Origin of the sequence: Streptomyces sp. AC1-42W, from assembly GCF_003248355.1 — a bacterium.
Lineage (GTDB): Bacteria > Actinomycetota > Actinomycetes > Streptomycetales > Streptomycetaceae > Streptomyces.
In genome coordinates, this window is record NZ_QKWY01000002.1 from 57672 (window position 1) to 115342 (window position 57671).

Below are 57671 nucleotides of genomic sequence, written 5' to 3' on the forward strand. Positions count from 1 at the left end.
CCCACTCACCTTCAACGAACCCCGTATCCCCGTCATATCGACCGTCTCCGGCACCCTCTCCACCGACTGGCAGTCCCCCGACTACTGGGTCGACCAGGTCCGTCGCCCCGTCCGGTTCGCCGATGCCGTGAACGCCGCCGAAGCCCTCGGGGTTCGTACGTTCGTAGAGGTCGGCCCGGATGCTGTTCTCACCGCTCTCGGCGCGGCCTCCGTGGCCGACGAGGAGGCCGCGCTCGTACCGCTGCTGCGCAGGAACCGGCCCGAGGCAGAATCCCTGGTCGGTGCGGTGGGGCGGTTGTACGCACAGGGTGTCCGCGTGGACTGGGAGGCGTACTTCGCCGGGAGCGGGGCGCGCCGGGTCGAGCTGCCCACGTACGCCTTCCAGCGCACCCGCTTCTGGGTCGAGGGCCGCGGCACCACCCTCGGTAGCGGCACCTCCACAGCGCCGGGGGCGGTGCACGAGGTGCCCACGGCCGAGGAGTCGCAGCAGGCTGCGGCCGGGCTGCGGGCGGAGTTGGCGGGGCTCGGGCCGGCCGAGGCAGGGCGGGTGCTGCTGGCGCTGGTGCGTACGCATGTGGCGGCGGTGCTCGGGCACGCGTCCGTGAGCGTCGTGGAGACGGATCTGGCGTTCCGGGACATGGGCTTCGACTCGCTGGCGGCTGTGGAGCTGCGTAAGCGGTTGACCGCCGCGTCCGGGTGCGATCTGCCCGCCACGTTGATCTTCGACTATCCGACCCCGCGTGCCGTCGCCGCGTTCCTGGCGGATTGCCTGGCCGCCCAGCCGGGTGCGGGGGCCGGTGATCCGGCCGCCGCGGTGCTCGCGGAACTGGACCGGATCGAGGACGCGCTGGGCGGCTTTCCCGCCGGAGGGGACGCCGAAACGGTCAGCGCCCAAGCCGATGCGATCACCGCCCGGCTGGAAGCCATCGTGCGGCGGTGGCGCGACGCACAGGGCGACCCGGTGTCGGCGGGCGAGGGGCCCGACTTCGAAACGGTCACCGACGAGGAGCTGTTCGACGTGCTCGACAGCGAATTCGGCATCTCCTAGCCAGCGATCAGCTGCAGATTGGTTGAGGTTCGATGAGCAACGACGACAAGCTCCGGGACTATCTCAAGCGCGCCACCGCGGAACTCCAGCGCACCCGACGCCAGTTGTCGGAGGCCGAGGCGCGGGCCAGTGAGCCGGTCGCGATCGTGGCCATGGGCTGCCGTTTTCCGGGGGGCATCGCTTCGCCCGAGGACCTGTGGGAGCTCGTGGACGCGGGCCGGGACGCCGTCTCGCTGTTCCCGGACGGGCGTGGCTGGGACATGGAGGCCCTGTACGACCCCGAGCCCTCGACGCCGGGCAGGACGTACTGCCGCGAGGGCGGCTTCCTGCACGACGCGGGGGACTTCGACGCGGACTTCTTCAAGATCAGCCCGCGTGAGGCGCGGGACACCGACCCGCAGCAGCGGTTGCTCCTGGAGGTGTCCTGGGAGGTCATCGAGCGGGCCGGCATCGACCCGACGTCGCTGAAGGGCAGCCGGACCGGGGTGTTCGCCGGGGTGGTTTACCACGACTATCCGGGCGGCGGCGGGACCGGTGGCCTGGCGAGCGTCGCCTCCGGGCGCATCGCCTACACGCTGGGCCTTGAGGGTCCCGCCGTCACTGTGGACACGGCCTGCTCGTCCTCGCTCGTCGCTCTCCACCTCGCCGTGCAGTCCGTCCGCAGCGGCGAGTGCGCGCTGGCGCTCGCGGGCGGGGTGACCGTCATGGCGAGCCCGGACTCCTTCGTGGGCTTCAGCCAGGACCGCGGTCTGGCACCGGACGGGCGCTGCAAGTCCTTCGCGGCGGCGGCCGACGGCACCACCTGGTCCGAGGGCGCGGGCATGCTCCTTGTCGAGCGGCTGTCCGACGCCCGGCGCAACGGGCACCCCGTCCTCGCCGTCGTGCGGGGTTCGGCCATGAACTCGGACGGCGCGTCCAACGGGCTGACCGCGCCGAACGGCCCCTCGCAGCAGCGCGTCATCCAGCAGGCTCTGGCCTCCGGCGGCCTCGTCCCCGCCGATGTGGATGCCGTCGAGGCGCACGGCACCGGCACCACCCTCGGCGACCCGATCGAGGCGCAGGCCCTCATCGCCGCGTACGGGCGCGAGCGGGCCGCGGACCGGCCGCTGTGGCTGGGCTCGTTCAAGTCGAACATCGGCCACGCCCAGGCGGCCGCCGGTGTCGGCGGGGTGATCAAGATGGTGCAGGCGATGAAGGCGGGCGTCCTGCCGCGCACCCTGCATGTGGACGAGCCGAGCCCCCATGTGGACTGGAGCGCCGGCAGCGTACGCCTGCTGACCGAGCCCGTCGCGTGGCCGGACCTGGGGCGTGCCAAGCGGGCCGGGGTGTCGTCGTTCGGGCTGAGCGGCACGAACGTCCATGTGATCGTGGAAGAAGCACCGGCTGCGGCCGATTCACCGGCCGCAGCCGTTTCCGCCACTGACGCGGAGGGTACGGCGAAGGGCACCGCCGCCGGGGAGCGCCCGGTTAAGAGCCCTGCCGCGGGGGAAGACGCGGCGTCGGACGCCGCCGACAGCGAGCGTACGGGCGAGGGCGCCGTCCCCCGGTTCGTCCCGGTGCTGGTTTCCGCCCGGCGTCCCGAGGCCCTGGCCGCGCAGGCCGCCCGGCTCGCCGACCATCTGGAGGCCCACCCGGCCGTCCCCCTCGCCGACACCGGCTGGTCGCTCGCCACCACCCGTGCCGCCCTGGAGCACCGGGCCGTGGTCGTCGCCGACACGCAGGCGTCCGCCGGGCACGCCGATCTCGTACGGGCGCTGCGCGCCGTCGCGGACGGGTCCGCAGACGCCGTCGTCACCGGCGAGGCCAGGCCCGACGCACTGAGCGCCGTCCTGTTCACCGGGCAGGGCGCCCAACGCCTCGGCATGGGGCGGGAGCTGCACGCCGCGTACCCGGTCTTCGCCCGCGCCTTCGACGAGGCCGTGGACGCGCTCGACGCACACCTCGACGACTCGCTGCGGGCGGCGATGTGGGGGGAGGACCGGGAACTGCTCGACGGTACGGGGCTGGCCCAGCCGGCGCTGTTCGCGTGCGAGGTGGCGCTGTACCGGCTGGTCGAGTCCTGGGGGGTGCGGCCGGACTTCCTGGCCGGGCACTCGGTGGGCGAGTTCGCCGTGGCGCATGTGGCCGGGGTGCTGTCCCTCGCGGACGCCGCGAAGCTGGTCGCCGCCCGTGGCCGGCTGATGCGGGCGCTGCCGCCGGGCGGGGCGATGGTCGCCGTGGAGGCGTCCGAGGACGAGGTGACGCCGCTGCTCACCCCGGAGACCGGGATCGCGGCTCTCAACGGACCGCGTTCCGTGATCGTCTCCGGCGGCGAGACCGAAGCCCTGGCGCTCGCCGAACACTTCGCGGGCGAGGGCCGGCGCACCAAGCGGCTCGCCGTGTCGCACGCCTTCCACTCGCCGCTCATGGAGCCGATGCTCGACGACTTCCGTGCGGTCGCCGAGAGCGTCACGTACGCCACTGCCCGCATCCCGGTCGTCTCCACCGTCACGGGTGAACTCGCCGGTGACGACGAACTGGCCTGCGCCGACTACTGGGTGCGGCACGTCCGGGCGAGCGTGCGGTTCGGTGACGCCGTGCGCGCGCTCGCCGCCAAGGGCGTCCACACCTTCCTGGAACTCGGCCCGGACGCCGCCCTCACCCCGCTCGGGCCCGACTGCCTGGCCGGCGCCGACGAGGGCGCGGACCAGCCGGCCTTCACCGCCGCCCTGCGCCGGGACCGCGACGAGGCACGCGTGCTGACGGAGGCCGTGGCGCTGCTCCACACACGAGGCGTGCCCGTCGACTGGAACGCCTGCTTCACAGCGGGCGGCCACCGCCCGCACCGCGTCGACCTGCCCACGTACGCCTTCCAGCACCGCACCTACTGGGCCGCCGCGCCCGACACGGCCCCGGCCGCCGCCCCGGCGGACCCCGGCGAGGCCGGCTTCTGGGCGGCCGTGGAGCGGGAGGACGCGGCCGGGCTCGCCGAACGGATCGGGGTCGCGCCCGACGACCTGGCTCCCGTGCTGCCCGCGCTGACCAGCTGGCGGGCCGGTCGGCGCGAGGCGTCGGCCGTGGACGCGCTGCGCTACCGGGTCGCCTGGGCGCCCGTCGCGGACTTCGCGCCCCCCACCCCGCTCGGCGGTGACTGGTTCGTCGTACACGCGCCGGAGCAGCGCCCGCTCGCGGAGGCGCTGGCCGGGGCGCTGACGGAGCGGGGCGTGCGCCCCGTACTGGCCGCCGGCCTGCCGAAGGCCGATGGCTCGTCGCAGCCGAACAGCCCGTCGCAGCCGAACAGCCAGTCGCCGTCCAACGGCACGTCGCAGTACGACAATCCGCTGACGTTCGACGGTCTGCCGCCGTCCCCGCCGCCCGCCGGGATCGTCAGCCTGCTCGCGCTCGACCGCACCCCGCACCCGGACCACCCCGTGCTCTCCCAGGGGCTCGCGGACACCACCGCCCTGCTGCGTGACGCGGCGGCCCTGGAGTGGACGGCCCCGGTGTGGTGCGTGACGCGGGGCGCGGTGGCGACGGACGACGCGGACACGGCGGTACGGCCCGAGCAGACCGCGGTGTGGGGGCTCGGCGCGGCCCTCGCCCTGGAGGCCCCGGGCACCTGGGGCGGCCTGATCGACCTGCCCCCGGACGCCGACGACACGGCACTGCACCGGGTTTGCGACGTCCTCGCCGGGGGAAGCGGCGAGGACCAGGTGGCGGTGCGCCCCGAGGGTGTGTACGCCCGACGGCTGGTCCGGCCCGCGCAGCCCGACCCGGTCGCGCACTGGCGGGCCAGGGGCACCGTCCTCGTCACCGGAGGCACCGGCGGGATCGGCGCCCATGTGGCCCGGATGCTCGCCGCCGACGGGGCCGAACACGTGGTGCTCGCCGGGCGGCGCGGCCCGGACGCGCCGGGCGCCGCCGAACTGGCCGCAGAGATCGAGGCCATGGGCGTCCGCGTCTCCGTCGCGGCCTGCGACATGGCCGACCGCGCATCCGTACGCGCCCTGCTCGCCGGCCTCAGCGGCCTCACCGCCGTGTTCCACGCGGCCGGGCTTCCGCAGCGCATCGCCCCGCTCGGCGAACTGGGACTCGACGAGCTGGCGCACGTCGCCGACGCCAAGGTGCTCGGCGCCCGCCACCTGGACGAACTCCTCGGTGACACCCCGCTCGACGCGTTCGTACTGTTCTCGTCCGGCGCCGCCGTCTGGGGCAGCGCGGGCCAGTCCGCGTACGGCAGTGCCAACGCCTGCCTCGACGGGCTCGCACACAGCCGGCGCGCCCGTGGACTCGCCGCCACATCGGTGGCATGGGGATCGTGGGACGGGGGAATGGTCGACGCCGAACTCGCCGCCGTCATGCGCCGTATGGGTGCCCCCGCGATGGACCCGGCCCTCGCCATCGGGGCGCTGCGCCGCATTCTTACGGGTGGCGGCTCGCACGCCGTGGTAGCCGACTTCGACTGGGACCGCTTCGCCCCCACCTACGTACTGGCCCGCCCCCGCCCGCTCCTGGACGCCCTGCCCGAAGCACGCGCCGCGCTCAGCACGGAGGGGGCCGGGGACGGCGGAGCCGAAGGTTCCGGGCTTGCGGACCGGCTGGCCGGGCTCGCCGAAGCGGAACAGCGGTCCGCTCTTCTCGACCTCGTCCGTACGCATGTCGCGGCGCTGCTCGGGTACGACGATGCGTCCGACGTCGGCGCGGACCGGGACTTCACCGACCTCGGGTTCGACTCGGTGGCCGCCGTCGACCTGCGTACCAAGCTCGTCGCGGCGACCGGGCGCCCGCTGCCCACCAGCATGATCTACGACCACCCGAGCCCCGGAGCGCTGGCCGGTCACTTGTGGACGGAGCTGTGCCAGGGCGACAGCCTCGGCGAACTCCCCGTACTGGCGCAGCTCGACCGCCTGGAGGAGGCCGCGGCGGCGCTCGCCGCCGAGGACATCGAGGCCACCCGGATCACGGCCCGTCTCCAGGGCCTGCTCACCCGGCTGACCGCGACCCTCGACGCACAGCACGGCGACGGCGGCCAGAAGGTCGGCGACCAGCTGGAAGCCGCCACCGCCGACGACGTCTTCGCCTTCATCGACAACGAACTCGGCCTCACCTGACCGACCGCGCGCCCGGTGCCGGCGACGGCACCGGGCCCCGCCCCGCATCTGCGACCCGACTCGACCTCACGGCATGAACCGGCATGAACAAGGACTCGGTGGGACCCAACATGTCCAATGACGACGCACGGCTTCTCGACTACCTCAAGCGGGTCACGGCGGATCTGCACCAGACGCGGCGCAGGCTCCAGGAGGCCGAGAACCAGGACCACGAGCCCATCGCCATCGTCGCGATGAGCTGCCGCTACCCGGGCGGGGTCAGCACCCCCGAGGAGCTGTGGCGGCTCGTCGCCGAGGGCCGTGACGCCATCTCCACCTTCCCCACCGACCGCGGCTGGGACCTCGACGCGCTGCGCGGCGAGGAGAGCGACACCGCCTCCGGCAGCAGTTACGTGAACGAGGGCGGGTTCGTCCGGGACGTCGCCGATTTCGACGCCGGATTCTTCGGGATCAGCCCCAACGAGGCTCTCACCATGGACCCGCAGCAGCGGCTCCTCCTGGAGGTCGCCTGGGAGGCCGTCGAGCGGGCCGGGATCGACCCCACATCGCTGCGCGGCAAGCCGGTCGGCGTGTTCGCCGGCTCCGGCATCCAGGACTACGAGTACATCGTCGGCGCGGCGGGCGAGGTCGCCGAGGCCTACATGACCACCGGCAACGCTGCCGCCGTCATCTCCGGTCGCATCTCCTACACCCTGGGTCTCGAAGGTCCGGCCGTCACCGTGGACACGGCCTGCTCGTCGTCGCTCGTCTCCCTCCACCTGGCCGCCACCGCCCTGCGCCGCCGCGAGTGCACGCTCGCCCTCGCGGGTGGCGTCATGGTGATGTCCACGCCGTCCCCGTTCATCGCGTTCAGCCGGCAGCGCGGCCTCGCCCCGGACGGCCGCTGCAAGGCGTTCGCGGAGGCGGCGGACGGCACCGGCTGGTCCGAGGGCGCCGGCATGCTCGTCCTCGAACGCCTCGCGGACGCCCGGCGCAACGGTCACCCCGTCCTCGCCGTCGTACGAGGCAGCGCGGTCAACCAGGACGGCGCCAGCAACGGCCTCACCGCCCCCAACGGGCGCGCCCAGCAGCGCGTCATCCGCCAGGCCCTCGCCAACGCCCAGCTCTCCGCCACCCATGTCGACGCCGTCGAGGGCCACGGCACGGGCACGACGCTCGGTGACCCCATCGAGGCGCAGGCGCTGCTCGCCACCTACGGACAGGGGCGCGAGGAGGACCGGCCGTTGTGGCTGGGGTCCATCAAGTCGAACATGGGCCACGCGCAGGCCGCGGCGGGCGTCGGCAGCATCATCAAGATGGTCGAGGCACTGCGCCACGGCATGCTGCCCAAGACCCTGCACGTGGACGAGCCGTCAAGCCATGTGGACTGGTCGGCGGGGCGCGTACGGCTGTTGACGGAGACGCGGCCCTGGGAGCGCACGGAGGACCGCCCGCGGCGTGCGGGCGTCTCGGCATTCGGCGTCAGTGGCACCAACGCGCACGTGATCCTGGAGGAGGCGCCGGCGGAGTCGGAGGTGTCGGCGGCGTCGGAGGCGGAGCCCACTGACACCGATGGAGCCCCCGAAGCGTCGGCGGTTCCCATCACCTCTCTGCCGTCCGTTCTGCCGTGGACTCTTTCGGGGCGTGACGCGGCGGCCCTTGCTGCGCAGGCGGGCCGTTTGCATGCCCGTATCGCGGGTGACGTGGAGGTGGGCGACGCGCAGGCGGGCGCCGCCGACTTTGCGTACTCCCTGGCGACCGCCCGTGCCGCTCTCGACCACCGCGCGGTTGTTCTCGCGGACAGCCGGGAGACGGCGCTGTCCGGTCTTACCGCTCTGATCGAGGGCGAAACCCACCCGGCGGTGGTTCGGGGAGTGGCCGCGAAGGGTCGGACGGCGTTCCTGTTCACGGGGCAGGGCGCGCAGCGGTTGGGGATGGGGCGTGAGTTGTGCGCTGCGTTCCCGGTGTTTGCGGGGGCGTTTGATGCGGTGTGCGGTGAGGTAGACGCGCATCTGGATCGTGGGTTGCGGGAGGTGGTGTGGGGGAACGACGGCGACGCGTTGAACTCGACCGCGTACACGCAGCCTGCGCTTTTTGCGTTCGAGGTGGCGTTGTTCCGGCTGCTGGAGTCGTGGGGCGTCAAGCCTGATGTCGTGATCGGTCACTCGATCGGGGAGTTGGCGGCTGCGCATGTCGCGGGTGTGTTGTCTCTGGCCGACGCGGCGAAGCTCGTTGTTGCGCGCGGTCGGTTGATGCAGGCCCTGCCTTCCGGTGGGGCGATGGTCGCCGTGCAGGCGACCGAAGATGAGGTCGGTCCGATTCTTACCCCCGGGGTAGGAATCGCCGCGGTTAACGGTCGCCGTTCGGTGGTCGTCTCCGGGGTGGAGTCCGAGGCGCTCGCCGTGGGAGAGCACTTCGCATCCCTCGGGCGGAAGACCAGACGCCTTTCCGTTTCGCACGCCTTCCATTCCCCGTTGATGGACCCGATGCTCGACGACTTCCGAGCTGTCGCGGCCGGGTTGACGTTCAACGAGCCGCGTACGCCTGTCGTCTCGACGGTGTCCGGTGCTCTGTCGTCGGACTGGCAGTCGCCGGAGTACTGGGTCGACCAGGTCCGGCGCCCTGTCCGCTTCGCCGACGCCGTAAACGCCGCCGAAGCCTTCGGTGCCCGCACGTTCGTGGAGATCGGCCCGGACGCCGTCCTCACCGCTCTCGCGGCTGCCTCCGCCTCCGACGAAGGCACGACCTGTGTCGCGCTGATACGGAAGGGCCGCGTCGAGTCCGAGACGCTGGTGGCGGGTCTGGGGCGACTGTTCACCGCCGGCCTCGCGATCGACTGGGAGGCGTTCTACGCGGGCTCCGGGGCGCGCAGGGTCGCGCTGCCCACGTACGCGTTCCAGCGTGCCCGCTACTGGGTGGAGGGGACCGGCGCCCCCGGCGACATCTCCGCCGCCGGGCTGGCTGCGGCCGGGCATCCGTTGCTCGGCGCTGTGGTCTCGCTCGCGGACTCCGGCGGCGTCGTCCTGACGGGCCGCATCTCGCTGTCCGCACAGTCCTGGCTCGCCGATCACGTCGTGGGCGAATCCGTGGTCTTCCCCGGCACCGGCTTCGTCGAACTCGCGGTTCGGGCCGGGGACCAGGTCGGCTGTGAGGTGCTGGACGAGCTGATGCTCCAGGCCCCGTTGGTGCTGCCCGCACGCGGTGCCGTGGCGCTCCAGGTGGAGGTGGGCGCGGCGGACGCGTCCGGACGCCGGCCGTTCAGCGTGCACTCGCGCCGTGACGACCAGCCCGACCAGCCCTGGACCCTGCACGCCTCCGGAGTCCTCGCGGCCACCACCGCGGAGCCGGCCCCCTTCGATCTGTCGGCGTGGCCGCCGCCCGGCGCGGAGGCCGTCGACACGGACGGCGTGTACGCGTCGCTGGCCGAGGCCGGACTCGCGTACGGGCCGGCCTTCCGGGGGCTGACGGCGGCCTGGCGGTCCGGGAACGACATCTGGGCCGAGGTAGCGCTGCCCGAGGGAGCGCGGGCGGGGGCCGCCGCCTTCGGGCTGCACCCGGCACTGTTGGACGCCTCGCTGCACGGCTCCGTCTTCACGGACCTGTACGCGGAGGCGACCGGGCCCGTGCTGCCGTTCGTCTGGACGGGCGTACGTCTGCACGCCTCCGGGGCCGCACGGCTGCGGGTGCGGATCTCGCCGGACGGCGCCGGAGCCGTCGCCCTGTCCGTCGCCGACGAGGCGGGCAGGCCGGTGCTGTCCGTGGACTCGCTCGTGCTGCGCGAGGTCACCGCGGAACAACTGGCCGCCGCCCGTACGGTCGCCCATGAGTCACTGTTCGGCCTGGACTGGGTCGAACTTCCGGCGGGCGAAACGGTTTCGGCACCCGTGGACTGGGCAGAGCCGCGCCCGGACGGGGAGATGCCCGAGAGCGTCGTCCTGCGGTCCCGGCACCGGGGCGCGGACCCGGCAACGGTCCGGGCGGCCACCACCGAGGTCCTTGCCGCACTCCAGCACTGGCTGGCGGCCGACCGCGCTGCCGACTCCCGGCTGCTCATCGCCACCAGCGGCGCCGTGGCCGGCGCGCAGGGCGTGGACGACGTCACCGACCTGGCCGGGGCGGCCGTCTGGGGCCTCATACGCTCCGCGCAGGCCGAGCACCCCGGGCGGCTTCTTCTCGCCGACCTGGACGACCTGGCCGACGACGCACAGGCAGCGGCCGCGCTGGCGACCGGCGAGTCCCAGACCCTCGTACGCGGCACGACCGTGTACGGCGCCCGCCTCGTCCGCCTCAACGACGACCCCGAGACGCGGGTCCGCCCCGACTTCGGTGCCGGCACCGTCCTGGTCACGGGCGCGACGGGTGCGCTCGGCAGCCTGGTGGCCCGGCGGCTCGTCGAGAACCACGGCGTACGCGGCCTGCTGCTGCTCTCCCGGCGCGGCGCGGACGCCCCCGGCGCTTCCGAGCTGTCCGACGAGCTGCGCGCGCTCGGCGCCGAGGTGACCGTCGCTGCCTGCGACGTCGCGGACCGGGACGCCCTTGCGGCTGTGCTGGACGGGGTGCCGCTGACCGGTGTCGTCCATCTGGCGGGTGTTCTGGACGACACGCTGATCGACTCGCTGACCCCGGAACGTTTGGACACCGTTCTGCGGGCAAAGGCCGATGCCGCGCTCCACCTGCATGAGCTGACCCGCGACCGGGAACTGTCGGCGTTCGTCCTGTTCTCCTCGGCCACCGGCGTCCTCGGCATCCCCGGCCAGGGCAACTACGGCGCCGCCAACGCACTGCTCGACGCCCTCGCCGCCCACCGCACCGCGCACGGCCTGCCCTCCCGCTCCCTCGCCTGGGGCCTGTGGGCGAGCGGCATGTCCGGCACCCTCACGGACGCCGACCTCCAGCGCATGAGCCGCACCGGCATCGGCGCCCTCACCTCCGCGTACGGCCTGGAACTCTTCGACCGGGCGTTGACCGTGGACACGCCGCTGGTGCTGCCGATCCGGCTCGATGTGCGCACCCTCGCCGAGGCCGGTGAGGCGCTGCCGCCGCTGTTCCGGAAGCTTGTACGCGTACGGGCCCGGCGCGCCGCCGGTTCCGCGCCGGAGGTAGCGGGGGAGCTGCGCGGCCGGCTGGCAGGGCTGGACCGGGAGGAGCGGGAGCGCGTTCTGCTGGACCTGGTCCGTACCCAGGTCGCGGTGGCCCTCGGATACCCGGACGCGCAGGCCGTGGACGAGACGCGCGCCTTCAGCGAGCTGGGCTTCGACTCGCTCACGGCCGTCGAGTTCCGCAACGCGCTGAGCGCCGCCGCCGAGGTCCGGCTGCCCGCGACCCTCGCCTTCGACTACCCCAGCCCGCGCGCCCTGGCCCGGCACCTGCTCAGTGAACTCGACGGCTCTCTTGCCGAGGTGAGTCCCGCGCGAGGTGTGAACGGGGTTGGTGACGGGAACGACGATGACCCGATCGTGATCGTCTCCATGGCATGCCGCTATCCGGGCGGGGTACGCAGCCCCGAGCAGCTGTGGCGGCTCGTCGCCGACGGTGTGGACGCGGTCTCCGACTTCCCTGACAACCGCGGCTGGGACCTGGACCGCGTGTACGACCCGACTGCCGAGCGTCCGCACACCAGCTACGCCAACGAGGGCGGGTTCCTGCACGACGCGGGCGAGTTCGACCCCGCGTTCTTCGGGATCAGCCCCAACGAGGCCGCGATCATGGACCCGCAGCAGTTCCTGCTGCTTGAAACGGCTTGGGAGGCGTTCGAGCGGGCCGGGATCGACCCGGAGACCCTGCGCGGCAGCATGACCGGCGTCTACGCCGGGATGATGTACCACGACTACGCGGCCAACAACAGCACCGGAGCGATCGCCTCCGGTCGCGTTTCGTACGTGTTCGGCCTGGAGGGCCCTGCCGTCACCGTGGACACGGCCTGCTCGTCCTCGCTGGTCTCGCTGCACATGGCGGCCCAGGCGCTGCGGTCCGGGGAATGCTCGCTCGCCCTCGCCGGCGGTGTCGCGGTCATGGCGACCCCCGAGGTGTTCGTCGAGTTCAGCCGGCAGCGGGGCCTCGCCCCGGACGGCCGCTGCAAGTCCTTCGGCATCGGCGCCAACGGCACCGGCTGGGGCGAGGGCGCGGGCATGCTGCTCCTGGAGCGCCTGTCGGACGCGCGGCGCAATGGTCACCCCGTGCTGGCGGTGGTCCGGGGTTCGGCGCTGAACCAGGACGGCGCCAGCAACGGCCTCACGGCGCCGAATGGTCCGTCGCAGCAGCGGGTGATCCGCCAGGCGCTGGCCAATGCGGGGCTGACGGCTGCGGAGGTGGACGCGGTGGAGGCGCACGGCACGGGCACACGCCTCGGTGACCCGATCGAGGCGCAGGCGCTGCTTGCCACGTATGGCCAGGGGCGGCCGGAGGGCCAGCCGCTGTGGCTGGGATCGATCAAGTCGAACATGGGTCACACGCAGGCGGCAGCCGGTGTCGCGGGGATCATCAAGATGGTGATGGCGATGCGGCACGGTGTGCTGCCGCCCACCCTGCACGCCGGGGAGCGCTCGGACCAGATCGACTGGTCCGAGGGTGACGTGGAGCTGTTGACGGAGGCGCGGGAATGGGTGCCGACCGGACACCCGAGGCGCGCGGGCATCTCGTCCTTCGGCATCAGCGGGACGAACGCGCACGTCATCGTGGAGGAGGCGCCCGAGGCTCCTGTGGTCGGTGCGACCGGTGACACGGGTGCGGATCTGGCCGTTACGCCGTGGGTGCTGTCCGCGAAGAGCGCGGACGCGCTGGCCGGCCAGGCGTCCCAACTGCTGACCGTGGCCGAAGACCACCGTGCCGAGGACATCGGCCACTCACTGGTGGCGACACGGCCGGTGTTCGAGCACCGGGCCGTGGTGCTCGGTGACCGTGCGGGTGCGCTGGCGGCGCTGGCGGCGGGCGAGGAGCATGCGGGGCTGGTGCGGGGGGTGACGCGGGCGGTTGGTAAGTCGGCGTTTCTGTTTACGGGTCAGGGTGCGCAGCGGCTCGGTATGGGGCGTGAGTTGTACGGGGCGTTCCCGGTGTTCGCGGGGGCGTTTGATGCGGTGTGCGGTGAGGTAGACGCGCATCTGGATCGTGGGTTGCGGGAGGTGGTGTGGGGGAACGACGCGGAGGCGCTGAACTCCACCGCGTACACGCAGCCCGCGCTTTTTGCGTTCGAGGTAGCGCTGTTTCGGCTGGTGGAGTCGTGGGGCGTCAAGCCTGATGTCGTTGCCGGTCACTCGATCGGGGAGTTGGCCGCCGCACATGTCGCCGGAGTGCTGTCTCTGGCCGATGCAGCGAAGCTCGTCGTAGCGCGTGGTCGGTTGATGCAGTCCCTGCCCGCAGGTGGCGCGATGGTTGCTGTGCAGGCGTCCGAGGATGAGGTCGGTGCGATTCTTACCACCGGGGTAGAAATCGCCGCGGTGAACGGGCCCCAGGCCGTCGTCGTCTCCGGAACCGACTTCGAAGCGCAGAGCATCGCCGAGCACTTCGCCGCCCTCGGCCGGAAGACCAGCCGTCTTCCCGTCTCACATGCCTTCCACTCCTCCCTCATGGCACCGATGCTCGACGACTTCCGGGCCGTCACCGCGGAGTTGACGTTCAACGAACCTCGTATCCCCGTCGTATCGACCGTCTCTGGCGCCCTTTCCACCGACTGGCAGTCCCCCGAATACTGGGTCGACCAGGTCCGTCGCCCCGTCCGGTTCGCGGACGCCGTCCGTGCTGCCGAGGCGTTCGGCGCCCGTACCTTCGTCGAGATCGGTCCCGATGCGGTCCTGACCGCTCTCGGTGCCTCCTCCGCAGCCGACGACAGCTCCGCCTTCACCCCCCTCGTACGCAAGAATCGCCCCGAGGCCGAGTCGCTGGTCGCGGGACTGGGCCGGCTGTACGTGGACGGGGTCCACGTGGGCTGGGAGGCGTACTTCGCCGGCTGCGGGGCAGTCCGGGTCGAGCTGCCCACGTACGCCTTCCAGCGCACCCGCTACTGGGTGGGCACGGACGAGTACCTGGCCAACTCCTGGATCGGCGGCGGTGGCAGCAGCATGGCGACCGCAGGGCTGATCGAGGCCGGGCATCCGCTGCTCGGGGCGGTCGTGCCGTCCCCGGAGGCCGACATGGTGACGTTCACCGGACGTCTGTCGGCCGGTACGCACGGCTGGATCGTGGATCACGATGTCCTCGGAAGCGTTCTGCTGCCAGGTACGGGCTTTGTGGAGCTGGCGATCCGGGCCGGTGACCAGGTCGGCTGCGCGGTCCTGGAGGAACTGGCGCTACAGGCGCCGCTGATCCTGCCCGAGCGCGGGGCCGTGGTCGTGCAGATGGTCGTCGGAGCCGCCGACGCGTCCGCCCGCCGTTCGGTGAGCGTGTACTCGCGTGCCGAGGACCGTCCGGACCTGCCGTGGACCTTGCATGCGGACGGCGTACTCGCCCCCGGTACGCAGGCCGCCGCATTCGATCTCACCGCCTGGCCGCCCGCCGGGGCGGAGGCGCTGTCCCTGGAGGGCGCGTACGACGGTTTGCGCGAGCGGGGGTTCGGGTACGGGCCGACGTTCCAGGGGCTCAAGGCCGCCTGGCGCGTGGGTGACGTGCTGTTCGCCGAGGTCGCCCTGCCGGAGCAGGCGCACGCCGAGGCCGAGAAGTTCGGGCTGCACCCGGCGCTCCTCGACGCCGCCATGCACGCCGCGCTCGTCAACGGCACCGGGGGCGACGAGACCGTCCTGCCCTTCGTATGGCGCGAGGTGAGCCTGCACGCTGCCGGGGCCGCCGCCGTACGCGTACGGATCACGCAGCCGACCCCCGAGAGCCTCTCGTTGCAGGTCGCGGACGCCACCGGGGCCCCTGTGGCCATCGTGGGCGCGGTCGTCGGCCGGCCCGTATCGAGCGAGCAGTTGGCCACGAGCGGCAACGATTCCTTCTTCCGCATCGCCTGGAACAAGCTGCCTTCCGCCCCCGCCCGTACGCCCTCCGGCGCACCCGCCCCGAGCGTCTTCACCTGCGTGACGCGCGCCCCGGACGCCGCTGCGCCGGACGTCGCTGTGCCGAACACCGATGTGCCGGCCGTCGCACACGAGCTGGTGGGCCAGGCGCTGGAGGCCGTGCAGGGCTGGCTCTCCGTGGACCGGCCCGAGGGCGCGGTGCTGGTGGTCGCCACGCGCGGCGCGGTGGCCGTGGCCGAGGGCGAGTCGGTCGATGTGCGACAGGCTCCCGTGTGGGGGCTGGTCCGGGCCGCGCAGGCGGAGAATCCGGGCCGGTTCGTGCTGGTCGACTCGGACGGCTCCGTCCCCTGGGACCAGCTGACCGCCCTCGGCGAACCGGAACTCGTCGTCCGCGACGGTGAGGTGTGGGTGCCGCGCATGGTGCTCGCCGCGCCGCGCGCGACCGAGGACGAGGCCGCCCCGGTGTGGAAGGCAGACGGAACCGTACTCATCACCGGTGGCACCGGCGGACTCGGTGCGCGCGTCGCCCGGCACCTGGTGACCGAACACGGCGTGCGGTATCTGCTGCTGGTCGGGCGCCGGGGCGCGGGCACGCCGGGCGCCGCCGAACTGGTCGCTGAGCTGGACGGGCTCGGTGCCTCTGTCTCCGTGGCGGCCTGCGACGTGGCGGACCGGGAGGCGCTGGCCGAGGTGATCGCTTCCGTGGACCCGGCGTACCCGCTGTCCGGCGTCGTGCACGTGGCCGGCGTCGTGGACAACGGGGTGGTTGGCGCGCTGACGCCCGAGCGTATGGCGGCTGTCCTGCGGCCGAAGGTGGACGCGGCCTGGTATCTGCATGAGCTGACCGCCCACCTGGACCTGTCGGCGTTCGTGATGTTCTCGTCGGCCGGTGGTCTGGTGCTGGCGGCCGGGCAGGGCAACTACGCGGCGGCCAACGTCTTCCTCGACGCACTCGCCGCCAAACGTCACGCCGAAGGACTTCCGGCGACCGCCATGGCCTTCGGGCTCTGGGGCGTCGACACCGGAATGACCAGCATCGCCATGCTGGGCCTCGCCGAGGAGCGCATGGCGGCCCAGGGGCTGCCCGCCCTGTCCGCGACGGAGGGCCTCGCCCTCTTCGACGCGGCCCTGGAGTCGGGCCTCCCGGCCACCGTCCCCCTCCGCATCGACACCAACGTGCTGCGCAACCGCGCCACCGAACTGCCCGCGCTGCTCCGTGGCCTGGTCCGCGTACCCGTACGCCGTACCGCGCAATCCACGGACGGGGGTGACGGTCTCCTCGCTCGGTTGACCGGCCTGGACGCCTCCGCGCGCGCGGAGGCGCTCCTCGAACTCGTCCGGACGCACGTGGCCGGAGTTCTCGGGCACGCGTCCGCCGACGCGATCGAGCCGGAGCGCGCCTTCAGTGAGCTGGGCTTCGACTCACTGGCCGCCGTCGAGCTGCGTAACCGGCTCGGTGCGGCGACCGGTCTCCGGCTGCCCGCCACGCTGATCTTCGACTATCCGACCGCGCATGCCGTCGCCGCGTACGTGGGCGAGGAGGTGGCCGGTTCGGCCGCCGCTCTGCCCGCGCCGGCCCGCGCCCTGTCCACAGCCGGCGGTCCGGCTGTGGACGACGACCCGGTGGTCATCGTCGGCATGGGCTGTCGCTATCCGGGCGGGGTGACGACGCCCGAGGAGTTGTGGCGGCTCGTCGCGGACGGGGTGGACGCCATCGGCGACTTCCCGGCCGACCGGGGCTGGGACCCGGAGGTGTACGACCCCGAGCCCGGCACCCCCGGCCGCACCTACGCCCGCGAGGGCGGCTTCCTCTACCAGGCCCCCGACTTCGATCCGGTGTTCTTCGGGATCAGCCCCAACGAGGCGCTGATGACGGACCCGCAGCAGCGGCTGCTGCTTGAGGTGTCGTGGGAGGCGATCGAGCGGGCCGGGATCGATCCGACGACGCTCAAAGGCTCGTCGACCGGTGTGTTCGCGGGCGTGATGTATCACGACTACGCGCTCGGCGTGGAGGCCGCGGCCAGCAGCGGCGGCAGCCTCGTCTCCGGCCGCACCGCCTACACGCTGGGCCTGGAGGGCCCCGCCGTCACCGTGGACACGGCGTGCTCGTCGTCGCTGGTGGCGCTGCACATGGCGGCGCAGGCGCTGCGTTCCGGTGAGTGCTCGCTCGCCCTGGCCGGCGGGGTCGCGGTCATGGGCACTCCGGGCATGTTCGTCGAGTTCAGCCGGCAGCGCGGGCTCGCCCCGGACGGCCGGTCCAAGTCCTTCGCCGCGTCGGCGGACGGCGTCGCCTGGGGCGAGGGCGCCGGTGTCCTCCTCCTGGAACGGCTCTCCGACGCCCGCGCCAACGGCCACCCGATCGTCGCCGTCCTCCGTGGCTCCGCGCTCAACCAGGACGGTGCCAGCAACGGGATGACTGCGCCGAATGGTCCGTCGCAACAGCGGGTGATCCGCCAAGCCCTCGCCAACGCGGGGCTGACGGCTGCGGAGATCGACGCGGTAGAGGCGCACGGCACCGGCACGACGCTCGGTGACCCGATCGAGGCCCAGGCGCTCCTTGCCACCTACGGGCAGGGGCGCGCGGACGATGCCCCCCTGTGGTTGGGATCCATCAAGTCGAACATGGGCCACACCCAGGCCGCCTCGGGTGTCGCGGGCGTCATGAAGATGGTCATGGCCATGCGCCACGGTGTCTTGCCGAAGACCCTGCACGTGGACGCGCCCTCGGACCAAGTGGACTGGGAGGCCGGAAACGTCGAACTGCTCACTGAGGCACGGGAGTGGCAGCCCGCCGACCGGCCGCGCCGGGCCGGGGTGTCGTCGTTCGGGATCAGCGGGACGAACGCCCATGTGATCGTGGAGGAGGCGCCCGAAACGTCTGACAGCGGCACAGACACAGGCACAGGCACAGGCACCGGCACCGGCACCGGCACAGATGCCGACGCCGACTCGGGCATCGACCGGGGCCAGGGTTCCGGGCTTTCCGTGGTGCCGTGGGTGGTGTCCGGCAAGAGCCCGCAGGCGCTCGCCGCGCAGGCGGAACAGCTGATCGACCGGCTCGCCGGCGACTCCACCTCCAGCCCGGCCGACATCGGCCTGTCGCTCGCCTCCACCCGCACCGCCTTCCCGCACCGCGCTGTCGTCGTCGGCGCCGACACCGAGGAACTGCTCCGTGGCCTGACCGCTCTGGCGCAGGGCCGCAACGCCCCCGCGGTCGCGAGCGGCCAGGCTCGCCGGGGCGGGAAGTCGGCGTTTCTGTTTACGGGTCAGGGTGCGCAGCGCCTCGGTATGGGGCGTGAGCTGTACGGGGCGTTCCCGGTGTTCGCGGAGGCGTTTGACGCGGTCTGCGGTGAGGTAGACACGCACCTCGCCACGGGATTGCGGGAGGTGATGTGGGGGAACGACGCCGACGCGCTCAACTCCACCGCGTACACGCAGCCCGCCCTCTTCGCCTTCGAAGTCGCGCTGTTCCGGCTGGTCGAGAGCTGGGGCGTCAAGCCGGACGTCGTCATCGGTCACTCGATCGGGGAGCTGGCCGCCGCGCATGTCGCCGGAGTGCTGTCTCTGGCCGATGCGGCGAAGCTCGTCGTAGCGCGCGGTCGGCTGATGCAGGCCCTGCCCGCCGGTGGCGCGATGGTTGCTGTGCAGGCGTCCGAAGATGAGGTCGGTGCGATTCTTACCCCCGGCGTAGAAATCGCCGCGGTGAACGGACCCCAGGCCGTCGTCGTCTCCGGAACCGAAGCCGAAACGCACACCATCGCCGAGCACTTCACCGCCCTCGGACGCAAGACCAGCCGCCTTCCCGTCTCACACGCCTTCCACTCCTCCCTCATGAACCCGATGCTCGACAACTTCCGAGCCATCGCCACCCCACTCACGTTCAGCGAACCCCGTATCCCCGTCGTATCGACCGTCTCCGGCGCCCTTTCCACCGACTGGCAGTCCCCCGACTACTGGGTCGACCAGGTCCGTCGCCCCGTCCGCTTCGTGGCCGCCGTGGAGGCCCTGGAGGCGCAGGGCGTGAACCGGTTCCTGGAGATCGGGCCGGACGGCATCCTGACCGGCCTCGCTCAGCAGATCCTCGACCGGGGCGAAGGCGGCCCGGCCGTCCTCGTACCGTCCGTACGCAAGAACCGTCCCGAGCCCGAGGCGCTGGTCACGGCCCTGGGGCGGCTGTACGCGGACGGGGCGCGGGTCGACTGGGAGGCGTTCTACGCGGGCTCCGGGGCGCGGACCGTGGAGCTGCCCACGTACCCGTTCCAGCGCAGCCGTTACTGGGTGGACGCGGCCAAGCCGGCGACCGATGCCGTGGCCGTCGGGCAGGACGCGTTCGACCATCCGCTGCTGGCGGCCGTCGTGGCGTCGCCCGACTCGGAGGCCGTGACGCTCACCGCGCGCGTCTCGCTGGACAGCCAGCCCTGGGTCGCCGACCACGCCGTGCACGGGAGCGTCCTGCTGCCCGGCACCGGCTTCGTGGAGCTCGCCCTCCAGGCCGCCGACCACGTCGGCTGCGGGCTGCTGGAGGAGCTGACGCTGTACGCGCCGCTGGCGCTGCCCGAGCGCGGCGGGGTCGCGCTCCAGGTCGTCGTCGGTGAACCCGACGCGCAGGCCCGGCGCACGGTCCGCGTCTACTCGCGGCCCGAGAATCACCCGGACGAGCCGTGGACCCGGCACGCCGAAGGTGTCGTCGCCGCCGGAACGGGGAACGCGGAGGCGCCGCGCGACCTCACCGCATGGCCGCCCCCCGGCGCCGAGGAACTGGACGCGGACGGCCTGTACGACGGGCTCCAGGAGCGCGGGTTCGGCTACGGGCCGGTGTTCCAGGGGCTGACGGCGGCCTGGCGGCACGGCGACGCGCTGTACGCGGAGATCGCCCTGCCCGAGCAGGCGCATCCGGACGCCGCCCGCTTCGGCCTGCACCCCGCCCTGCTCGACGCCGCCATGCACGCGCTCGGCTTCGGCGGGCTCGGGGCCGAGGAGGACGAGGGGCGGGCGCTGCTCCCCTTCTCCTGGTCCGGGGTCGCCCTGCACGCCGCGTCCGCGACCGCCGTACGGGTCCGGCTCGCGCCGGTCGAGGGCGTGCGCGACGCGGTACGGCTCGACCTCGCCGACCCGGCCGGGGCGGCCGTGGCCTCGGTGGAGGCGCTGCGGCTGCGGCCGGTCGCCGCCGAGCAGCTGGGCGGCGGCGGGTTCCGGGAGGCGCTGCTCGCCGTCGAGTGGCAGCCGGTCGGCGGTGGCAGCGGGCCGCGCGGCGACTGGGCGGTGGCCGGGCCCGGTCTCGTGGTCGCCGGAGTGCCGGTCGTCGCGGGGCTCGACGCGCTGGGCGACGCCGTACCGGATGTGGTGCTGCTGCCCGTCCTCGCGGACGCGGACGGTGCCGGCACCGAGCACGAGGTCCCGGCGGGGACGCGTACCGCCGTGGACGCGGCGCTGGCCGCCGTACAGCGGTGGCTCGCCGAGCCGAGGTTCGCGCGGTCGCGGCTCGTGCTGGTGACCCGGTCCGCGGCGGCCGTCGCGGACGGCGACCCGGTCGATGTGCGGCAGGCGCCCGTATGGGGCCTGGTGCGGGCGGCGCAGGCGGAGAACCCCGGCCGGTTCGTGCTCCTCGACCTGGAGGAGGGCGAGCCCGCGCCGCGCGCGCTGCCCGGAGCGCTCGCCTCCGGCGAACCGGAACTGGCCGTACGCCGTGACCGGGTGCTCGCGCCCCGGCTCGCCCGGTCCGCCGCGCCCGGCGGCGGGACGCCGTGGGACGGGGAGGGCACCGTCCTGATCACCGGTGGCACCGGGGGCCTCGGCGCGATCGTCGCCCGGCACCTGGTGACCGAGCACGGGGTACGCCATCTGGTGCTCGCCGGGCGGCGCGGGCTCGCCGCGCCCAACGCGGCCGGGCTCCGCGACGAACTGACCGCGCTCGGCGCCCGGGTGGAGATCGCCGCGTGCGACGTCTCCGACCGGTCCGCCGTCGCCGCGCTCCTCGCCGGCATCGCCCCGGAGCATCCCCTGCGCGGAGTCGTCCACGCGGCCGGGGTCGCCCACAACGGGCTCGTCGGGGCGCTCACCCCCGAACAGATGGACCACGTCCTGCGCGCCAAGGCGGACGCGGCCTGGCATCTGCACGAGCTGACCGCCCACCTCGACCTGTCGGTGTTCGCGCTGTTCTCGTCGGCGGGCGGGCTCGTCATGGCCGCCGGACAGGGCAACTACGCGGCGGCCAACGTCTTCCTGGACGCCCTCGCCGCGCACCGCCGCTCCCAGGGGCTGGCCGCCACCTCCATGGCGTTCGGGCTGTGGGCCACCGAGACCGGGCTCAGCCAGTGGCTGGGCGAGGCCGACCTCCAGCGGATGCGGCGCACCGGAACCCCGGCGCTCACCGAGGAGGAGGGGCTGTGGCTGTTCGACGCGGCGGTCGCCGCCGACGCCCCGGCGCTCGTCCCGCTCCGCGTCGACCTGGCCGCGCTGCGGGCCCGTACGGACGAGGTCCCGGCCCTGCTGCGGGGCCTCGCCCCGGCCGGGCGCAGGCGGGCCGGGGCCGCGGCCGCCGTCCGGGAGGCCGGCGGGCTCGCGCGGAAGCTGCGCGGGCTGGACGAGGCCGCCCGGACGCGGGCCGTGCTGGACGAGGTGCTGAACCATGCCGCCGAGGTTCTGGGGCATGCGGACGCCGGGGCGGTGGACGCCGAAGCGGGCTTCCTGGAGGCCGGGTTCGACTCGCTGACCGCAGTGGAACTCCGTAACCGGCTCAACGCCGCCTGCGGGCTCTCGCTGCCCGCCATGGTCGTCTTCGACAGCCGCAACCCGCTGGAACTGGCCCGGCTCGTCGCCGGCCGGCTGGCCGCCGAAGGGGGCGACGCGGGGGCGGACGCCACGCCCGCCCCGGCGGCGAGTCCGCTCGACGACACCCTGTACGGGCTGTTCCTGGACGCCATCATGGCGGGGAACATCAAGCCGGGCCTGGCGATGCTGCGCGCGGTGGCCGCGCTGCGGCCCTCGTTCGCCGCGGCCGCCGATCTGGACGTGCTGCCCGAGGCGGTCTCGTACGGGGCACGGGCCAAGGGCGAGGGGGACGGGCGGGCGCCCCGGCTGATCTGCCTCAGCACGCCCACCGTCGCCGGCGGCGTGCACCAGCACGCGCGGCTCGCGGCCCGGCTGTCCGTGCCGGTGTCCGGCATTCCGACGCCCGGCTTCGGACGCGGTGAGTCGCTGCCGGAGTCGTTCGAGGCGGCCGTGGACGTCCTCGCCGAGGCCGTGTTGCGTACGGCGGACGGGGAACCGTTCGTCCTGCTCGGCTTCTCCTCCGGCGGGCTCCTCGCCCACGCCACCGTCGCCCGCCTGGAGCGGGTGCACGGGGTGCGGCCGGCCGGGCTCGTCCTGCTGGACACGTACTACATGGGCGCGGCCAACGACGCGATCTTCGACCAGATGGCGTCCGCCGTCCCCGACAAGGCCGCGACGCTCGGTGCGTTCAGCAGCGCCGAACTCTCCGCGATGGGCCGGTACGTGGAACTGCTGCCGCAGTTCACGCAGGCCGACATCGAGGCGCCGGTGCTGTTCGTCCGGGCCGGGGACCTGTTCGAGGCGGGCGAGCGGGCCGGCGTCGGCGAGGGCGGCTGGCAGGCCGACTGGAACGGCGCCGACACCGTCGCGACCGTGCCCGGCACGCATTTCACCATCGTCGAACAGCACGTCGACACGACGGCACCCGTCATCGACGGCTGGCTGAAGGACCTGAAGGAGCGGATCTCCTCGTGAACACGCACCACCCCGTGAGGGGCCTGCACACGCACCACCCCGTGAGGGGCCTGGACAAGGCATCCGGACGAGCAGCGGAGGCGGGCCGATGAGCCTGAGTACGGAGCACCCGGCGGCGGTCGGCGCGCCGGCCGAACGCATCCACGAGTTCATGCTGGCCGCGGCCCGGACCGCGCCGGACAGCCCGGCGGCCTGGGAGGCGACGGAGGACGGTTCGCACCGGGTCCTCAGCTACCGCCAACTGGAGCGCAGGGCCCACGACTACGCGGTGACCCTGGACTCCCTCGGCCTCGACATCGGGGACCGGGTCGTCCTGGAGTCCGACAACTCGGCCGCCGCCGTGGCCGCGTTGCTGGCCTGCTCGATGCTCGGGCTCACCTTCATCCCGGTGAGCCCCGAAGTGCCGGACCCCCGCCTCCGTACGATGATCGACACGGCGGAACCCGCGCTGCACCTCCAGACGGTGAAGGGCACCCGCGAGGGCATCCCGTCGACCGTCGGCACGGCCCGCTTCGGCCCGGACGGGGTGACCGTGGAGCGCGCCCCTGCGGCGCGCGTCCGGCACCGGCGCGATGCGGTCACCACCGACGCCGCGTACATGATCTTCACCTCGGGCACCACGGGCCGCCCCAAGGGGGTGGTGATGAGCCACCGGGGCGTGCTGTCGTTCTACCGGGGCATGCTGCGGCACTCCGTCGTCACACCGCAGGACCGGCTCGCGACGACCTCGCCCCTCCAGTTCGACTTCGCCCTGCTCGACATCGGCCTGGCCCTCGGGTCGGGCGCGCAGCTCATTCCCGTACCGCGTGAACTCATGCACTGGCCGCGGCGGCTTCTGCGGTTCCTCGCGGACACGGGGGCCACGCAGGTGGACGGGGTGCCGTCCATCTGGCGGCCGGTGCTGCGCCATGAGGCGGCCGGTCTCGCGGCCCTGTCGGGGCAGATCCGCGGGGTGCTGTTCTCCGGTGAGGCGTTCCCGCTTCCCGAACTGCGTCAACTGCAAACGCTGCTGGGCCCGGTACGGGTGGTGAACTGCTTCGGCCCGACCGAGGCGATGGCGTTCTCCCTCACCGATGTGCCCAACCCGCTGCCCGAGAACATCGACAAGCTGTCCATCGGCTTCGCGTATCCGGGCGCCGAGATGCTGCTGATCGACGAGGAGGGCCGGCCGGTCGAGGAGCCGGGCGAGGTGGGCGAGATCCATCTGCGCGGTCCGTCGCTGTTCACCGGCTACTGGGACGACCCCGAGGCCACCCGCTCCGTCCTCGTCCCGGACCCGCTCAACCCCCGGTCCGGGCAGCTCGTCTACAAGTCGAGCGACCTGGCGTACCGGGGCGAGAGCGGCGAGCTGTACTTCGTCGGCCGCTCCGACCTCCAGGTCAAGATGCGCGGCAACCGCGTCGAACTGGGCGAGATCGAGCGCCGGCTCCTTGAGTTCCCGGGTGTGGAGGCGGCGGCCGTCGTGGTCCGCCCGCGCCCCGGCGAGGACCCGGAGCTGTACGCGTACGTCGTCCCGGGCCGCGACTTCGACGCCCAGCCGGTCGCACTGAGCGCCTTCTGCAAGCAGACCCTCCCCGACTACATGATCCCCCGCAAGGTCGCCCTGACCCCGTCCCTCCCCCTCACCCCGAACGGCAAAACGGACCGCAGAGCACTGGCGGCACGGGTGGCGGAAGACGGCTGAGGGAGCCTCTGCGCGGCCGGCCCTACTTGCGCCTGAGCGCTTCCCGTACGGCCTCGGTGCCTGTGCCGTCGGCGAGGTTGACCGCCTGGTCGACCAGCCAGGTATCCCGTTTGCCGGGCACGAGGCGGAATGCGGTGTGGTTGTACATGCCACGCCCGACCGGTCCGAAGGAGACGCGTAGGCCGATACCCGCCGGGTGCCGGCCGTACGCCGGGAGCTCGACCGGCCGGCCCATGGTCAGCCGCACGCCCGACACGTCGTTGATCCGGGGCATGTCCATGTGGTCGACGCACTCGGCGATCGTGTCGGCGCCCATCTTCCTGAGCAGGCGGTCCGTGACGGCCCCGCACGCGGTTTCCCAGCCGTGGTCCAATTGGGCCTGCTGGTAGGCCCGCGCGGCCTCGACCGCGGCCGCCGAGCGGTTCTTGCCGTTGCCACCGCCGCCGTTGTCACCGTCGCCGGCGGAGGCGTCACCGCCGCAGCCCGCCGTCGCCAGGACCGCCCCCACCACCAGCGCCACGCCCGCCGCGCTCCGTGTGCCCATGCCCGTCCCCCCTCGTCCGTCTGCCGACGCTGCATTTCAGCACACACCCGCAGGTGCGCTTCATACCCGGGCGCAAGCACCGGCCACCCCTATTCGGGGCCCTGAATGCACCCCTGTTCCCGGGCGTGGAGGGCCCCTACGCGTCGGTACTTCCGTTCACTGATACGTACGTCCCGTCCCCCCAGCATTGGACCGTCTCCATGACCAGCTCCCAGAGCGAGAACGCACCTACCGGACCGGAGGCCAGAGCGGGCCGGAAGGAATGGATCGCCCTCGGCGTTCTGCTCCTGCCCGTGCTGCTCGTCTCCATGGACCTGACCGTCCTCTACTTCGCGATCCCGTCCATCAGCGAGGACCTGCGGCCGTCCGGCAGCCAGCAGCTGTGGATGATCGACATCTACGGCTTCGTGCTCGCCGGTGTCCTGCTCACCATGGGGGCGCTCGGCGACCGCATCGGGCGCCGGCGGCTGCTGCTCATGGGGGCCGTGGTCTTCGGCGCCGGATCGCTGCTCGCCGCGTACGCCAACAGCCCCGAGATGGTGATCAGCGCGCGGGCGTTCCAGGGCCTCGGCGGCGCCACGCTGATGCCGTCCACGCTGGCGCTGATCCGGAACATCTTCCGGGAGCAGACCCAGCGGCGTACCGCCATCGCCGTCTGGTCGACGGGCATGGCCGCCGGGGCCGCGCTCGGGCCCGTGGTCAGCGGGGCGCTGCTCGCCGGGTTCTGGTGGGGGTCGGTGTTCCTGATCAACGTGCCCGTGATGGTGCTGCTGCTGGTCGCGGGGCCGTTCCTGCTGCCGGAGTTCAAGGACCCCGCCGCCGGGAAGTTCGACCTGATCAGCGCCGTGCTGTCGCTGGCCGTGATCCTGCCCGTCGTCTACGGGTTCAAGAAGATCGCCGTGGACGGGTTCACCGTGCCGTACGTCCTGGCGATCGTCGTCGGGCTCGCGATCATTCCGGTGTTCCTGCGCCGGCAGCGCACCAGCGCCGACCCGATGATCGACGTCTCGCTGTTCCGCAACCGGGCGTTCGGCGCGTCCGTGACCGTCAACATGCTCGCCTGCTTCACCCTCGTCGGGTACTCGCTGTTCTCCACGCAGTACCTGCAGTCCGTCCTCGGCATGAGCGCCCTGAAGTCCGCGCTGTGGACGATCCCCGGCACCGTCGCGGTCGGCGCGGTCGTGCCGCTCGCCACCGTGCTCGTGCGGACCGTGCGCCCGGCCGTCATCATCGCCGCCGGCTTCGGGCTCGCCACCGCCGCGCTGCTGATGCTCACCCAGGTCCCGGCCGAGGACGGGCTCGTCGTCATCCTGATCGGCATCATCGCCCTCGCGGTGGGCCTCACCCCGGTCCTCACCCTGGTCACCGAACTCGTCGTCGGCCAGGTGCCGCCGGAGCGCGCCGGGACCGCGTCCGCGCTGCTGCAGACCTGTCAGGAGCTGGGCGGTGCCCTCGGTGTCGCCGTCCTCGGCTCCATCGGCGCCACCGCCTACCGCAACAGCTCCGCGCTGGACGACCCCGCCGGGGTGCCGGCCGACGCGCTGGACGCGGCGCGCGAGACGATCGGCGGCGCGCTGGCGGCGGCGTCCCGGCTGCCTGGCGAGGCGGGCGGGAACCTGGTGGACGCGGCCCGTGCCGCCTTCACCACGGAGGTGCACGCCGCGTCCCTGGCCGGGGCGGTCGTGATGGCGGGTGCGGTCGTCGTGGCGCTCGTCGGGCTGCGGTCCGTCCAGCAGGACAACGCGAAGGCGGCGGAGCCGGCGGAGTCCGCGGAGAGCGGGGCGCCCGCCGCGCAGGCCGGGGCGCAGGAGCCGGGCGCGGGGCTCGCGTAGCACCCGCGCCCTACCCCGTCACCGCCCCGCGCGAACATCCCGCGAGGGGTCTCTCAGCAGCCGTCCAGGAGTACGTCCCCCGTTGCTCCTGGGCGGCTTCGCCGTGCGTGCCGGCGGGCAGGGGTGGGCGCGCTTCGTAAGGGTCCGGCTGGGGTCTGTTCTGGGGTCCGGTGGCCGATTCGCGTCCCTAGCATCGCATCGTGTTCGAGCAGACGCTCGAACTGCCAGGCATCAGGCTGGAGGAATATCCGCATGTCCCTGCTGGCAACCGATCCTGCCGAGGCGGCCCGGTTCCGCGCCTACGGACCACGGCAGCTCGATGAGATCGCCGAACGCCACGGCCTGCCCGCCGACATTCGGGAGACCGTCCGGCTCGTGTCGATGGTGCTGCCCTTCCGGGTCAACGAGTACGTCCTGTCGCAGCTGATCGACTGGGACCGCATCCCGGACGATCCGATGTTCCAACTCGTCTTCCCGCAGAAGGGGATGCTCAGCGAGCGGAACGAACGGGAGCTGGCCGCCCTCTCCGCCGACCCGGCCGGCAAGGTCGCGCTGCGCGCGCTGGTGCAGCAGATACGCGGCGGGCTCAACCCGCACCCCTCCGGGCAGAAGGAACTCAACGTCCCCACCCGTGACGGCGCCGAACTCCCCGGACTCCAGCACAAGTACCGCGAGACGGTGCTGTACTTCCCGAGCCAGGGCCAGACCTGCCACGCCTACTGCACGTACTGCTTCCGCTGGGCGCAGTTCGTCGGCGACAGCGAGCTGCGGTTCGCCGCACCCGACCCGCGTGGCCTGATCTCGTACCTGGAGGCGCATCCGGACGCGGGCGACGTGCTCGTCACCGGCGGCGACCCGATGGTGATGTCCACCGCGCGGCTGCGCACCCATCTGGAGCCGCTGCTCTCGCTGGAGAGCGTGCGCACCATCCGGATCGGCACGAAGTCCGTCGCGTACTGGCCGCAGCGCTACGTCACCGACCCCGACGCCGACGACGCGCTGCGGCTGTTCGAGAAGGTCGTCGCCACCGGCCGCAACCTCGCCGTCATGGCGCATTTCAGCCACCCGCGCGAGCTGGAGACGGACCTCGCCCGGCGCGCGATCGCCCGCATCAGGTCCACCGGCGCGCTGGTCTACTGCCAGGCCCCGCTGATCGCCAAGGTCAACGACGATCCGGCCGTGTGGGCCCGGATGTGGCGGGCCGAACTCGCCGTCGGCGCTGTGCCGTACTACATGTTCGTGGAGCGCGACACCGGCCCGCACGACTACTTCCGGGTCCCGCTCGCACGGGCGGCGGAGATCTACCGGGACGCGTACGCGACCCTGCCCGGCCTGGCCCGTACCGTGCGCGGGCCGGTGATGTCCGCGACCCCCGGCAAGGTGGCCGTCGATGGCGTCATCGAGCGGGCCGAGGGGCTGTTCTTCCAGCTGCGCATGGTGCAGGCCCGCGACCCGAAGCTCGTCGGCCGCCCCTTCCTCGCGCACTACGACGCCGACGCGGCCTGGCTGGACGGGCTGCGCCTGGACCACTCGGTGCCCGCCGACATCGCCCGCGCGATCGCCGGGCCGGCGTGGTCGCGCGAACCGGAACTCTTCGGCAGCCGCACCGCGGCCGCCGGGGTGGGGAGCCAGGCATGAATCCCATGAGCATGTCGCCCAATCTCGCCCTCAACCAGATCGTCGCGGAGCGCCAGGCGGCCGGTGAGCGCATCGTCCACCTCGGCTTCGGCGAGTCGCGGCTGCCGGCCTTCGGGCCGCTGATGGACCGCCTCGCGGCGGGCGCGGTCCGCAACGCGTACGGGCCGGTGGCCGGTTCGCCGGGCGTACGGGAGGCCGTCGCCGGGTACTTCGGCCGGCGCCGGCTGCCCACCGGGCCGGACCAGGTCGTCGTCGCGCCGGGCAGCAAGCCGCTGCTGATGGCCCTCGACCTGACCGTGCCCGGCGATGTGCTGCTGCCCCGGCCGGCCTGGAACACCTACGCGCCGCAGGCCCGGCTGGCCGGCAAGGAGCCGATCGCGGTGCCGATCCCCGCGGAGTGCGGCGGGGTGCCCGACCCGGCCCTGCTGCGCGACCGCATCCGGGCCGCCCGCGCCGAGGGGCACGACCCGCGCCTCATGATCCTGACGCTGCCGGACAACCCGACCGGCACCCTCGCCTCCGCCGCGATGATCCGCGAACTGTGCGCGATCGCCGAGGAGGAGAACCTGCTCATCGTCTCGGACGAGATCTACCGGGACGTCGTGCACGACCCGGACGCCGACTACCTCAGCCCCGCCGAGGTGGCGCCCGCCCGCACCGTCGTCTGCACCGGGCTCAGCAAGTCCCTGGCGCTGGGCGGCTGGCGGATCGGCGCGGCCCGCTTCCCCGAGGGGCCGTGGGGGGAGGCGATCCGGGCCGGGGTCGCCTCGGTGGCCAGCGAGGTGTGGTCCACGCTGCCGGGCCCGATGCAGGAGGTGGCCGAGTACGCCTTCGGTGAGCCCGAGGAGATCCGCGAGCGGCTGCGCGCCAGTGCCCGGCTGCACGGGGCCGTGGCGCGCGAGGTGCACCGCATCGTCGTCGGGGCCGGGGCGCGCTGCCGGCCGCCCACCGGCGCGTTCTACGTCTACCCGGACTTCGAGCCGGTCCGCGAGGAGTTGGCCGAGCATGACGTGACCGACTCGGCGTCGCTGGCGGACCGGATGCTGGACCTGGGCATCGCCGTTCTCGCCGGGCACCTCCTCGGCGACGAGCCGGGGGCCCTGCGCTTCAAATGCGCGACGAGCATGCTCTACGGCGAGAACGCCGAGCAGCAGGAAACGGCACTGGCCGCCGCCGACCCGCTCGCCGTGCCGCATGTCCGCTCGGTGCTGGACCGGATCGAAGAAGGATTCCGGCGGCTGCTGTAAAAGTTTCTGCGGTTTCCTGAAAAGGGAGCGGCCCGACTCGGATTCATCGTCCTTGCCGGGCCGGGCAGGGGTTCCCTTTTCTCACGCGGCGGATTCTGTTTTGGTGATCAGTGTGTTCCACAGGATGTCCGGGCTGGCGAAGTTCTCCAGCTTCAGGGCGTCGTCCAGGAAACGCACCGAGTAGGCGCTCTCCAGCGCGGCGAGCAGCTCGATCGTGCCCATGGAGTCCAGCCCGAGTTCCTTGAGGCGGGAATCGTCGGACAGTTTCTCGGCCGGGTCGAGATAGGGCAGGAACGGACGGATGACGGCCTCGAAGGCTTCGTCCCAGGTGTGATTCGTGAGTTCTGGCATACGGGAATGATGAGGGCGCCCGTCGGTGGCTGTCAATGCGTCCCGGAAATGTCAGGAAGGCGTCCGGAGAAATTCCCGACGATGTGCCGGGGAATGAGGAGCGAAAATGGAATCAATGGCGTCGAAGGCGCTGCACGCGCGTTTCCTGCGGGGCCTGGAGAAATCCCCGGCCGGTGTCGCCGTCCGGGTGGGCGGGGACACCGTGGACTACACGACGGCCCATGCGACCGCCCTGGCCTGGGCGGGCGCCCTGCTCGCCGCCCCCGGCGGCCCGCCGAACGCCGTCGGCATCCTGACCGGCCGCGGCACCACCGCGTACCTCGGCATCCTGGCCGCCCTGTACGCGGGCCTGCCGGCCGTTCCGATCCCGGCCGACTTCCCCGCAGGCAAGGTCGTCTCGATGCTCGGCGCGGCCGGGGTCTCCGCACTGGTCGTGGACGAGGAGGGCGCGGCCCTGCTCGCCGGGGGCACCGGGGCCGAACTGGGCGGCCTGCCCGTGCTCGCCCCGCACCTGGACCGGGCCGGCGCCGAGGCCCTGGCCGCGGCCACCGGGCTGCCGGTGCTGGCCGCCGCTCCGGAGACCGCCCTCGCCGGGCCCCGGGACGCGGCGCCCGACGACGTCGCGTACATCCTGTTCACGTCGGGCTCCACCGGGCGCCCCAAGGGGGTCCGGCTCACCCACGGCAACATGGCGCACTACTTCGGGCTGATGGACGCCTGGTACGACTTCCGCGCCGACGACGTCTTCTCGCAGGCGGCCGGGCTCAACTGGGACTCCGCGGTCTCCGATCTGTGGTGCGCCTGGGCGGCCGGGGCGCCCCTGGTGTCGGTGCCGCCGCACGCGTACCGCGATCTGCCCGGCTTCGTCGCGGAGCACGGGATCACCGTGTGGTTCTCGGCGCCGAGCGTGATCTCGCTGTCCCGGCGCACCGGACGGCTGCTGCCCGGCTCGATGCCGACGCTGCGCTGGACGTACTTCGGCGGCGAGGCCCTCCAGTTCGAGGACACCGACGCCTGGCAGCGGGCCGCGCCCGGCTCCGCGGTGATCAACGTCTACGGCCCGACCGAGACGACCATCACCACGCACCGCCACCGCTGGTCGCCCGAGGAGTCGGTGCGGCTCGGCGTCAACGGCGTCGTCCCGCTGGGGCTGCTGCACGAGGGCCACGCGGAGCTGCTGCTCGACGAGCGGGGCGAGGAGGCGGCGGGCGAGGGCGAACTCTGGCTCGCGGGGCCGCAGCTGTCGGCCGGCTACCTCGACGCGGAGGACGGGCACGGCAAGTACCTGGAGCGGGACGGGCTGCGCTGGTACCGCACGGGGGACCGGGTCCGGCGGCTCGCGGACGGGCAGCTGGTGTACCTGGGCCGGATGGACTCCCAGGTGCAGGTGCAGGGCTACCGGGTCGAACTGGCCGAGGTGGAGCACGCGCTGCGGGCGGCGTCGCCGGTCACGGGCGCGGTCGTGGTCGGCGTACCGGTGGCCAACAGCGCCGAGCTGGTCGCGTTCTACCTCGGTGAGCAGCGCGCGCCGAGGGACTTCCACCGCGATCTGGCGGCCGTCCTGCCGCCGCAGCTGATCCCGCGCCACTACCACCGGCTGGACGAGTTCCCGCTCAACACCAACAAGAAGACCGACCGGCTGGCGCTGACCGCGCTCGCGGCGGAACGGCACGGCACGAAGGTGTGGGACACCGCCCTCGCGCCGGCGGCCGGGGCCCCGCGCGCCGCGTGAACCGTACCGGCGTCCGGTCCGGGGCCGTCCCGGCCCCCACCACAGACCCCACAAGCACCACCGGCACAGGCACGACAGGCACGACAGGCATCACAGGCACCACACGCACTTCGTCACCACCGTCCTCGGGAGGACAGTCAGTCATGTTCACAAGACCCCGGTCGCCCCGGAAGACCGCCCGCAGGCTCACCCTGTTCGCCACCGTGGCCATGGCGACCACCCTCGCCATCGCCCCGGCCAACGCGTGCGGCCCGCAGGCCCAGTGGACGACCGGCGGCCACGACCTGGCCAACAGCCGCTCCGCAACGGGCGAGTACAAGATCACCACGGAGAACGCGAGCCGGCTGAAGGCCAAGTGGACGTACGCCACGCACGGCGACGTGTCGGCCACGCCGGCCGTCGTCGGCGGCGCCGTCTACTTCCCGGACTGGGGCGGCTATCTGCACAAGGTCAACGCGAGGACGGGCGCGCCGATCTGGTCGCACAAGATCTCCGAGTACACCGGGGACGCGGCCTCCGTCTCCCGGTCCAGCCCGACCGTCGTCAACGGCAGGGTCTACATAGCCGACTGGACGAAGGCCGTGCTCATCACGGTCGACGCCCGGACCGGCGCCAAGATCTGGACCCGTGAGATCGACACGCAGTACAAGGCCGTGCTGACCCAGTCGCCGGTCGTCCACGACGGGATCATCTACCAGGGCGTCTCCTCGCGCGAGTCGGAGGGCGCCTACGACCCCACGTACCCCTGCTGCACCTTCCGCGGCAGTGTGAACGCCATCTCAGCGAAGACCGGCAAGGTGCTGTGGCGGCAGTTCACCACCCCGGACAACGGCGGCAGGGCCGGCGGCTACAGCGGTGTCGCCGTGTGGGGCACCCCGGCGCTGGACCCCTCGACCCGCACGGTGTACTTCACCACCGGCAACAACTACACCGTCCCGAAGGAGGTGTCCGACTGCCAGACGGCCGGCGGCACCCCCGCCGAGTGCTACCAGGAGGACAACTACGTCGACACGGTCCTGGCCCTGGACATGTACACGGGCCGGATCAAGTGGCACACCGGCGCCAAGCGGTTCGACGCCTGGAACACCGGCTGCCTGCCGGGGCTCCCGCCGAACAACTGCCCGCCGAACCCCGGCTACGACTACGACTTCGGTGACGGCGCCCACCTGTTCACCATCAAGGGCGCGGACGGCCGGCCCCGCAAGGTGATCGGCGCGGGCGAGAAGAGCGGCGAGTACTGGCTGATGGACGCCGCGACCGGCGAGGTCGTCTGGAGCGCGGCGGCCGGTCCCGGCGGACACGTCGGCGGCATCGAGTGGGGCACCGCCTTCGACGGCGAGCGGATCTACCTGGCCGAGGCCAACTTCAACAAGCTCGACTACCAGCTCGCGGACGGCTCCACCACCAACCGCAGCTCCTTCGCCGCGCTCGACCCGCAGACCGGCGAGATCATCTGGCAGGTCGCGGACCGCACCGACGGATTCGCCTGGGGCGCCCTGACCGCCGCGAACGGTGTCGTCTTCGGCGGCTCCACCAGCGGCCACATGTACGCCTTCGACGGCGCCACCGGTGAGTACCTGTGGGAGTTCGCCGCCCCGTACTCCTCCAACGCCGGTCCGGCGGTCGTGGACGGCACGGTCTACTGGGGCAACGGCTACGCCCGGTTCGCCGACGGCGCCGGCACCACCGGCAGCAGCACCGAGGGCACGTTCTACGCCTTCACGGTGGACGGCAGGTAACCCGGTACGGGGAAGGGGCCGGTGCCTTCGCGGGCACCGGCCCCTTCCGCACGCGTACGGCGCTCAGGCCGCGACCGGCATCCGGCGCCGCACCGGCTGCATCGCCGACCGGGGCGTCACCGGCACCACCTCGAAGTTCCGCGTGGTGCGGGCGACCCGGGTGAACAGGCCGTCCGCCCCGGACACGCACAGCCGGCCCACGCCGCCCGCCCGCAGCGCCGCCACCACGTCCGGCCAGCACACCGTGCGCACGAAGCCGTCCAGCAGCATCCCGCGCACGCCCGCGCCCGTCGTCACCGTACGGCCGTCCTGGTCGGCGACCACCGGCAGCCGCGGGTCCGACCAGGTCAGCCCCGCGAAGATCTCCTCGTCCACCCGGTCGCGCAGCCCGTCGAACAGATACGAGTGCATCGGCGGCTTCATCGTGTACAGCGCCATCCCGCCGAGCGAGCGGATACGGCGCTGGAGCCAGTCCAGGACCGACTCGTGGACGGTCAGCATCGTGAAGTCCCGGTCCACCACACAGGCGATGTCGCTCCACTCGCCGCGCTCCTCCAGCTCCCGGCGCAGCTCCTCCACACCCTCCCGCGGCACCCGCGCGATCGACTGGGTGACCAGCGCCGGATGCTCGCGGGCGAAGTAGTCCTCCATCGTGTCCGCCAGCCGGGCCGTCATCGTCACCGCGTCGGCGAAGTCGAGCACCCCGGCGTACACGGCGGCGGCGCGGGCGCCGAAACTGGGCCCGGTCACGTGCGACGGCTCGACCCCCAGCCGCTCCTCCGCCCAGCGGGCCAGCGCCAGGCAGTTCACCACGAAGGAGATCTGCCCGTAGCGCGAATAGTCGCCCTCGGTCCGCTGGTAGCGGTCGGCCAGCCGGTAGCCCAGGGCCTCGTCGGCGCGCGCGTACAGCTCGCGCGCGTACGGGTTGACCAGCATGAAACGGGAGACCTCGGAGAAGGCCGTCGGCTGCATGCCGGGGAAGACGATCGCCGTCCGCGTCGCCTCTGCGGGTTCGGTGTGAGTGTCCATGCGGCGAGCGTCACCCGTACCCCCTCCCTCGGTGCACCCCTGCCGCCCCCTGAACCCGGCGCGTCCGCCGGGGCGCGCAAGCGAGCCGCAAGGGCCGTTGCGGAGGATCGGCGGGAACGAGGGCCGCACATCCACGGGCCCGAGACGCGAGGGGATGCCGCGGATGTCAGAGTCACGCTTCGCCACCTTCACCGAACTGCTCCGCGCCCGGACGGCCGAACTCGCCGGCCAGGACGTGCACGTCTTCCTCCGCGACACCGCGGACGGTCCGGTGGCCGAGCACCTCACCTACGGAGAGCTGGACCGGGAGGCGAGACGCATCGCCGCCTGCCTCCAGAACTACGGCGTGACCGAACAGCCCGTGCTGCTCGTCTACTCCTCCACCGCGGAGTTCCTCAAGGGCTTCGCGGGCTGCCTGTACGCGGGAGCCGTCGCCGTCCCCGTCCCGCTGCCCGGCGAGGCCGGCCGCGACAAGCGGCTCAACCGGACCACCGCCGTGCTCAAGGACACCGGCGCCGCCGTCGTCCTCACCGAGACGTCCGCCGCCCCCGAGGTCGCGCTCTGGCTCGCCCGCAACACCCGCTCCACCGCCGAGTGCCTGGTCACCGACGTGCCCGAGATCGGCGACCCGGAGGCGTGGCGGCCCGTCGCGGCCCGCGCCGACGACCTGGTCTTCCTCCAGTACACCTCCGGCTCCGTCTCCGAACCGCGCGGCGTGACCGTCTCGCACCGCAACCTCCTCGCCAACCAGGCCAGCCTCCAGAAGCTGCTGCGCACCACCCGCGAGGACGTCTTCGGCAGCTGGCTGCCCTACTTCCACGACATGGGCCTGGTCGCGCACCTGCTGCACCCGATCCACCTCGGCAGCCACAGCGTCCAGGTCACCCCGCTCTCCTTCGTCAAGCGCCCGCTGCGCTGGCTCCAGGCCATCGACGAGTACGGCGTCACCGTCGGCGGCGGCCCCAACTTCTGCTACGACCTGTGCGTCCACCGGGTCAAGGACGAGCAGATCGCCGCGCTCGACCTGTCCCGCTGGCGCCTCGCCCTCAACGGCGCCGAACCGGTGCGCGCCGAGAGCCTGGACGCCTTCGCCGAGCGGTTCGCGCCCGCCGGCTTCCGGCCCGAGGCGCTGCGCCCCTGCTACGGCCTGGCGGAGGCCACGCTCGTCGTCTCCGGCGGCGCGCCCGGCACCCCGTACGTCCGCCGCGAGTTCGACCAGGCCGAGCTGGAGCGGGACCGGGCCGAGGCGGCCGGCACGGACGACCGGCGGCGCACGCTCGTCGGCTGCGGCGTCCCGGTGGACGCGGACGTACGGATCGTGGACCCGCTGACCCACCACGAGCTGCCGGCCGGCGCGGTCGGCGAGATATGGATACGCGGCTACGGCATCGCCCGCGGCTACTGGCGGCGGCCCACCGAGACCGTGCGCACCTTCCGCGCCAGCCTCAACGACGAGGAGAGCAACTTCCTGCGGACCGGCGACCTCGGCATGCTGGTCGACGGGGAGCTGTTCGTCACCGGGCGGCTCAAGGAAGTCATCATCATCAACGGCCGCAACGTCTACCCGCAGGACGTCGAGTGGGCCGCCCGGACCGTCAGCCCCGCCCTGACCTTCGGCGCCGGAGCCGCGTTCTCCGTGGACGCCGGACGCGAGCACCTGGTGCTCGTCCAGGAGGTACGCGGTGTCGCGGACAGCACCGAACTGCGCACCGTCGCCCAGAAGATCCAGGCCCTGATCGGCCAGGAATTCGAGATCCCGGCCGGCAACATCCTGCTGGTGCGCCCCGGCGCCGTGCGCCGCACCAGCAGCGGCAAGGTCCAGCGCACCCTGATGCGGACGCTGTTCCTGGACGGGGTGGTGCGCGGCGAGTACGAGGTGCTGACCCCGGACGTGTGGGCGCTGGCCCGCGCCGAGGACGTGCTGTTCGGGGGCGACCTGCTGCGGCCGGAGGGAGCCGACGGAGGAAGGCGGTGGTGACGACCCCGCCCACCGTGCTCGCGCCCTCCTCCGAGCAGGCCGCGCGGCGGCGCGAGAGCGCCGTCCGGGCCAGGGTCGCCGCCCTGGAGGACCTGTTCGGCGACCCGTCCGACCCGGCCAACCCGGCCGGCTACTCCGCGCTCCTGCAAGCCGACCGGGCCGCGGTGCCGTTCGCCGCGGGCGAGGCGCTGCTCGACGAGTTCGGCATCGCCGAGGAGTACGTGCCGCGCGCACTCGGCGGCCGGCTCGACGCGATGGACACCCTGGTCCGGGTCATGCGGCCGGTGATGCGCCGCGACGTGGGCCTGGCCATCGGGCACGGCATGACCACCTTCATGGCCGCGTCCGACGTCTGGGCGACGGGCAGCGACCGCCAGCGCCAGTGGCTCGCCGGGCTGCTGCGCGGCGGCGGCCGGGCCGCGATCGCCCAGCACGAGACGGCGCACAGCAACGACTTCGTCCGCAGCCAGGTCACCGCCCGGCGCGGCCCCGGCGGCTATCTGATCAGCGGCGGGAAGCCCCTGGTCAACAACCTGGAACGGGCCGGGGCGCTGGTCCTGTTCTGCCGCACCGACCCGGCCCCGGGCAGCCGCAGCCACTCCGTGCTGCTGCTGGAGCCGGAGCAGCTGTCCGACGTCCACGCCGCCGTCACCGCCCGCCGCACCCCGGTCGGGCTGCGCGGCTGCCGGTTCGCGGGCGTCGAGTTCGACGACTGCCCGGTGCCCCGGTCCGCGCTGCTCGGGCCGGAGGGCAGCGGCATCGAGATCGCGCTGCGCTCCTTCCAGATCAGCCGGACCGTGATCGCCGCCACCGCCGTCGCCGCCCTGGACACCAGCCTGCGCACCGCCGTCCGCATCGACCGCGAGCAGTCCGGCGGCTGGCAGGGCCGGGGCACCGACGACAGCCGTACCGGGGCCGCCCTGACCAACGCCTTCGTCAGCCTGCTGCTGTACGACGCGCTCGCCGTGGTCGCCGCCCGCGCCCTGCACCTGCTGCCCGCCGAGACGAGCGTCACCTCGGCGGCGCTCAAGTACCTGATGCCGCGCGTGCTCGGCGAGACCATGTACGACCTGTCGATCGTTCTGGGCTCCGAGTTCTACACCCGCGAGGGCACCCGGGGCATCTTCCAGAAGCACGTCCGGGACGTGCCCGTGCTCAGCCTCGGCCACGCCGGCACCGTCGCCTGCCAGGCCACCGTCATCCCGCAGATGCCCCGGCTCGCCCGCCGCTCCTGGTTCGTCGAGGAGGAGGCGCCCGCCGGGCTCTTCCGGCTGGACGGGGACCTGCCGCCGCTGCGCACCGAACGCCTCGCCCTGGCCTGCGGCCGGGACTCGCTCAGCGCCTCGCTGCTCGCGGTCGCCGCGCGCATCGACGGCCACGGCCCCGTGGAGCGTGCCCTGCGCACCCTGGCGGGGCTGCTCGTCGAGGAGTTCCGGGACGTGCGCGGCCGGGTGCTCCGGCTGGAGGCGGCCGGACCGGCCGGAAGCGCCCGACCCGCCCGGTTCGCCCTGATGGACCGGTACACGCTGCTGCTCGCCGGGGCCGCCGTGCTGGGCGTCTGGGACCAGGCCCGGTACGGCCCCGACCCGTTCCTCGCCGACCCGTCCTGGGCCGCCGCCGCGCTGCACCGCATCTGCGGGCGGCTCGGCACGCGCGTCGCCGCCCTCCCCCCGGAGTGCGAGACGCGTCTGAGACACGAGGTCCAGCTCCGCTTCTCCACCCGGACCAGCTACGACCTCTACTCGACCCCGATTCCGGGTTGACCGAAGGAGTCCGCGATGACCATCCCCACCGGCCGGCACACCCTCGCCGCCGACACCGCGAAGGAGGACGGCGTGTACGCCTGGCTGTCGGCCCGCCTCTCGCTCTATCTGCGGCGGGCGCCGGAGACCATCGACCCGGCCGTGCCGCTCGCCGAGTACGGCATGGACTCGGTGGCGGCGCTCAGCCTCTGCGGCGACCTGGAGGAGGAGTTCGGCCTGGAGGTCGAGCCGACCCTGCTGTGGGACTTCCCGACCGTCAACGGTCTCGTCCGCCATCTGACCGCGGTGCTGCCGGACGGACCGGCGGGCGCGGCCCCCCTGCGGGACCAGAGCTGATGGGGGACATCGCCGTCGTCGGGATCGACTGCGCGTTCCCCGGAGCGGCGGGCGTCCAGGCGTACTGGGACCTGCTGGTGGGGGGCCGGTCCGGTATCGGGCCCGTCCCCGGCCGGCGCTGGGAGGCACGGGATTTCCCCGCGGCCGGTGACAGCGGCGGTTTCATCGACGACGCCGATGTCTTCGACAGCGACTTCTTCTCCATCACGCCGCGCGAGGCCGCCGCGATGGACCCGCACCAGCGGCTGCTGCTGCCCTGCGCCTGGCGGGCCCTGGAGGACGCGGGGCGCGCCCCCGGCGACCTCGCGGGCAGTGGGACCGGGGTGTTCGTCGGGGTGATGGGCGGTGAGTGGGGGCGCCTGACCATGAGCGACCTCGACCGGGTCACCCCGCTGCTCGGGTCCGGCAGCAGCGCCGGCATGGCCGCCAACCGGATCTCCTACCACTTCGACCTCACCGGCCCGAGCCTCGCCGTGGACACGGCTTGCTCCTCCTCGCTGGTCGCCGTCCACCTCGCCGCGAACTCGCTGCTGGCCGGGGAGTGCGACACCGCGCTGGCCGGCGGGGTCAACGTCGTCCTCTCGCCCTCGCTCGGCCTGGTCTACGGGCAGCTCGGGCTGGCCGCCGCCGACGGGCGGTGCAAGCCGTTCGGCGCCGAGGCGGACGGCATCGGCCGCAGCGACGGTGTCGGACTGGTCGTGCTGCGCCGGCTGGCGGACGCGGTCGCGGACGGCGACCGCGTCTACGCCGTGCTGCGCGGCAGCGCCGTCAACCAGGACGGCCGCAGCAACGGGATGATCGCCCCCAACCGCTGGTCCCAGGAGCGCGTCCTGAACGCCGCCTACCGGCGCGCCCGGGTCAGCCCCGCCGAGGTCGCCTTCGTGGAGGCCCACGGCACCGGGACGGTCCTCGGGGACGCCATCGAGTGCGCGGCGCTCGGCTCGGTGCACGGTGTCCCGCGCGAGGCGCCGTGCGCCATCGGCTCCGTCAAGGGCAACCTGGGGCACACCGAGGGCGCCGCCGGGATCGCCGGATTCATCAAGACCGCGCTGGCCCTGCACCACCGCATCGTCCCGGCCAGCCTCTTCGCGGAGCGCGAGAACTCCCGGCTCCGGCTCGGCGAACGCGGTCTGCGGCTGCTCAAGTCCCCGGTCCGGCTGCCGCGCGGCGAGACCGTCGCCGGGGTGAGCAGCTTCGGCATGGGCGGCACGAACGCCCACGCCGTCCTCGCCAGTGCGCCCAGGACCCCCCGCGCGGTCCCGGCCCGCGACCGCGCGGAGTCCGGTGCGGCCGGGGTGTTCACCGTCAGCGCCGACACCCCGGAGGCCCTGCGCCGCAACCTCGCCGCCCAGGCCGACGCGCTCGCCGCACGGCCCGGGGGCGGGGCGGCGGCGCTGTGCCGGAGCAGCAACCGGGTCAAGACCGGGCTGCCGCACCGCTTCGCGCTCACCGCCCGCGACACCGGTGAACTCGTGGCCGGACTGCGCCGGGCCGTGGAGCTGCGCACCCCCGCACCGGGCGAGCCGCATCCGGCCGGTGACCGGCCCTGGGGCCGCCCCGTGGTGGCGTTCCTCTTCACCGGGCAGGGCAGCGAGTACCCCGCGATGACGGCGGGCCTCTACCGCGAATCCCCGGCCTACCGGCGCCACTTCGACGCGGCCGACGCGGCGCTGGCCGCCCATCTGGGCCGCTCGGTGCGCGAGGCGGTACTCGGCGAAGCCGCTGCGGCGCAGGAAGGCGGGGCCGAGGGCCGGGCCGAGGCCAGGGCCGGGAGCGGGGGCGAAGGCGGGCGGCCGGAGCTGGTTCAGCCGGCCCTCTTCGCCGTGGGCTACGCCCTCGCGCGCACCCTGATCGACCTGGGCGTGACCCCGGCCGCCGTGCTCGGCCACAGCCTCGGTGAGTACGCCGCAGCCGTCACCGCCGGAGTCCTCACTCTGGACGAGGCGGCCGGGCTGGTCGTCCGGCGCGCCAAGCTCACGGCCGCACTGCCCTCCGGCGGCGGGATGACGACCGTCGCGGCGGGTGCCGACGAGCTCGCCGTGGCGCTCGCGGCGGAGCCCGAAGTGGTGGTCGCCGCGCTCAACGGGCCGGCCGACACCGTGCTCTCCGGCCCGCTGGACGCGCTGGCCCGGATCGGCGAGGAGCTGGCCGGGCTCGGCATCCGGACCCGGCCGCTGGCCTCCCCGTACGCGTTCCACTCCGCCCAGCTGGCCCCGGTCGCCGCCGGACTGCGGGCCGCCCCCGTGCACTGTGCGCCGGCCGCGCTGCCGGTGGCCTCCACCCGGTACGGCCGGATGCTGCGCGACGAGCCGATGGACGCCGGGTACTGGGCGGGCCAGACGGAGGAGCCGGTGCTCTTCGACGCGGCGCTCGGCGCCCTCGTCCATGACATCGCCCCGACCCATCTGGTCGAGATCGGCCCCCGGCCCCAGCTCACCCGGATCGCCGCCCGCGCCGGAAGCCTGGGCGGCGCCGAACTCCTGCATCCCGCGCCCGGACCCGAGGGCACCGGTCAGGATCTGGCGGAGACCGTCGCCGCCCTGTACCGCTGCGGACTCGACCCCGTCTGGGAGGAGTTGTACGCACCGGAGCACCGGGTGTCCGAACCGCTCGCCCCGTACGTCTTCTCGTCCGCGCAGCGCTACTGGGACCGGCCCCCGGCCTCCGTCGAGCCGATGGTGGAGCGGCGGCGGCCCGAAAGGCCCGCCGTTTCACGTGAAACGCCCATGAGTGAGGTTTCACGTGAAACGCCCAACGAGGAGACCGGCGGTGACGATCCCGTGCTCGTCGCCGTGGTCGAAGCCGTCACCGAGGTCGGCGGCTATCCCACGGAACGTGTGGTGCGCGAGGCCCGTTTCCATGAGGACCTGGGCTTCGACTCAGTGATGATCATGCAACTCAAGAACCGGGTGGAAGCCCGGCTCCCGAGGGTCGGAGAGGTATCCGTGCAGCAGATGCTGCCCGCACTGCGCTCGGTCGGTTCGCTGGCCGAATTCCTGGACGGCGTGATCATGGCGAGGTCGGCATGACCGAGGTCCATATCGCCGCGACCGGCACGGCGCTGCCCGGCGACCCGGTCGACAACGCCACGCTCGCCAAGCTGCTCGGCGCCAGCAAGGAGTGGATCGACCTCTTCGTCGGCACCCGGACCCGTTACTTCGGCTGGGACCCGGTCACCGGGGAGGTGCGCGGCTCGCTGGCCGACCTGTGCGCCGAGGCCGCCGCGCAGGCCGTACGGCACTCCGGGCTCGTCCTCGCGGACATCGAGTTCCTGGTGCTGGCCACGGCGACGCCGGACACCCTGCTGCCCACCACCGCCACCGAGGTCGCGGACCGGCTCGGCCTCGACCATCTGCCCGTCTACCAGATCCAGGCGGGCTGCTCCGGCGCCGTCCAGGCCCTCGACCTGGGCCGCAGCCTGATCGCGGGCGGGCGGCAGGCCGGGCTCGTGATCGGCGGCGATGTCACGCACCGCTTTCTGTCGCCCCGGCAGGACGCGGCGAAGATCCCCAGCGGCGAACTCGTCAACTATGTGCTGTTCGGGGACGGGGCCGGTGCCGCCGTCCTCACCGCCGAACCCGAGGGCGAGCGGATCGCCGTGCGCTCCGTGCTCAACTCCTGGACCGGACGCGGCCGTCGGCCCGGACAGCTCCTCGACTGGTACGGCACCACCGACCGCGACTCCGACCGGCCGATGCTCGCCGAGGACTACAAGGCGATCGAGGAGCATGTGCCGCCGATCGCCTCGGAGATCCTCTGGGACCTGCTCGGCGGGCTCGGCTGGGAGCTGGACGGCATCGGATACCTGCTGCCGCCCCAGCTCTCCGAGCGGATGACCGCCCGCATCGTGGAGCGGCTGCCCGACTGTCCGGCCCGGAAGGTGTCCTGCGTCGCCGACACCGGCAACACCGGCAACGCGCTGCCGTTCCTCCAGCTCGACCGGCTGGTCCCCGAACTCGCGGAGGGCGACCGGGCGATCGGGCTGTGCGTGGAGTCCAGCCGGTGGATCAGGGCCGGGTTCGCCCTGGAGAAGGTGTGAGGTGGCGATGACCTCGGGACTGGACCGCCTCCGCGACCTGCGCAAGCGCGGACTGCTGGCGAAGGCGTACGACCAGGTCGCCGCCGCCCTCGCCCAGGAGGAGCCCGGCGGGGTCTGGGCGGACACCGCGGCGGCCGGCCGGCTGCTCGGCTCCCTCGACCCCGGAGCCGTACTGGCCCACCACCCGGCGACCCCGGTCGTCACGATCGCCGTCACCGGCCAGTCCACGGTCGGCCAGGTCCTCGACCCGCTCCGGGGCGAACTCGCCCGCCACGGGCTGCTGCTGCGCGCCGTCCTCGGCGAGCACGGCACCTATCTGCGCGACCTGACCGACACCGGGAGCGAGCTGCACACCGCGTCCCCCGACCTCACCCTCTGCCTGCTGGACGCCGAGACGGTGTTCGAGCAGGTCCCCGGCGTATGGCGGCCCGAGGACGTGGAGTCGGCCGCCGCCGACGCGCTGGAGCGGTGCGTCACGCTGGCCGCGCACGCGCCGGGCACCCTGGTCCTCAACACCCTGCCGCTGCCCCTGGCGTACAGCCGGCGGCTCATCGACCACCGGTCCCGGGCCCGGCTCGGCGCGGTGTGGCGGGAGTTCAACGCCGCGCTGCTGCGGCTCACCGAACGCTTTCCGGCCCTGGTGGTCATCGACCTCGACCCGCTGACGGGCGAGGGCGGACCCGTCACCGACCCCTGTCTCGCCCGGTACGCCAAGGTCCGGCTCGGCGCGGAGCTGCTGGCCGGCTACGCCAGGGAGGTCGCCCATCTGGCCCGGGCCCTGCGCGGCGCCGTCCGCAAGTGCCTGGTGCTCGACCTCGACCAGACCCTGTGGGACGGCATCCTCGCCGAGGACGGGCCCGACGGCATCGCCGCCGCCGGAACGCTGCGCGGGGAGGCGTTCGGCGCCTTCCAGACCTGCGTCAAGCAACTCGGCTCCCAGGGCGTCCTTCTCGCCGTGAGCAGCAAGAACGACGCCGCCGAAGTCGCCCGGGTGCTGGCGGACCACCCCGACCCGGTGCTCCGGGAGCGGGACTTCGTGGCCGTCAACGCCAACTGGGAGCCCAAGGACGGGAACCTGGCCGACATCGCCCGCCAACTCGACCTGTCCGCGGACGCCCTGGTGTTCGCGGACGACTCGCCGGCCGAACGCGAGCAGGTGCGCCATGGACTGCCCGCGGTCGCCGTCGTACCGCTGGGCGAGGAGCCGGCCACGCACGTCGGGCGGCTGCTCGCGGACGGCTGGTTCGACACGGTCGGCCTGACCGACGAGGACCGGGCCAGGACGGGTGAGTACCGGGCCCGCCGCGAGCGCCGGGAGTTGCACGCCGGAGCCGGTTCGCACGAGGAGTTCCTGCGCGCCCTGGACCTCCGGCTCGACGTCGGACCGCCGCGCCCGCACGAGGCGGCCCGGATCTCCCAGCTGACCTTGCGGACCCATCAGTTCAACCTCGCCGGGGGCGGTCTCACCGAGGCCGCCGTGACCGCCCTCGCGGCCGACGCCGGCCGGGAGGTGCTCGTGGCGCGCACCGCCGACCGGTTCGGGGACAACGGACTGGTCGGTGCCGCGCTGATCAGCCGGTCCCCGGGGGAATGGCGGCTGGACAACCTGTGGCTGAGCTGCCGCGTCCTCGGCCGGGGCGTCGAACGCGCCTTCGTCGCCGTACTGTTGAACAGGGCCCGGCGCCTCGGACTGCAAGCCGTGGGCGCCCGCTACGTACCCACCGCCCGCAATCACCGGGCCGGGGATCTCTACCCCTCCTGCGGGTTCGTCGCCCGCCGTTCCTCCGGGTCCGGGGAGAGCGGGGACGGGGCCGCGGAGTACCGCCACGACCTGACGGTGCTGCCGGAGACACCCGGCCACATACGCGTCACCGAATCCGGAAAGGCATCCTGATGAGCGCCGACGACCTGACGGGCCTCGACGCGTTCCTGCGGATCGTGGGCGACGACCTGGGCCTGGACGTGGCGGGCCCCGCCGGAGCGGATGTGGCCCTCACGGAGGTGCCCGGCTGGGACTCGCTGAACCTGCTCCGGCTGGTGGCCCTCCTGGAGGAGTCCGGCCACCACGTGCCGGTGCACCGTCTGCTGGAGGCCGGGAGCCTCCGGGACATTCACACCCTCGTGAAGGAGTACGGATGACCGCGCCGGGCAATATCACGCTCGGCTCACCGCTCGGTGAGCCCGTCGCCGTGGTCCCCGGCGGTGACTCGTGGAACAGAGTCAAGGACGACCTCACCGCGCACGGCACCGCCCTGGCCTATGCGTGGCTGAAGGACCTGGAGCCCGCCGTGCCCTCGGGCGACGGACTGCGCGAACTGCTCGGCCGTGACTGGACGCGCTATCTGGACCTGACCCACTCCGACGTACGCAACCGGTACGTCGCCTCGCGGATGCTGCTCAAGCACGCGGCGGGGGCGGTGCTGGCCAGCGAACCGGGCGACCTGGAGCTGGCGTACGGGCCGACCGGGCGCCCGTATCTGCGCGGCTGCGACCAGATCGACATCAGCCTCAGCCACACCGAGGACCTGCTGCTCGTGGGGCTGACGACCTGCGGCCTGATCGGGGTGGACGCCGAGCGGGCCGACCGCGACATGTACGGCGGCGGGCTGGTCCGGCACATCTGCACGCCGTACGAGGCGGTCCTGCTGTCCGGGATGCCGGAGAAGGAGCGCAACGGCGCGCTGGTGCGGCTGTGGACGCTGAAGGAGGCGTACTCCAAGGCGATCGGGCAGGGCATGCAGTTCCGCTTCACCGAGTTCGGGTTCGGCCCGGACGGGCGGCCGGTGCGGGTGCAGCGCCCGGACGGCACACCGGGCACCGGCGAGGAGTGGACCTTCCGCACCTTTGCGCTGGAGGACGGCTACGTGGTCAGCGCGGCGGTGTACGACGCGGGGTTCGGCAAGCTCCAGGACGCCCATGTCACGACGATGCTCGACCAGGACTGCGTGGACGCGATCACGGAGGCGCTGGACGCGGAGGAGGACGGGGGCCGCGGCGCGTGAGGCGCGGCGCGCCCCCGCCGTACCCGTCAGGGGAACGGGCGGCCGGGGTCACCGGTCAGCATCTCCAGGCGGGCGGCGTTGTAGCCCGCCTGGAACCGGCTGGTGGCCTCCAACTGCTCGGTGATCTCCGCGATGTGGCGCCGGCAGGTGCGTACGGACATGCCGAGCCGGCGGGCCACCATCTCGTCCTTGTAGCCCTTGGTCATCAGCCGGATGATCGACCACTTCAGCTCGTCGGTGGACGCGGGGGAGCGCTGCGACTCCACGACGTACGGGGTCGCGCCCTCCCACAGGTACTCGAAGACGGAGCACAGGAACGCCACGAGGGTGGGCTCGCGGACGACGGCCGCCCCCGGGCTGTCCTCGTGGGCGGACCGTTCCGGCAGGAAGGCCACCTCGCGGTCGTAGATGATCAGCCGGTCGATCACCTCGTCGGCGGTCCGGACCTCCGCGCCCCGCACGGTCACGTCGCGGACGTAGGAGCGGGTGGGCAGGTCGTTGCGCGCGGTGTGCTGGTAGATGGTCCGGATGCGCACCCCGCGCGACAGGATGGACAGCGCGCTCGCCCTGGCGTCGTCGAGCAGGTCCGCCGGGCGCGCGCCGCCGGGCTGGACGGTGATCAGCTCGCTCTTGCAGGTCTGGCCGAGGTGGTCGAGGAGGGCCTGGATGCGGGCGGGGTCGCTGATGATGTCGAACGCCTCCAGGTGATTGCGCACCCGGCGGCCCTCGAAGTACAGGGGGGTCAGCGACATCAGTTTGGCCCGGACCTCGGTGACGGCCTGCTGGAGGTCGCGGATCTGCCGTTCGGCGGGGCCCACCAGGGAGGCGGCGGCGGCGTCGGGGGTGACGGGGGTCAGCTGGTGCGAGTGGCCGGGCACCGACTGGAGCAGCCGGACCCCCACCAGCACGCTCTCGACGCGGGCGATCTCGTCGTGGGTGAGGGACAGGTCGTGGGCAATCCGGTCGCGGTCGAAGCGGCCGCACTCGACGGCGAGACCGTATGCCGCAGCGCTCACGTCATCCAGTTCGGCAAAGCCTGAATCCGCGTACTCCCCTTGGAACACGCCAGCCCCCACTGGTCGGTGTAATTGCTGCCACGTAACTTTACGCCAACGTGAAGCCCTTGGCGCGAATCATCGGCGTTCGAGACTCTTTTCCCGTCGCCGGGAACCTCCGAAGCCGGAGGTTTCGGGTGAGCAAGGAGGCGGAGGTAAGTCTCATTCGTCGACCGAGGGGAGTCGCAATGGCAAGTTATGGTAAAGAATCTATCGTTCGCTTGACTTTGCTGATGGGTATACTTCTGGCCGTTCTGGGAGGACAGTTCATGTCGGGCCTTTCGCGGGGGACATCGGTCGGTACCGAGGTCAGTGCCGCGGACACGGTCTCTCCCGGAATCGTCGCGACCGGCCAGGACCGGCCGCTGGACGACCGCTGGGGCGTCTGATCCGCCCGGCCGCGCCCCGCACACACGACTCAGCCGATGCTCCCCGCAGCGCACATGCGGGGAGCATCGCCGTGTGCGGCCCCGGCCGGCCGCTTCGCGGGCACCGCGATGGCGGTCACCAGCACTCCGTCCCGCGCGGACCAGCGCCCGCTGAACGAGGTGGGGCCCGCCGGGGACAGCTCGTCCGGGGCCGGCAGCAGCCGCGCGGTGAACGTCTCCTGGGCCGCGTCCACACTCACCAGCGCGTCGGTGAAGTCGAGTTCCTGGCCGGTGAGCGGGAACCACGTCTTGTACACCGCCTCCTTCACGGAGAACAGCAGCCGGTCCCAGGCGACTTCGGGCAGCGCCCACGCCAGCTCACGGGTCCGCCGCAGCTCCTGCGGCAGCGCGATCGACTCCAGCACCCCCGGCCGCAGCGGGGCGTTGGGCTCCGCGTCGATGCCCACCGAGCGGAAGTCCTCCGCACGGGCCAGTGCCACACCCCGGTAGCCCGCGCAGTGCGTCATCGAACCCACCACCGACGGCGCCCACTGCGGTACCCCGCGCCGCCCCGGCAGCACTGCGGCGGGCGCCACCCCGAGCGCCCCCATGGCGCGCCGGGCGCACCACCGCACCGTGGAGAACTCCAGCCGGCGCTTCGGGACGGCGTTGCTGATCAGGGACTCCTCCTCCGGAAAGAGGAACACCTCGGCCGGGTCGGCGGTGGCCTCGGCGGTGGCGACGGTCGAAGGCAGGAGCTTGGTGAGCACGGCAGATCCTTCAGGTCGGGGCGTCGGGTGGACGATTTCCACGCTCCCGCCGCAGCCCCGCACCGGCCAGCGAACCGGCCCCCGGCCGGGCGGAACGGCCCGCCCGCAAGGCCGTTTCTGCCAGCCCGCTGCCATCCGCGCGGCCCGGCGGCACGAGCCTGCGGCCGGGCTGCCACCGGCCCGCACCTCCCTTGCCATGGCCCTGCTACGCCCCGGCGGGCCCGGCCGCGTCCCGCCGGTGGGCCGTCAACTGTGGGGTCGGGGTGGGGTGTTCACCGGCGTACCGGCTGCCCTAGCCTGGCCGAATGGCGCACGGAAACCTCATGGGCATCAGCGACCTCCATGTCGCATTCCCGGAGAACCGCCGGATCGTCGAGGAGCTGTTTCCCGACAGCCCCGCCGACTGGCTCATCGTCGCCGGCGACGTCGGGGAGTCGCCCGACGATCTGAGCTGGGTGCTCGATTTGCTCGCCCGCCGCTATGCCACGGTCATCTGGGCGCCCGGAAACCACGATCTGTGGACCCTTCGCGACGATCCGGTACCACTGCGGGGAGACGCCCGGTACCGCCGATTGGTGGAAATCTGCCGCTCCTACGGAGTCCACACCCCCGAGGACCCGTACCCCGTCTGGTCCGGACCGGGGGGCCCGCTGGTCGTGGCCCCGCTCTTCCTGCTGTACGACTACACCTTCCGCACGCCCACCGCCGCCACCCAGGAGCAGGCGCTTGAACAGGCGTACGAGGCAGGCGTGGTGTGCACCGACGAGTTCCTGCTGCACCCCGACCCCTACCCGTCCCGCGAGGCCTGGTGCCGGGCCCGCGTCGAGGCCACCGAGCGGCGCCTGGCCGCCTGCGACCCCGAGCTGCGCACCGTGCTGGTCAACCACTTCCCGCTGGTCCGCACCCCCACCCGCGTCCTGCGCCACCCCGAGTTCGCCCAGTGGTGCGGCACCGAGCTGACCGCCGACTGGCACACCCGCTTCCGGGCCGCCGCCGTCGTGTACGGGCACCTCCACATCCCGCGCACCACGTGGTACGACGGCGTGCGCTTCGAGGAGGTCTCGGTGGGCTACCCCAGGGAGCGGCGCCACCGGGGGCAGACAGGGGTGGCGCCCCGCCGGATCTTCCCGGCCGGCACCGGGGATTCCTGACTGGCAGGTTCCGGCCACCGTGGGAGCGTCGCGCGCGCCCCTGCCGTGATTCACGATTGCTTCTCAAGCGCCGCTCGATCGGTCCTGTATCCGGTTCGCGTTCCCGTTTATCTGCCGAGAGCCGGAACATGGGCATGGGGGATCTCATGGTGTTGTTCCGTCGCGCCGAAGAAATTTCTCTTCTGGACAATCTGATCGAAGGATGTCGGGAAGGGAATTCCGGACTGCTGCTCATCGAAGGAGCGGTGGGATGTGGAAAAAGTGAATTCCTGGAGACCGTTGCCACCCATTCCGAAAAACACGGCGGCCTGGTGCTGCGCGGAATGGCGACCGCCGAGGAAAGGCGCCATCCACTCGGAGTGCTGCGCCAGCTGACCGCCGACGCCCCGCCCGGCGCCCTCCCGCCCCTGCCCCCGGCGCCCGCCGAGGCCGGCCGGGTCGCGGCCATGCGGCAGTTCGCCACCGCCGTACGCGGGCTGAGCGTCACCGCGCCCGTGGTGATCTGCGTGGACGACCTGCACCACGTGGACGAGCTGTCCGGCCGCTATCTGCTCCACCTCGCACGCGGCACCCGGGGCGCCAAGGTGCTCCTCGCCCTCACCGAGTCCGTCCACGAGCACGGCGACGACCCGCTGCTGCGCACCGAACTGCTGCGGCTCCCGCACTTCTCGCGGCTGCGCCTGGAACGCTTCACGCCCGACGCGGTCCGGGCCATGCTCCCCGACCGCACCGACGCCGAGACCGACCGGCTGCACCGGGCCGGCGGCGGCAACCCGCTGCTGCTGCGCGCCCTCCTCCAGGACCCCGGCGCCCGCCCCGGCGAGGCGTACCACCAGGCCGTCCTCGCCTGCCTGCACCGCTGCGGACCCGCCACCACCGCGCTCACCGAGGCCGTCGCCGTCCTGGGCCCCCTGGCGACCACCCCGCACACCGCCCGCCTCGCCGGCACCACCGAACCCGCCGCCGCCCGCGCGCTCGCCGCCCTGGAGGACGCCGGACTGCTGGTCCGGGGCCGCGGCTTCTGCCATCCGGCGGCCCGGTCCGCCGTACTGGACCGGATGGAGCCGGACGCCCGCCGCGCCCTGCACCGGGAGGCCGCGCTGCTCGTCCGGGCCGCGGGCGCCCCCGACACGGTCGTCGCCGCCCAGCTCCTCGCCGCCCGGCACACCGGAGAGGACTGGGCCCCGGCCGTGCTGCGGGCCGCCGCCGACCAGCACGCCGCCGACGGCGCGCTCGACGAGGCGACCGCCCTGCTGGCGCTGGCCCGCGAGGCGTGCGCGGACGAGGCCCGCCGCGCCGAACTCGGCGTCCGGCTCGCCGTCATCAGCGGACGCACCGACCCGGCGGGCGCCGAACGCCATCTCGCCGAACCCCTGGCCGCGCTCGCCGCCGGACGGCTCGACGCCCGTGCGCTCGGCCCGCTCGCCCGGGTCCTGGCCGCGCAGGGCCGGATCGACGAATCGGCGGAGGTGCTGGAACGGCTCGCCGCCGGGGAGGGCCGCCACCCCGGCGCGGAGCGAAGACCCGGGGACATCCCCGGCGACGACCCGCTCGACGGACTCTCCGCGTTCCCGCAGTGGGGCGCCGCACCGCGCCGCTGCGCGGGCGCCCCCGGACCGCATCCGGGCCGCGCCGTACGGGGGGCCGTGCATCCCGCCGCGCTGTGGACGCTGCCGGCCGAGGCGGACGAGGGCGCCGCCCAGGCCGCCGAACTCTTCCTGCGCGGGGCCACCCTGGCCGAGGGCATGGTGGAGCCCGCCGTCCAGGCCCTGCGCACCCTGCTCTACCTGGACGGCGCCGAGCGGGCCGTGCCCTGGTGCGAATCGTTCGCCGGGCAGGCAGCGGAGCGCGGCGCGACCGGCTGGCAGGCGGTGTTCGGCGGGCTCCTGGCCGAGGCCCGGCTGCGGCTCGGTGATCTGACCGGCGCCGCCGAGACGGCCGAGGACGCGCTGCGCGTGGTGCCCGCGCGGGGCGGCGGCGTCCAGCTGTGCGGGCTGATGGCGACCCTGGTCCGGGCCCGCACCGCCATGGGGCGGCCCGAGGCGGCGGCCGCCGTGCTGAGCCGGCCGGTGCCCGAGCGGCTGACCGGCAGCGTGCACGGCCTGGCCTATCTGCGGGCGCGCGGCCACTACGCGCTGGCGACGAGCCGGTTCCACGCGGCGCTCGGCGACTTCCTGGACATCGGCCGCCACATGAAGCGCTGGGGCCTGGACCGACCGCGCGTCCTGCCGTGGCGGGCGGACGCGGCGGAGGCGCTGCTCCGGCTCGGCGAGACCCAGCAGGCCGACCGCTTCCTGGCCGACCAGCTGACCACCCGCGACGCGGGCGACCCCTGGGTGCGCGGGATGACGCTGCGGCTGCGGGCGTCGCTGCGCGAGCCGAAGGAGCGGCAGGCGATGCTCACCAAGGCCGTCGACGATCTGCACCGCTCCGGCGACAGTTACGAACTGGCCCGCGCCATGAGCGACTTCGGGCAGGTGCTGCGCGTCCTGGGCGAACCGGCCCGCGCCGCCATGGTCAACCGCCGGGCCTGGCACGTGGCGAAGGAGTGCGGGGCGCAGGCGCTGTGTGTGAAGATCCTGCCCGGCCACACCGGCGACGCCCCGCCGGAGGCCGCTGCCGCCGCCGCGCCGCACGCCGACCTGGTGGCGAGCCTCAGCGAGTCCGAGAAGCGGGTCGCGCTGCTCGCCGTGCACGGCCACACCAACCGGGAGATCGCCCAGAAGCTGTACATCACGGTGAGCACGGTGGAGCAGCACCTCACCCGCGTCTACCGGAAGCTGGAGATCCCCGGCCGGCAGGCCCTTCCCGTCGACTTCCACCTGGGGGTCGCGGAGTTCATCTGACCGCCGCGCCCGCTTCGTAGCAAGGTCATGGCAAGCCCGCGCCGGGTTCGCCCGGCCATGGCAGGCAACTGGCGTCTCCCGGCGGTATCCCGGTCCGGGGCGCCCCCGCCCGCCGCGCCGGGTGGTTCAACCAATGGCGCGTCCTGGAAGGTCGGTCCCGAGGCCGTAGCCCACCAGGGAGGGCACCATGACCACCACACCCACGCACGAGCAGCCGGGGAGCGCGGCGAACCCCGGACAGCTGCGCGACGCCCTGCTCGACCGGGTCGAGGACCGGCTCGCCCGGCTCCTTGCGGACGAGACCCGGAGCCGGCGCACGGCCGATCCGCACAGCGCGGTCCTGGTGGCGGGGGTGGCCGAGCTGGTCCAGGCCGGGGCGGAGCGGGCCCATCCGGTCATCTGCCTCACCGGCTACCTCGCGGCGGGCGGCGACCCGGCGGGGGAGGACGTGGTGTCCGCGTGCGCCGCCCTCGAACTCCTCGACACCTGTCTGATGATCAGGGACGACGTCCGCAAGAACGCCACGCTGCGCCGGGGCATCCCGACCCTGCACATCAGCCACGCCGCCGAGCACGAACGCAACGGCTGGCGCGGCGAGTCCCGCCGCTTCGGCGAGGACACCGCCGTACTCGCGGGCGATCTCGCGACGGCGTACGGGGACCGCCTCGCGGCCCGGCTGCCGCGGCCCGCGCGGGAGTTGTGGGACAGCCTGCGCACCGAACGCACCATCGGCGCGCACGCCGAGGCGGCGGTGGCGACGGAGTACCTCGACGACGCCTGGCCGGGCCAGTGCCTGGACGGCTGCGGCGACGGCTGCGGCGCCGGCTGGTACGGGCTGCGCCACGCCCTGCTGATCGGCGCCTCGCTGGCCGGCCGCGACGATCTGCGCGAGCCGTACGAGGAGTACGCGCGCGCCCTGCACGCGGCCTGGCGGATTCGCGGATTCCTGCGCGGCGGGCCGGGGTTCGACGACGACGCCCAGTTCCTGCGGGACATCTTCTTCGACGCGCGCGCCCGCGAGCGGGCCGAGGAGACCATCGCCGGGCAGCTCGAACGCGCCGACGCGGTGGTGGCGGACGCCCCCGTCCCGGCGCGCTGGCGCACGGAACTGTCCGCGTTCGCGCGCCGGGTCGCGGGCTGCGAGTGACGGTACGGCCGTGCCGTCACGCGGGTGCCGGGCGCGGGGCCCCCGGCCGGCCGCGCAGCAGCCAGGAGCGCAGCGCCGTCCGCCGCAGTCTGCCGTCCTCGTCGCGGGGCAGCGCGCCCACGATCTCCAGCCGGGTCGGCAGGAACGCCTCGGCGACGCCGCGCCCGGTGAGGTGTTCGCGCAGTTCGGCGGGGCCCGGCGGCCGGTCCCGGGCGACCGGGACCACCACCGCGCACGGCAGCTCGCCGTGCTCCGGGTCCGTGTAGGCGACGACCGCCGCCTCGGCCACGCGGGGATGGCTCAGCAGGGCCTCCTCCACCTCGGCGACCGGCACCATGAAGATGGCCCCGGTCCGGGTGCCCGCCCGCGCCCGTACCCGGAGGCCGCCCCCGGCGTCCGTCGTCGCGAGGTCCCCGGTGTCCAGCCAGCCGTCGCCGTCCTCCCAGGTGGAGACGGGCACCGCGACCCCGTGCCGCCAGGTCGCCAGCGCCACCGACGGGCCGCGCACCCGCAGCGGGGCGGGGCCCGTGCCGTCCCCGGCCGGTACGTCGAGGCCGCGCAGGAGCTCTGCCTCGCCGGGCGCCGCCGACAGCGCGCCCATGCCCAGCTCCGGCGCCCCCCACGCGGACAGCACCGGCACCCCGAACACCTCGCGCAGTTCGGCGGCCAGCGGCTCCGGGGTGCTGGTACGGCCGCCGGACAGGACCAGCCGCAGCCGTTCCAGGCGGCGGGGGCGGCGGCGCTGGGCGGTCAGCAGCTCCGCGAAGTACGCGGGCTCCGCGTACACCTGGTCGACCCCGGCGTACGCCATCAGGTCCAGGCAGCCGCCGGGGTCCCACACGTCCTGCCAGACGCCCGCGCCGCCGACCGCGAGCGGCCAGCACACGGTGTAGATCAGCGAGGCGAGCGAGGTCAGCGGCAGCGTGGACAGGAAGACCTCGCCGGGCCGCCGCCCCGGCCCCCGCGGATGGCGCTGGGCGGCGATGTTGGCGTACAGCGTGTCGGGGGAGTGCACCACCGAGGTGTACGCGTCGCGCAGCCCCATCACGCTGATGAGAAGCGCGGGCCGGTCGGCGCGCCCCGGCAGCGGCCGCAGCCGCCGGCCGGCCGCGGTCCGTTCGTGCGGGGTGCGGGCGAAGTACGCCGCGAAGTCGACGGCCCCGGTGGCCGCCGCGTCCCCCAGCACCACGCGGTGCCGCAGCCACGGCAGTTCGGGCGCGAGGGCGGCCAGCGCCTCGGCGTGCGGGAAGCCCTCCCAGACGTCCGGGACGACGCAGACGCGGGCGCGGGTGCCGTCCAGGATGTGCCGCAGCCCGTGGGCCCGTACGGTCGGCAGCACCGGCACCGCGACCGCCCCGGCCCGCCAGCAGGCGAGGGTGAGCGCGGCCGTCTCCCACCAGTTCGGCAGCTGGTAGGCGACCGGATCGCCCGGCGCCACCCCCAGCGAGGCCAGCGCGGTGGCGAAGCGCTCCACGTACAGGGCGAGCTGCCCGTACGTGACGGTGACGCGGCGTTCGCCGGCCGGCCGCAGCACGCGCTCGGCGACGATCGCGGGGCGCTGCGGGAAGGTGGCCGCGGTGCGGCGCAGATCGTCCAGGAAGGTCTCCTCCCGCCACCAGCCGGCCGCCCGGAACCGCCGGACGACGTCGTCGGGCGCGGTCAGCTCCAGCAGCCGGCGCTCGGCGGTGCCGGTGCCGCGGGTCATGCCCACCGCCCCACCGCCCCCGCCACCTGGACCCGCGAGGTGCAGCCGAGGCGCCGCATCACCTGGCGGACGTGGTTGACGACCGTCCACTCGGAGATGTCGAGCCGGGCCGCGATGTGCCGGTTGGTCAGCCCCTCCGCGACCAGGAGCGCCACCTGCGCCTGGCGGGGCGTCAGCGACCGGTCTTCGGCGGCCGCGCCGGCCACCGGGCTCCGCGACGGCCCGGGCGAGGACAGCGCCTCGGCCACCGCCGTCGCGGGGGACATCCGCGCCCCCTCCGCCCAGGCGGTCGCGAAATCGGGCCAGTCCAGCCGGGCGCCCAGCTCCGTACGGGCCCGCTCGGCCTGCGAGCGCCACTCCTGCGGGACCTCGGCGCCGGTCCGCCTGCGCAGCACGTCGGCCGCCGCGAGCAGCCGCACCGCGCGCGGGCGCTGCGCGGGCCGGGTGCGGAGCAGCAGCAGCGCGGACTCCTCCAGCGCGCCGGGGAGTTCGGTGCGTTCGTCGATCGCCTCGTACAGCCGCAGCGCCTCCCGCAGCGCGGTTCCGGCCGGCTCCGGCTCGTCGCCCTCCAGGTCCAGCGCGGCCAGGGCCCGCAGTGCCCCGGCGAGCCCGCGCCCGTCGCGGCTGCGGCGGAAGGTCTCCTCGGCCGCGGCCAGCAGGGCGCGTCCCTTGCGCCGGTCGCCCTCGGCGCACAGGGCGGCGGCGAGCGCGACGGCCGCCTCGGCGGTGCCGCCGGTGACGCCCATCGTGGACAGCGCGCTGTGTGCGGTGACCAGGACGCTGCGGGCCGCCGTCGCGTCGCCGGTGCGCAGCAGGGCGGTGCCGAGCCGGAGCGAGGCGAGGGCGTTCTGCCGCCGGTCGCCCACGCCCTTGCCGAGCGCGAGGGCCCGCCGGTGGCGGCGTACGGCCTCCTGCGGGTCGCCCAGGGCGAGCGCGAACACGCCGGACAGGTCGGTGAGCCGGGCCCGCGGCGCCTCCGGGAGCGGCCCGGCGTCGGCGACCGTGTCGCACCACTCCAGGCCCTCGCGCAGCCGGCCCTGCGCCAGCCACGGCAGGTGGCAGCCGAGCACCAGGGCCGCCGCGGCCTCGGCGTCGCCGCGCCCGTGCAGCTGCCGCAGGGCCGCGAGGACGTTGGGCGCCTCGGCCGCCGCCTCCCGCAGCAGCCGGTCCTGGCCGGTGCCGCCGAGCCCCGGCAGGGCCGCCGCCGCCATCCGCCGGTAGCGCTCCGCGTGCGCGTCAGCCGCCTCCGCCCCACGGGCACGGGCGTGGGACCGTACGGGTTCGGGCACCGCGAGGCGCAGTTCGCCGCGCTCCTCGCCGACCGCGGTGAGCAGCCCCCGGTCGAGCAGCGCGTCCATGCCGTCCTCGTCGTCGAGCCCGGCGGCGGCCGTGCCGAAGCCGGGCTCGTACACGGCGAGCCGCTCCAGCAGGGCCAGGGCCGCCGGGTCCAGGCCGCGGCAGCTCCACTCGGCGAGCGCGGCGAGCGAGCGGTGCCGGGCGGGCGCGTTGACCGGGCCGCCCGCCAGGACGGTGGTCCGGCCGCGCAGCCGGGCCGCGAGGAGATGCGGCGGCAGCAACCGCAGGCGTAGGGCGGCCAGTTCCAGGGCGAGCGGAAGGCCGTCGAGCAGGGTGCAGATCTCCGCCACGGCCGCCGCGTTCTCCGGGGTCAGCGCGAACGACGGGTCGGCGTCCCGGGCGCGCCGCGTGAACAGCGCCACGGATGCCACGGACGCCACGGTGTGCGGGCTCCCGCCGTCGCCGCCGCTCCCGTCGCCGTACTTGTCGCCGTACTCGTCGCCGGGGACGGGCAGCGGTCCGAGGGGCAGCAGCTGCTCCCCGTACACCCCGAGCGGTTCCACGCCGGTGGCCAGCACCACCACGCCCGGCTCCCCGGCCAGCGCCACGACCGCCTCGGCCGCCGGCCCCCGCGCCTCGTGGTCGCAGCCGTCGAGCAGCAGCAGGACCCGGCGCCCGGCCGCGTCCTCGGGAGCCGCCGCCACCACGGTCTCGCGCAGCCCCGCCAGGGCCTGCGGCGCCGCCGCGTCGACCGTCACCACGCGGGCGAACGCGTCGCCCGGTTCGCGTACCGCCTCGCCGGCCAGGCGGGTCTTGCCGACGCCCGCGCGGCCGGTGAGGGTGATCAGCCGTACGCCGGGCGAGCGCAGGCGCTCCCGCAGGGCGGCCGTCTCGCTCTCCCTGCCGATCAGCCCCGTGTCCGGGCCGCCTGTCACCGACATGGTTCCCCCACCCTGCGCGGCGCCCCGGCGAACGGGCCGCCCTGATGAATCCGCCAGAGCCCCGGCCGCACTTCCACGGCCGCGAACCCGGCGCCCGCGCCGGTGTCCAGGGCCCGCAGCGAGCGCCGCGCGTACATCCGCAGCGCGGGCTCGTCCAGCGCGTCGGCCAGCGTCAGACAGGTGCCGAACCAGTTCCGGGCCGCCTCCGGGCCCTCCTGGGCCAGCGCCACCAGCGCCCGCACCCGTGCCGCGTCGAAGCGGGCCCGGGTGGCGGCGGGCGCGTCGAGCACCGGCCCCAGCAGCTGTGCCGCCTCGTCCGTCGCGCCGCCGTCCAGCAGGAGTTCGGCCAGGCCCACCAGCGCCTGGCCCGTCTCCTCCGCGTCCCCGCAGCCGCGGGCCCGCTCCAGTGCCCGCCCGAGCAGGGTGCGGGCGCGGGCGAAGCGCCGGTAGCGCCAGGCGAGTTCGGCGAGCCGTCGCAGCATCCGCGCCTCGGCCGGCCGGTCCGCGCACCGCCGCGCCGCGTCCAGGGCCAGCGCGTAGGACGCCTCCTCGGCGACCGCGTCCGGCCGCGCGCACCGGGCGAGGCCGTCCGTCAGCCGTACGGTCAGCTCCCACAGGCCCGCGTCGTAGGCGGTCCGGGCCAGCCGGGCCGGGGCCGCCGGGTCCG

General features: G+C 73.7%; 28 protein-coding genes (2 of these 28 cut by a window edge). 20 read left to right on the forward strand and 8 right to left on the reverse strand.

The annotated features are described in order from the left end of the window. The 4 genes from DNK56_RS18185 to DNK56_RS18200 all read left to right on the forward strand — a co-directional run. Positions 1 to 1048, forward strand: partial view of a type I polyketide synthase gene (locus DNK56_RS18185; RefSeq protein ID WP_111336027.1) — the end only. It extends 2315 nt beyond the left edge of the window; the window shows 1048 of its 3363 coding nt (coding positions 2316-3363); its start codon lies off the left edge, out of view; its stop codon occupies positions 1046 to 1048. Between the two features lie 32 nt (positions 1049 to 1080). Further along, positions 1081 to 6138, forward strand: a complete 5058-nt coding sequence (locus DNK56_RS18190) for a type I polyketide synthase (protein WP_111336030.1) — start codon at positions 1081 to 1083, stop codon at positions 6136 to 6138. 110 nt (positions 6139 to 6248) lie between these two features. Continuing rightward, complete coding sequence (locus tag DNK56_RS18195; protein ID WP_241989982.1) at positions 6249 to 22811, forward strand: type I polyketide synthase; 16563 nt, start codon at positions 6249 to 6251, stop codon at positions 22809 to 22811. A gap of 88 nt (positions 22812 to 22899) precedes the next feature. Continuing rightward, positions 22900 to 24495 (forward strand): AMP-binding protein, encoded by a 1596-nt coding sequence (locus tag DNK56_RS18200; protein WP_111336036.1) that lies wholly within the window; start codon positions 22900 to 22902, stop codon positions 24493 to 24495. Between the two features lie 22 nt (positions 24496 to 24517). Here the strand turns inward: DNK56_RS18200 and DNK56_RS18205 are convergent, their stop codons facing one another. Next, complete coding sequence (locus DNK56_RS18205) at positions 24518 to 25039, reverse strand: hypothetical protein (RefSeq protein ID WP_111336039.1); 522 nt, start codon at positions 25037 to 25039, stop codon at positions 24518 to 24520. Between the two features lie 200 nt (positions 25040 to 25239). Here DNK56_RS18205 and DNK56_RS18210 point away from each other — a divergent pair, with 200 nt between their 5' ends. From DNK56_RS18210 to DNK56_RS18220, 3 genes are all read left to right on the forward strand, one after another. Next, positions 25240 to 26871 (forward strand): MFS transporter, encoded by a 1632-nt coding sequence (locus DNK56_RS18210; protein ID WP_111336042.1) that lies wholly within the window; start codon positions 25240 to 25242, stop codon positions 26869 to 26871. 252 nt (positions 26872 to 27123) lie between these two features. Continuing rightward, positions 27124 to 28509: a KamA family radical SAM protein gene (locus DNK56_RS18215; protein WP_111336045.1), complete on the forward strand. Its 1386-nt coding sequence runs from the start codon at positions 27124 to 27126 to the stop codon at positions 28507 to 28509. Next, positions 28506 to 29756, forward strand: coding sequence for a pyridoxal phosphate-dependent aminotransferase (locus DNK56_RS18220; RefSeq protein WP_111336048.1), 1251 nt, complete (start codon positions 28506 to 28508; stop codon positions 29754 to 29756). Before DNK56_RS18215 ends, DNK56_RS18220 begins: the two co-directional genes overlap by 4 nt. 81 nt (positions 29757 to 29837) lie before the next feature. Here the strand turns inward: DNK56_RS18220 and DNK56_RS18225 are convergent, their stop codons facing one another. After that, positions 29838 to 30107: a phosphopantetheine-binding protein gene (locus tag DNK56_RS18225; protein WP_111336051.1), complete on the reverse strand. Its 270-nt coding sequence runs from the start codon at positions 30105 to 30107 to the stop codon at positions 29838 to 29840. Positions 30108 to 30222: 115 nt separating this feature from the next. Here DNK56_RS18225 and DNK56_RS18230 point away from each other — a divergent pair, with 115 nt between their 5' ends. Then, complete coding sequence (locus tag DNK56_RS18230) at positions 30223 to 31839, forward strand: AMP-binding protein (protein WP_111336054.1); 1617 nt, start codon at positions 30223 to 30225, stop codon at positions 31837 to 31839. A 143-nt stretch (positions 31840 to 31982) separates the two neighbouring features. Continuing rightward, positions 31983 to 33578, forward strand: a complete 1596-nt coding sequence (locus tag DNK56_RS18235; RefSeq protein ID WP_111336057.1) for an outer membrane protein assembly factor BamB family protein — start codon at positions 31983 to 31985, stop codon at positions 33576 to 33578. 63 nt (positions 33579 to 33641) lie between these two features. Here DNK56_RS18235 and DNK56_RS18240 read toward each other — a convergent pair whose 3' ends face one another. Beyond that, positions 33642 to 34607 carry an ACP S-malonyltransferase gene (locus DNK56_RS18240; RefSeq protein WP_111336059.1) on the reverse strand — a complete coding sequence of 322 codons (966 nt, stop codon included), beginning with the start codon at positions 34605 to 34607 and terminating at the stop codon, positions 33642 to 33644. Positions 34608 to 34770: 163 nt separating this feature from the next. Here DNK56_RS18240 and DNK56_RS18245 point away from each other — a divergent pair, with 163 nt between their 5' ends. Genes DNK56_RS18245 through DNK56_RS18280 form a run of 8 tightly spaced genes read left to right on the forward strand, consistent with a single transcriptional unit; the run spans position 34771 to position 45725 of the window. After that, positions 34771 to 36585, forward strand: a complete 1815-nt coding sequence (locus tag DNK56_RS18245) for a fatty acyl-AMP ligase (RefSeq protein ID WP_241989983.1) — start codon at positions 34771 to 34773, stop codon at positions 36583 to 36585. Continuing rightward, positions 36582 to 38348, forward strand: a complete 1767-nt coding sequence (locus DNK56_RS18250) for an acyl-CoA dehydrogenase (protein ID WP_111336065.1) — start codon at positions 36582 to 36584, stop codon at positions 38346 to 38348. Before DNK56_RS18245 ends, DNK56_RS18250 begins: the two co-directional genes overlap by 4 nt. 15 nt (positions 38349 to 38363) lie before the next feature. Continuing rightward, positions 38364 to 38684, forward strand: a complete 321-nt coding sequence (locus DNK56_RS18255; protein WP_111336067.1) for an acyl carrier protein — start codon at positions 38364 to 38366, stop codon at positions 38682 to 38684. Further along, positions 38684 to 41713: a type I polyketide synthase gene (locus DNK56_RS18260; RefSeq protein WP_111336070.1), complete on the forward strand. Its 3030-nt coding sequence runs from the start codon at positions 38684 to 38686 to the stop codon at positions 41711 to 41713. Before DNK56_RS18255 ends, DNK56_RS18260 begins: the two co-directional genes overlap by 1 nt. Further along, positions 41710 to 42723 carry a 3-oxoacyl-ACP synthase III family protein gene (locus DNK56_RS18265; protein WP_111336072.1) on the forward strand — a complete coding sequence of 338 codons (1014 nt, stop codon included), beginning with the start codon at positions 41710 to 41712 and terminating at the stop codon, positions 42721 to 42723. The genes DNK56_RS18260 and DNK56_RS18265 overlap by 4 nt, the downstream gene beginning before the upstream one ends. 7 nt (positions 42724 to 42730) lie before the next feature. Then, a complete protein-coding gene (locus DNK56_RS18270; protein WP_111339379.1) occupies positions 42731 to 44617 on the forward strand; it encodes an HAD-IIIC family phosphatase in 1887 nt (628 codons plus the stop codon). Beyond that, on the forward strand, positions 44617 to 44862 hold the full coding sequence (locus DNK56_RS18275; protein ID WP_111336074.1) for a phosphopantetheine-binding protein: 246 nt from the start codon (positions 44617 to 44619) through the stop codon (positions 44860 to 44862). The genes DNK56_RS18270 and DNK56_RS18275 overlap by 1 nt, the downstream gene beginning before the upstream one ends. After that, positions 44859 to 45725, forward strand: a complete 867-nt coding sequence (locus tag DNK56_RS18280; RefSeq protein WP_111336076.1) for a 4'-phosphopantetheinyl transferase family protein — start codon at positions 44859 to 44861, stop codon at positions 45723 to 45725. Before DNK56_RS18275 ends, DNK56_RS18280 begins: the two co-directional genes overlap by 4 nt. 26 nt (positions 45726 to 45751) lie before the next feature. Here the strand turns inward: DNK56_RS18280 and DNK56_RS18285 are convergent, their stop codons facing one another. Both DNK56_RS18285 and DNK56_RS18290 read right to left on the reverse strand, forming a co-directional pair. Next, on the reverse strand, positions 45752 to 46741 hold the full coding sequence (locus DNK56_RS18285; protein WP_241989984.1) for a LuxR C-terminal-related transcriptional regulator: 990 nt from the start codon (positions 46739 to 46741) through the stop codon (positions 45752 to 45754). A 457-nt stretch (positions 46742 to 47198) separates the two neighbouring features. Further along, entirely contained in the window at positions 47199 to 47918 is a 720-nt protein-coding gene (locus tag DNK56_RS18290; RefSeq protein ID WP_111336081.1) for a 4'-phosphopantetheinyl transferase family protein, read from the reverse strand. A gap of 305 nt (positions 47919 to 48223) precedes the next feature. Between DNK56_RS18290 and DNK56_RS18295 the strand changes: the two genes are divergently transcribed. The 3 genes from DNK56_RS18295 (at position 48224) to DNK56_RS18305 (ending at position 53062) form a co-directional block, all read left to right on the forward strand. Beyond that, entirely contained in the window at positions 48224 to 49069 is an 846-nt protein-coding gene (locus DNK56_RS18295; protein WP_241989985.1) for a metallophosphoesterase family protein, read from the forward strand. 146 nt (positions 49070 to 49215) lie between these two features. Further along, complete coding sequence (locus tag DNK56_RS18300; protein ID WP_111339380.1) at positions 49216 to 51915, forward strand: helix-turn-helix transcriptional regulator; 2700 nt, start codon at positions 49216 to 49218, stop codon at positions 51913 to 51915. Positions 51916 to 52102: 187 nt separating this feature from the next. Continuing rightward, complete coding sequence (locus DNK56_RS18305; RefSeq protein ID WP_241989986.1) at positions 52103 to 53062, forward strand: polyprenyl synthetase family protein; 960 nt, start codon at positions 52103 to 52105, stop codon at positions 53060 to 53062. 16 nt (positions 53063 to 53078) lie between these two features. Here the strand turns inward: DNK56_RS18305 and DNK56_RS18310 are convergent, their stop codons facing one another. The 3 genes in view from DNK56_RS18310 to DNK56_RS18320 are tightly spaced (each overlapping or abutting the next) and all read right to left on the reverse strand, a layout consistent with a single transcriptional unit that may run on beyond the window. Further along, complete coding sequence (locus DNK56_RS18310; RefSeq protein WP_111339382.1) at positions 53079 to 54767, reverse strand: AMP-binding protein; 1689 nt, start codon at positions 54765 to 54767, stop codon at positions 53079 to 53081. Next, on the reverse strand, positions 54764 to 57004 hold the full coding sequence (locus tag DNK56_RS18315) for an ATP-binding protein (protein ID WP_111336085.1): 2241 nt from the start codon (positions 57002 to 57004) through the stop codon (positions 54764 to 54766). The genes DNK56_RS18310 and DNK56_RS18315 overlap by 4 nt, the downstream gene beginning before the upstream one ends. Beyond that, a protein-coding gene (locus DNK56_RS18320; protein WP_111336087.1) for an AfsR/SARP family transcriptional regulator crosses the window boundary here: on the reverse strand, positions 56995 to 57671 show its 3' end. 1768 nt of this gene lie beyond the right edge of the window; 677 of the gene's 2445 nt are visible here — the last part of the coding sequence; its start codon lies beyond the right edge, outside the window — the gene reads right to left on this strand; its stop codon occupies positions 56995 to 56997. Before DNK56_RS18320 ends, DNK56_RS18315 begins: the two co-directional genes overlap by 10 nt.

What these genes read in the sequence shown, in the direction of transcription:
- DNK56_RS18190 (WP_111336030.1), top strand. Translation starts at nt 1,081, where the DNA reads ATGAGCAACGACGACAAGCTCCGGGACTATCTCAAGCGCGCCACCGCG.
- DNK56_RS18195 (WP_241989982.1), top strand. Translation starts at nt 6,249, where the DNA reads ATGTCCAATGACGACGCACGGCTTCTCGACTACCTCAAGCGGGTCACG.
- DNK56_RS18200 (WP_111336036.1), top strand. Translation starts at nt 22,900, where the DNA reads ATGAGCCTGAGTACGGAGCACCCGGCGGCGGTCGGCGCGCCGGCCGAA.
- DNK56_RS18205 (WP_111336039.1), bottom strand. Translation starts at nt 25,039, where the DNA reads ATGGGCACACGGAGCGCGGCGGGCGTGGCGCTGGTGGTGGGGGCGGTC.
- DNK56_RS18210 (WP_111336042.1), top strand. Translation starts at nt 25,240, where the DNA reads ATGACCAGCTCCCAGAGCGAGAACGCACCTACCGGACCGGAGGCCAGA.
- DNK56_RS18215 (WP_111336045.1), top strand. Translation starts at nt 27,124, where the DNA reads ATGTCCCTGCTGGCAACCGATCCTGCCGAGGCGGCCCGGTTCCGCGCC.
- DNK56_RS18220 (WP_111336048.1), top strand. Translation starts at nt 28,506, where the DNA reads ATGAATCCCATGAGCATGTCGCCCAATCTCGCCCTCAACCAGATCGTC.
- DNK56_RS18225 (WP_111336051.1), bottom strand. Translation starts at nt 30,107, where the DNA reads ATGCCAGAACTCACGAATCACACCTGGGACGAAGCCTTCGAGGCCGTC.
- DNK56_RS18230 (WP_111336054.1), top strand. Translation starts at nt 30,223, where the DNA reads ATGGCGTCGAAGGCGCTGCACGCGCGTTTCCTGCGGGGCCTGGAGAAA.
- DNK56_RS18235 (WP_111336057.1), top strand. Translation starts at nt 31,983, where the DNA reads ATGTTCACAAGACCCCGGTCGCCCCGGAAGACCGCCCGCAGGCTCACC.
- DNK56_RS18240 (WP_111336059.1), bottom strand. Translation starts at nt 34,607, where the DNA reads ATGGACACTCACACCGAACCCGCAGAGGCGACGCGGACGGCGATCGTC.
- DNK56_RS18245 (WP_241989983.1), top strand. Translation starts at nt 34,771, where the DNA reads ATGTCAGAGTCACGCTTCGCCACCTTCACCGAACTGCTCCGCGCCCGG.
- DNK56_RS18255 (WP_111336067.1), top strand. Translation starts at nt 38,364, where the DNA reads ATGACCATCCCCACCGGCCGGCACACCCTCGCCGCCGACACCGCGAAG.
- DNK56_RS18260 (WP_111336070.1), top strand. Translation starts at nt 38,684, where the DNA reads ATGGGGGACATCGCCGTCGTCGGGATCGACTGCGCGTTCCCCGGAGCG.
- DNK56_RS18265 (WP_111336072.1), top strand. Translation starts at nt 41,710, where the DNA reads ATGACCGAGGTCCATATCGCCGCGACCGGCACGGCGCTGCCCGGCGAC.
- DNK56_RS18270 (WP_111339379.1), top strand. Translation starts at nt 42,731, where the DNA reads ATGACCTCGGGACTGGACCGCCTCCGCGACCTGCGCAAGCGCGGACTG.
- DNK56_RS18275 (WP_111336074.1), top strand. Translation starts at nt 44,617, where the DNA reads ATGAGCGCCGACGACCTGACGGGCCTCGACGCGTTCCTGCGGATCGTG.
- DNK56_RS18280 (WP_111336076.1), top strand. Translation starts at nt 44,859, where the DNA reads ATGACCGCGCCGGGCAATATCACGCTCGGCTCACCGCTCGGTGAGCCC.
- DNK56_RS18295 (WP_241989985.1), top strand. Translation starts at nt 48,224, where the DNA reads ATGGCGCACGGAAACCTCATGGGCATCAGCGACCTCCATGTCGCATTC.
- DNK56_RS18300 (WP_111339380.1), top strand. Translation starts at nt 49,216, where the DNA reads ATGGTGTTGTTCCGTCGCGCCGAAGAAATTTCTCTTCTGGACAATCTG.
- DNK56_RS18305 (WP_241989986.1), top strand. Translation starts at nt 52,103, where the DNA reads ATGACCACCACACCCACGCACGAGCAGCCGGGGAGCGCGGCGAACCCC.
- DNK56_RS18310 (WP_111339382.1), bottom strand. Translation starts at nt 54,767, where the DNA reads ATGACCCGCGGCACCGGCACCGCCGAGCGCCGGCTGCTGGAGCTGACC.
- DNK56_RS18315 (WP_111336085.1), bottom strand. Translation starts at nt 57,004, where the DNA reads ATGTCGGTGACAGGCGGCCCGGACACGGGGCTGATCGGCAGGGAGAGC.